The 55,224-nt window shown below is 58.1% G+C and carries 59 protein-coding genes, 1 tRNA gene and 2 pseudogenes (2 of these 62 cut by a window edge); 38 read left to right on the top strand and 24 right to left on the bottom strand.

The features are described from left to right. On the top strand, positions 1-199 hold the 3' portion of the coding sequence (locus C8029_RS03930) for a sulfotransferase family 2 domain-containing protein (RefSeq protein ID WP_009573082.1). Its footprint begins 467 nt before the window's first position; the window shows 199 of its 666 coding nt (coding positions 468-666); its start codon lies off the left edge, out of view; the stop codon is at positions 197-199. Positions 200-558: 359 nt separating this feature from the next. On the opposite strand, the gene C8029_RS03925 is transcribed toward C8029_RS03930, so the two are convergent. The 9 genes and pseudogenes from C8029_RS03925 to C8029_RS03885 all read right to left on the bottom strand — a co-directional run bounded on the left by C8029_RS03925 (position 559) and on the right by C8029_RS03885 (position 9,848). Further along, positions 559-2,766: a 3-hydroxyacyl-CoA dehydrogenase NAD-binding domain-containing protein gene (locus C8029_RS03925; protein WP_152002277.1), complete on the bottom strand. Its 2,208-nt coding sequence runs from the start codon at positions 2,764-2,766 to the stop codon at positions 559-561. An 11-nt stretch (positions 2,767-2,777) separates the two neighbouring features. Then, positions 2,778-3,188, bottom strand: coding sequence for a hypothetical protein (locus C8029_RS03920; RefSeq protein ID WP_009573084.1), 411 nt, complete (start codon positions 3,186-3,188; stop codon positions 2,778-2,780). Between the two features lie 2 nt (positions 3,189-3,190). Continuing rightward, positions 3,191-4,402 (bottom strand): acetyl-CoA C-acetyltransferase, encoded by a 1,212-nt coding sequence (locus tag C8029_RS03915; protein WP_009573085.1) that lies wholly within the window; start codon positions 4,400-4,402, stop codon positions 3,191-3,193. A 20-nt stretch (positions 4,403-4,422) separates the two neighbouring features. After that, positions 4,423-5,064 carry a glutathione S-transferase family protein gene (locus tag C8029_RS03910; protein ID WP_152002276.1) on the bottom strand — a complete coding sequence of 214 codons (642 nt, stop codon included), beginning with the start codon at positions 5,062-5,064 and terminating at the stop codon, positions 4,423-4,425. 154 nt (positions 5,065-5,218) lie between these two features. After that, complete coding sequence (locus C8029_RS03905; RefSeq protein WP_040402686.1) at positions 5,219-5,431, bottom strand: hypothetical protein; 213 nt, start codon at positions 5,429-5,431, stop codon at positions 5,219-5,221. 97 nt (positions 5,432-5,528) lie between these two features. Beyond that, positions 5,529-7,300 (bottom strand): annotated as a pseudogene (locus tag C8029_RS03900) (acyl-CoA dehydrogenase C-terminal domain-containing protein). A gap of 30 nt (positions 7,301-7,330) precedes the next feature. Next, a complete protein-coding gene (locus tag C8029_RS03895; protein ID WP_040402689.1) occupies positions 7,331-7,729 on the bottom strand; it encodes a MerR family transcriptional regulator in 399 nt (132 codons plus the stop codon). A gap of 511 nt (positions 7,730-8,240) precedes the next feature. Continuing rightward, positions 8,241-8,615, bottom strand: coding sequence for a MerR family transcriptional regulator (locus C8029_RS03890; RefSeq protein ID WP_009573090.1), 375 nt, complete (start codon positions 8,613-8,615; stop codon positions 8,241-8,243). Between the two features lie 51 nt (positions 8,616-8,666). After that, positions 8,667-9,848, bottom strand: coding sequence for a putative manganese transporter (locus C8029_RS03885; protein ID WP_009573091.1), 1,182 nt, complete (start codon positions 9,846-9,848; stop codon positions 8,667-8,669). Positions 9,849-10,023: 175 nt separating this feature from the next. Here C8029_RS03885 and C8029_RS03880 point away from each other — a divergent pair, with 175 nt between their 5' ends. Genes C8029_RS03880 through C8029_RS03870 form a run of 3 tightly spaced genes read left to right on the top strand, consistent with a single transcriptional unit; the run spans position 10,024 to position 12,270 of the window. Next, a complete protein-coding gene (locus C8029_RS03880) occupies positions 10,024-10,446 on the top strand; it encodes a PaaI family thioesterase (protein ID WP_040402732.1) in 423 nt (140 codons plus the stop codon). Next, positions 10,446-10,943: a PaaI family thioesterase gene (locus C8029_RS03875; protein WP_009573093.1), complete on the top strand. Its 498-nt coding sequence runs from the start codon at positions 10,446-10,448 to the stop codon at positions 10,941-10,943. The genes C8029_RS03880 and C8029_RS03875 overlap by 1 nt, the downstream gene beginning before the upstream one ends. 1 nt (position 10,944) lies before the next feature. Continuing rightward, positions 10,945-12,270: an MATE family efflux transporter gene (locus tag C8029_RS03870; protein ID WP_009573094.1), complete on the top strand. Its 1,326-nt coding sequence runs from the start codon at positions 10,945-10,947 to the stop codon at positions 12,268-12,270. Positions 12,271-12,277: 7 nt separating this feature from the next. Here C8029_RS03870 and C8029_RS03865 read toward each other — a convergent pair whose 3' ends face one another. From C8029_RS03865 to C8029_RS03855, 3 genes are all read right to left on the bottom strand, one after another. Then, positions 12,278-13,351 carry a quinone-dependent dihydroorotate dehydrogenase gene (locus C8029_RS03865; protein ID WP_152002275.1) on the bottom strand — a complete coding sequence of 358 codons (1,074 nt, stop codon included), beginning with the start codon at positions 13,349-13,351 and terminating at the stop codon, positions 12,278-12,280. Further along, the gene (locus C8029_RS03860; protein WP_152002274.1) at positions 13,348-13,701 is read right to left on the bottom strand and encodes a DUF952 domain-containing protein; all 354 of its coding nucleotides are present in this window, start codon (positions 13,699-13,701) and stop codon (positions 13,348-13,350) included. Before C8029_RS03860 ends, C8029_RS03865 begins: the two co-directional genes overlap by 4 nt. A gap of 64 nt (positions 13,702-13,765) precedes the next feature. Next, a complete protein-coding gene (locus C8029_RS03855) occupies positions 13,766-14,020 on the bottom strand; it encodes a putative antibiotic biosynthesis monooxygenase (RefSeq protein WP_152002273.1) in 255 nt (84 codons plus the stop codon). A 73-nt stretch (positions 14,021-14,093) separates the two neighbouring features. Here C8029_RS03855 and C8029_RS03850 point away from each other — a divergent pair, with 73 nt between their 5' ends. The 8 genes from C8029_RS03850 (at position 14,094) to C8029_RS03815 (ending at position 19,632) form a co-directional block, all read left to right on the top strand. Then, complete coding sequence (locus C8029_RS03850) at positions 14,094-14,696, top strand: TetR/AcrR family transcriptional regulator (RefSeq protein ID WP_152002272.1); 603 nt, start codon at positions 14,094-14,096, stop codon at positions 14,694-14,696. A gap of 126 nt (positions 14,697-14,822) precedes the next feature. Further along, a complete protein-coding gene (locus tag C8029_RS03845) occupies positions 14,823-16,379 on the top strand; it encodes a bifunctional metallophosphatase/5'-nucleotidase (protein ID WP_009573099.1) in 1,557 nt (518 codons plus the stop codon). 89 nt (positions 16,380-16,468) lie between these two features. Continuing rightward, positions 16,469-16,951 carry a GFA family protein gene (locus C8029_RS03840; protein WP_152002271.1) on the top strand — a complete coding sequence of 161 codons (483 nt, stop codon included), beginning with the start codon at positions 16,469-16,471 and terminating at the stop codon, positions 16,949-16,951. Next, complete coding sequence (locus C8029_RS03835; RefSeq protein ID WP_009573101.1) at positions 16,951-17,256, top strand: DnaJ family domain-containing protein; 306 nt, start codon at positions 16,951-16,953, stop codon at positions 17,254-17,256. The genes C8029_RS03840 and C8029_RS03835 overlap by 1 nt, the downstream gene beginning before the upstream one ends. 98 nt (positions 17,257-17,354) lie before the next feature. After that, positions 17,355-18,227 (top strand): hypothetical protein, encoded by an 873-nt coding sequence (locus tag C8029_RS03830; protein WP_152002270.1) that lies wholly within the window; start codon positions 17,355-17,357, stop codon positions 18,225-18,227. A gap of 47 nt (positions 18,228-18,274) precedes the next feature. Beyond that, a complete protein-coding gene (locus tag C8029_RS03825) occupies positions 18,275-18,940 on the top strand; it encodes an SOS response-associated peptidase (protein ID WP_009573103.1) in 666 nt (221 codons plus the stop codon). Further along, positions 18,937-19,338 (top strand): PaaI family thioesterase, encoded by a 402-nt coding sequence (locus C8029_RS03820; RefSeq protein WP_152002269.1) that lies wholly within the window; start codon positions 18,937-18,939, stop codon positions 19,336-19,338. Before C8029_RS03825 ends, C8029_RS03820 begins: the two co-directional genes overlap by 4 nt. An 87-nt stretch (positions 19,339-19,425) precedes the next feature. After that, positions 19,426-19,632, top strand: coding sequence for a YgaP family membrane protein (locus C8029_RS03815; protein ID WP_009573105.1), 207 nt, complete (start codon positions 19,426-19,428; stop codon positions 19,630-19,632). Positions 19,633-19,734: 102 nt separating this feature from the next. Here C8029_RS03815 and C8029_RS03810 read toward each other — a convergent pair. Then, a tRNA-Gly gene (locus C8029_RS03810) sits at positions 19,735-19,808 on the bottom strand. A gap of 221 nt (positions 19,809-20,029) precedes the next feature. Between C8029_RS03810 and C8029_RS03805 the strand changes: the two genes are divergently transcribed. Both C8029_RS03805 and C8029_RS03800 read left to right on the top strand, forming a co-directional pair. Then, positions 20,030-21,481 (top strand): UbiA family prenyltransferase, encoded by a 1,452-nt coding sequence (locus C8029_RS03805; RefSeq protein ID WP_152002268.1) that lies wholly within the window; start codon positions 20,030-20,032, stop codon positions 21,479-21,481. Between the two features lie 122 nt (positions 21,482-21,603). Beyond that, the gene (locus C8029_RS03800) at positions 21,604-22,740 is read left to right on the top strand and encodes a cytochrome-c peroxidase (protein ID WP_152002267.1); all 1,137 of its coding nucleotides are present in this window, start codon (positions 21,604-21,606) and stop codon (positions 22,738-22,740) included. A 62-nt stretch (positions 22,741-22,802) separates the two neighbouring features. On the opposite strand, the gene fsa is transcribed toward C8029_RS03800, so the two are convergent. After that, on the bottom strand, positions 22,803-23,456 hold the full coding sequence (fsa, locus tag C8029_RS03795) for a fructose-6-phosphate aldolase (protein ID WP_009573108.1): 654 nt from the start codon (positions 23,454-23,456) through the stop codon (positions 22,803-22,805). 109 nt (positions 23,457-23,565) lie between these two features. Here fsa and C8029_RS03790 point away from each other — a divergent pair. Continuing rightward, positions 23,566-25,760, top strand: a pseudogene (locus tag C8029_RS03790) (primosomal protein N'). Between the two features lies 1 nt (position 25,761). Here C8029_RS03790 and C8029_RS03785 read toward each other — a convergent pair. Beyond that, a complete protein-coding gene (locus C8029_RS03785) occupies positions 25,762-26,841 on the bottom strand; it encodes a YeeE/YedE family protein (protein ID WP_009573110.1) in 1,080 nt (359 codons plus the stop codon). 205 nt (positions 26,842-27,046) lie between these two features. On the opposite strand from C8029_RS03785, the gene C8029_RS03780 reads away from it, so the two are divergent. From C8029_RS03780 to ruvB, 8 genes are all read left to right on the top strand, one after another. Continuing rightward, positions 27,047-28,288 (top strand): MFS transporter, encoded by a 1,242-nt coding sequence (locus tag C8029_RS03780; RefSeq protein ID WP_009573111.1) that lies wholly within the window; start codon positions 27,047-27,049, stop codon positions 28,286-28,288. A gap of 67 nt (positions 28,289-28,355) precedes the next feature. Further along, positions 28,356-29,021: a peptide-methionine (S)-S-oxide reductase MsrA gene (gene msrA / locus C8029_RS03775; protein ID WP_040402735.1), complete on the top strand. Its 666-nt coding sequence runs from the start codon at positions 28,356-28,358 to the stop codon at positions 29,019-29,021. A gap of 17 nt (positions 29,022-29,038) precedes the next feature. Continuing rightward, a complete protein-coding gene (locus tag C8029_RS03770) occupies positions 29,039-29,464 on the top strand; it encodes a hypothetical protein (protein ID WP_152002266.1) in 426 nt (141 codons plus the stop codon). Between the two features lie 396 nt (positions 29,465-29,860). Beyond that, positions 29,861-30,733, top strand: a complete 873-nt coding sequence (locus C8029_RS03765; RefSeq protein ID WP_152002265.1) for a 50S ribosomal protein L11 methyltransferase — start codon at positions 29,861-29,863, stop codon at positions 30,731-30,733. Between the two features lie 248 nt (positions 30,734-30,981). Continuing rightward, positions 30,982-31,194, top strand: coding sequence for a hypothetical protein (locus tag C8029_RS03760; RefSeq protein ID WP_152002264.1), 213 nt, complete (start codon positions 30,982-30,984; stop codon positions 31,192-31,194). A 257-nt stretch (positions 31,195-31,451) separates the two neighbouring features. After that, positions 31,452-31,961 carry a crossover junction endodeoxyribonuclease RuvC gene (gene ruvC / locus C8029_RS03755; RefSeq protein ID WP_009573116.1) on the top strand — a complete coding sequence of 170 codons (510 nt, stop codon included), beginning with the start codon at positions 31,452-31,454 and terminating at the stop codon, positions 31,959-31,961. Continuing rightward, a complete protein-coding gene (gene ruvA / locus C8029_RS03750) occupies positions 31,958-32,644 on the top strand; it encodes a Holliday junction branch migration protein RuvA (RefSeq protein ID WP_009573117.1) in 687 nt (228 codons plus the stop codon). The genes ruvC and ruvA overlap by 4 nt, the downstream gene beginning before the upstream one ends. Before the next feature lie 3 nt (positions 32,645-32,647). After that, on the top strand, positions 32,648-33,676 hold the full coding sequence (gene ruvB / locus C8029_RS03745; RefSeq protein ID WP_152002263.1) for a Holliday junction branch migration DNA helicase RuvB: 1,029 nt from the start codon (positions 32,648-32,650) through the stop codon (positions 33,674-33,676). A 5-nt stretch (positions 33,677-33,681) separates the two neighbouring features. On the opposite strand, the gene aroQ is transcribed toward ruvB, so the two are convergent. Beyond that, a complete protein-coding gene (aroQ, locus tag C8029_RS03740; RefSeq protein WP_152002262.1) occupies positions 33,682-34,119 on the bottom strand; it encodes a type II 3-dehydroquinate dehydratase in 438 nt (145 codons plus the stop codon). Between the two features lie 166 nt (positions 34,120-34,285). Here aroQ and C8029_RS03735 point away from each other — a divergent pair, with 166 nt between their 5' ends. The 14 genes from C8029_RS03735 to folD all read left to right on the top strand — a co-directional run bounded on the left by C8029_RS03735 (position 34,286) and on the right by folD (position 46,133). After that, positions 34,286-34,495: a hypothetical protein gene (locus C8029_RS03735; protein WP_009573120.1), complete on the top strand. Its 210-nt coding sequence runs from the start codon at positions 34,286-34,288 to the stop codon at positions 34,493-34,495. 2 nt (positions 34,496-34,497) lie between these two features. Continuing rightward, complete coding sequence (locus C8029_RS03730) at positions 34,498-35,142, top strand: hypothetical protein (RefSeq protein ID WP_152002261.1); 645 nt, start codon at positions 34,498-34,500, stop codon at positions 35,140-35,142. Then, complete coding sequence (gene thpR / locus C8029_RS03725) at positions 35,142-35,684, top strand: RNA 2',3'-cyclic phosphodiesterase (RefSeq protein WP_152002260.1); 543 nt, start codon at positions 35,142-35,144, stop codon at positions 35,682-35,684. Before C8029_RS03730 ends, thpR begins: the two co-directional genes overlap by 1 nt. Positions 35,685-35,724: 40 nt before the next feature. Then, positions 35,725-36,114: a tol-pal system-associated acyl-CoA thioesterase gene (gene ybgC / locus C8029_RS03720; protein WP_152002259.1), complete on the top strand. Its 390-nt coding sequence runs from the start codon at positions 35,725-35,727 to the stop codon at positions 36,112-36,114. Between the two features lie 180 nt (positions 36,115-36,294). Continuing rightward, a complete protein-coding gene (gene tolQ / locus C8029_RS03715) occupies positions 36,295-36,990 on the top strand; it encodes a protein TolQ (RefSeq protein WP_152002258.1) in 696 nt (231 codons plus the stop codon). A 1-nt stretch (position 36,991) separates the two neighbouring features. Beyond that, entirely contained in the window at positions 36,992-37,459 is a 468-nt protein-coding gene (tolR, locus tag C8029_RS03710; protein WP_074645506.1) for a protein TolR, read from the top strand. 12 nt (positions 37,460-37,471) lie between these two features. Further along, positions 37,472-38,656 (top strand): cell envelope integrity protein TolA, encoded by a 1,185-nt coding sequence (gene tolA, locus C8029_RS03705; protein ID WP_152002257.1) that lies wholly within the window; start codon positions 37,472-37,474, stop codon positions 38,654-38,656. Beyond that, positions 38,653-40,011 (top strand): Tol-Pal system beta propeller repeat protein TolB, encoded by a 1,359-nt coding sequence (gene tolB / locus C8029_RS03700; protein WP_009573127.1) that lies wholly within the window; start codon positions 38,653-38,655, stop codon positions 40,009-40,011. Before tolA ends, tolB begins: the two co-directional genes overlap by 4 nt. Before the next feature lie 118 nt (positions 40,012-40,129). Then, a complete protein-coding gene (locus C8029_RS03695; protein ID WP_040402739.1) occupies positions 40,130-40,654 on the top strand; it encodes a peptidoglycan-associated lipoprotein in 525 nt (174 codons plus the stop codon). Positions 40,655-40,720: 66 nt separating this feature from the next. Next, complete coding sequence (gene ybgF, locus C8029_RS03690) at positions 40,721-41,515, top strand: tol-pal system protein YbgF (RefSeq protein WP_152002256.1); 795 nt, start codon at positions 40,721-40,723, stop codon at positions 41,513-41,515. Positions 41,516-41,542: 27 nt separating this feature from the next. Next, positions 41,543-42,802 (top strand): tRNA lysidine(34) synthetase TilS, encoded by a 1,260-nt coding sequence (tilS, locus tag C8029_RS03685; RefSeq protein ID WP_152002255.1) that lies wholly within the window; start codon positions 41,543-41,545, stop codon positions 42,800-42,802. Positions 42,803-42,880: 78 nt separating this feature from the next. Continuing rightward, positions 42,881-44,797: an ATP-dependent zinc metalloprotease FtsH gene (ftsH, locus tag C8029_RS03680; RefSeq protein WP_009573131.1), complete on the top strand. Its 1,917-nt coding sequence runs from the start codon at positions 42,881-42,883 to the stop codon at positions 44,795-44,797. Between the two features lie 124 nt (positions 44,798-44,921). After that, the gene (locus tag C8029_RS03675; RefSeq protein ID WP_009573132.1) at positions 44,922-45,230 is read left to right on the top strand and encodes a chorismate mutase; all 309 of its coding nucleotides are present in this window, start codon (positions 44,922-44,924) and stop codon (positions 45,228-45,230) included. Further along, a complete protein-coding gene (gene folD, locus C8029_RS03670) occupies positions 45,231-46,133 on the top strand; it encodes a bifunctional methylenetetrahydrofolate dehydrogenase/methenyltetrahydrofolate cyclohydrolase FolD (protein ID WP_009573133.1) in 903 nt (300 codons plus the stop codon). Between the two features lie 38 nt (positions 46,134-46,171). Here folD and C8029_RS03665 read toward each other — a convergent pair whose 3' ends face one another. Next, entirely contained in the window at positions 46,172-46,975 is an 804-nt protein-coding gene (locus tag C8029_RS03665; protein ID WP_152002254.1) for an NAD(P)-dependent oxidoreductase, read from the bottom strand. 123 nt (positions 46,976-47,098) lie between these two features. Next, positions 47,099-48,412: a DUF8689 domain-containing protein gene (locus C8029_RS03660; protein ID WP_040402741.1), complete on the bottom strand. Its 1,314-nt coding sequence runs from the start codon at positions 48,410-48,412 to the stop codon at positions 47,099-47,101. Positions 48,413-48,594: 182 nt separating this feature from the next. Between C8029_RS03660 and C8029_RS03655 the strand changes: the two genes are divergently transcribed. Next, a complete protein-coding gene (locus tag C8029_RS03655) occupies positions 48,595-50,226 on the top strand; it encodes a hypothetical protein (RefSeq protein WP_009573136.1) in 1,632 nt (543 codons plus the stop codon). A 7-nt stretch (positions 50,227-50,233) separates the two neighbouring features. Here the strand turns inward: C8029_RS03655 and C8029_RS03650 are convergent, their stop codons facing one another. From C8029_RS03650 to C8029_RS03625, 6 genes are all read right to left on the bottom strand, one after another. After that, positions 50,234-50,725, bottom strand: a complete 492-nt coding sequence (locus C8029_RS03650) for an A24 family peptidase (RefSeq protein ID WP_009573137.1) — start codon at positions 50,723-50,725, stop codon at positions 50,234-50,236. 10 nt (positions 50,726-50,735) lie between these two features. Next, positions 50,736-51,611, bottom strand: coding sequence for a tetratricopeptide repeat protein (locus C8029_RS03645; protein ID WP_009573138.1), 876 nt, complete (start codon positions 51,609-51,611; stop codon positions 50,736-50,738). Positions 51,612-51,698: 87 nt separating this feature from the next. Beyond that, a complete protein-coding gene (locus tag C8029_RS03640) occupies positions 51,699-52,295 on the bottom strand; it encodes a tetratricopeptide repeat protein (RefSeq protein ID WP_152002253.1) in 597 nt (198 codons plus the stop codon). A 37-nt stretch (positions 52,296-52,332) separates the two neighbouring features. Next, on the bottom strand, positions 52,333-53,316 hold the full coding sequence (locus tag C8029_RS03635) for a type II secretion system F family protein (RefSeq protein ID WP_152002252.1): 984 nt from the start codon (positions 53,314-53,316) through the stop codon (positions 52,333-52,335). A gap of 19 nt (positions 53,317-53,335) precedes the next feature. Continuing rightward, complete coding sequence (locus tag C8029_RS03630; protein ID WP_009573142.1) at positions 53,336-54,307, bottom strand: type II secretion system F family protein; 972 nt, start codon at positions 54,305-54,307, stop codon at positions 53,336-53,338. 17 nt (positions 54,308-54,324) lie between these two features. Continuing rightward, positions 54,325-55,224: the 3' portion of a TadA family conjugal transfer-associated ATPase gene (locus C8029_RS03625; protein WP_009573144.1), read on the bottom strand. Its footprint extends 570 nt past the window's final position; the window shows 900 of its 1,470 coding nt (coding positions 571-1,470); its start codon lies beyond the right edge, outside the window — the gene reads right to left on this strand; it ends in the stop codon at positions 54,325-54,327.

Here is a 55,224-nt window from a genome sequence, read left to right as displayed (position 1 = left end):
TCTCGACGCCGATCTTGCACCGTTCTGGGCGCACGTCGGTTTCGATCTCTCCCCAATCGCCCGCGTCAACGCATCGCTACGAGCGCGGGCCTATCAGAGCTACTATTCGGACGCAGACGCGGAGACCGTCTCGCGGCGCGCGCGCGAGGATATTGAACGCTTCGGCTATCGGTTTGATGCCGTCTTGCCGGGGGCATGATCACGTCACGCGAAACGCTTTTCGTACAGCTCCGTCGGACGTTTCGTAAATTCGAAACCCCATGGCCGCGGAATAGGCAAGACCGTGGTGGTTCTGCGCGCCGATTGTCGCGTCAATCTTCGGCAGGCCAGCCTCTTTTGCCGCAGGGCGTGTTGCATCGAAGAGCGCGCCTCCAATGCCCTGACGGGCCGCATCGGTCGGTTTCGTGCGTTCCCCCGCCGCGACGAGTGCCGACAGACATCACTCATTGCCGAAGTGTCTGAGGAATGTGTTTGTCTGATCTGTATTTAAAGGGCTCCAAATGAAAACCGCGCGCCTTGGGGCGCGCGGTTGAAAGATTGGGCGAGATCAATGGGTGATCACGCGGCCTTGCTGTCTACGCCCGCACCAAAACGGCCATAGAATGACTGACCTGTGTCGGCCATCTCACGCAACAGAGCCGGGGTTTCAAAGCGCGGGCCGTGGGTGGCGGTGAGGTTGTCACAAATCTCAACCGCCTTTGCCGCGCCGATGATGTCGAGCCAGGCAAACGGACCACCCGACCACGGTGCAAAGCCCCAGCCTAGGATCGCACCCACATCGCCTTCGCGGATGTCGGTCAACACGCCATCTTCAAGCGCACGCACGGCTTCCAACACCTGCGCCATCATCAGGCGGTGTTGCACTTCGTCAAGCTCGGGTTGGACGTCCGCTGTCGGGTACTCGGCGGTGAACCCGTCCCAAAGCATCCCGCGTTTGCCTTTCTCGTCGTAGGTATAAAAGCCCGCGTTGGCTTTTTTACCCAAACGGCCCTGATCGAACATCCAAAACACCACTTCGTCCACCGCTTCGTCCGGGTAATCGTCACCCATGGCGGCTTTGGTCGCTTTGGCGATTTTCACGCCGAGGTCGATGGAGGTTTCGTCAATCAACTGAAGCGGCCCAAGCGGGAAGCCAAGAAGTTTTGCGGCATTTTCAATCAGCGGCAATTCAACGCCTTCGGCGGCCATCCGCACCCCTTCGTTGATATAGGGGATGATGCAGCGGTTGGCGTAGAAGAACCGCGCGTCATTGACCACGATCGGCGTCTTGCGGATCTGGCGGACGAAATCGAGCGCCTTGGCCACGGCCACATCGCCGGTCTCTTTGCCTTTGATGATCTCGACCAAAAGCATCTTGTCGACCGGGCTAAAGAAGTGGATGCCGATGAACTGATCCGGGCGCACGGAGGCCTTGGCCAACTCAGTAATTGGCAGGGTCGAAGTGTTGGAGGCAAACACACAGTCCGGGCCAACGATGGCCTCGACCTTTTGGGTCATTTCCGCCTTGACGCCGATGTCCTCAAACACCGCTTCGACGATCAGATCACAGCCCTTGAGCGCGTCGAGATCGGTGGTGGCGGTGATGTTGGCGAGCACGGATTCTTTCTTTTCCGGCGTCACTTTTTTACGGGCGATGCCTTTATCGAGGATGCTTTCCGACAGCGCTTTGCCCTTGTCTGCGGCCTCCTGTTTTTGATCGATCAACACGACCTCAATGCCCGCATTGGCGGAGACATAGGCAATGCCCGCGCCCATCATACCCGCGCCCAAAACGCCGAGTTTCCTGACCTTTTGATCGGCCACATCCGGGCGGTTCGCGCCTTTTTCAAGTGCCTCTTTGTTGATGAACAGCGAGCGGATCATGTTGGAGGACGACGGGTTCAACAACACATTGGTGAACCAACGCGCCTCGATTTTGATCGCGGTGTCAAAGGGCACCATGGCGCCTTCATAGACCGCCGAGAGCAACGCCTTGGCCGCCGGATAAACGCCCATCGTGTTGCCATTGACCATGGCAGATGCGCCAACAAAGGTCATGAAACCCGCCGGGTGATAGGGCGCGCCGCCGGGCATTTTCCACCCCTTCGCGTCCCATGGTTTCAGGATGTCCGCGTCTGTTGCGTTCAAAACCCACTCTTTGGCTTTGGCCAGCAGTTCGGCAGGTTCAACCACCTCATGCACAAGGCCCAAAGATTTGGCTTTGATCGGGTCCAACATCCGACCTTCCAACAGGATCGGAGCCGCCGCCATCGCCCCCAAGAGGCGCGATACACGCGTGGTGCCGCCCATGCCGGGGAAGATGCCGACCTTGATTTCCGGCAGGCCGATTTTGGCCTTAGGGTTGTTGGCCACAAAGATGCGGTGCGTCGCCAAAGGCAATTCCAAGCCAATGCCAAGCGCCGTGCCGGGCAGGGCGGAGGCAATCGGTTTGCCGCCTTTGTTGGTTTTCGGGTCCATGCCCGCGCGTTCGATTTTGCGCAGGATGGCGTGCATCGACATGATGCCCTCAAACAGGCCCTTCGCGGGCTCGGCCCCTGCGTCATCGCGCATTTTGGCGATGATGTTCAAATCCATGCCGCCGGCAAAATCCACCTTGCCGGAGGTGATCACGATGCCTTTGACGGCTTCGTCCGCCAGCGCCTGATCGACACAGTCGTTCAATTCGCTGATGCCCGCGATGGACAGCACATTCATGCTTTTGTTGGCGATGTCCCAAGTGATGACGGCCACGCCGTCGCTGTCTACGCTATAGTGAAAATCAGTCATTCTCTTCCCTCTCATGCGGGGCTGGTTCCGGTCCAGGCTTGGTGTCCAAGCGCGTTGAGGATCGACGACATTTTGTAGCCGTCCTCTGTGGCATGGATCAGTGCGGAGGCGGTATAAGGTGCCGTCGCACGCTGGCCGTGGCTCAACAGTTGTGTCTCATAGGTTGCGATAAAAGTCCCGTCGTGACAGTCCTCAAGCGAGATCGGGCGGCGGTAGATTTCGTCCAGCTTCATGATTTCACAAGCCTGAAGGTAAAGGTCGAAATCCGCTTTCAACTCGTGGCGGGTCTGAAACATCACGGGGCCTCGTTTTTGCACCATGGAAAAAGGCAGGAGGATACGGTTGGCCCAAGTGTCGAAATCACCCGTGGTAAAACAGGTTGAAATGTCGTCAAGGAACGCCCGGAACTCCGCCTCATTCACATTTAGATCCTTTCGATAATCGTCGCCGCCCCCATGCCCGAGGCGATACACAGCGTGGCAAGGCCTGTGCCTTTGCCAGTGCGTTCCAATTCATCAAGAAGTGTACCAATGATGATCGCGCCTGTCGCGCCCAACGGGTGGCCCATGGCGATGGAGCCGCCGTTGACGTTGACTTTGCTGTCATCGACATCAAATGCCTGCATAAAGCGCATCACCACGGCGGCGAAGGCCTCGTTGACCTCAAACAGGTCGATGTCCGAAATCGACATGCCGCTGTCGCGCAGGATTTTTTCGGTCACGGGCACGGGGCCAGTCAACATGATCGTCGGGTCGGTGCCGATTTTTGCCGTCGCACGGATGCGCGCGCGGGGCTTGAGGCCCCATTTCTCACCAAACTCTTTGTTGCCGATCAAAACGGCGGCGGAGCCATCGACGATACCGGACGAGTTGCCCGCATGGTGGATGTGGTTGATCGCCTCAAGATGCGGGTATTTCATCATCGCGATCTTATCAAAGCCGGGCATCACTTCGCCCATGTCTTTGAACGAGGCTTTCAGATTGCCAAGCGCCTCGACCGTGGTGCCGGGGCGCATGTATTCGTCGTGATCAAGGATGGTCAGGCCATTGATGTCTTTGATCGGAACAATGGATTTGGCAAAGCGACTGTCTTTCCAAGCCGCCTCGGCGCGGTCTTGCGACAGCACGGCCAGAGTGTCGGCCTGTTCGCGGGTAAAGCCATATTCGGTGGCGATGATGTCCGCCGAAATACCTTGTGGCACGAAATAGGTTTTCATCGCCAAGGCCGGATCGACGGCGATTGCTGCACCATCCGAGCCCATCGCAACCCGGCCCATCATTTCGACACCACCGGCTATGTATCCCATGCCCGCGCCGCCTTTGATCTGGTTGGCGGCGATGTTCACTGCCTCCATGCCCGAAGCGCAAAAGCGGTTGATGGCGAGGCCCGGAATGGATTGATCCAGATCGGAGGCCAAAACGGCGGTCCGTGCCAAACAGCCGCCCTGTTCGCCAACCTGGGTCACGTTCCCCCAGATCACATCCTCGACGGCATGACCGTCCAAACCGTTGCGCTCTTTCACCGCGTTCAGGATTTGCGCGGACAGGCGCGCGGATGTCACCTCGTGTAGGGAACCGTCCTTGCGCCCCTTGCCGCGCGGGCTTCGCACGGCGTCATAAATATATGCGTCAGTCATTCAGATCCTCCAACTCGTCGTCACTGGGCCCGGTCCATGGGGGAGCCGGGCATCATATCATAAGGGTGTTTCCAGCCGGGCAGGGTTTCGATCCGCCCCAGCCAAGCGTCAATATTGGGCCAATCGGCCCGCACAAACCCAAAGGGTTCGGGGTAGAACAGGTAAGAACAACAGGAAAAATCCGCGATGGTCGGGCCTGTCGTACCCGCAACCCAATCGCGATCCGCCAAAGCGCTATTCAGGGTGGCATAGGCAGATTTCAACCGACCTTGCATAAAGGCGATGACCTCTTGTGGGCGTTTGTCCTCCGGTACAAAGTTCATCAAAAACCGGGTCATGCCGACCTGTGCGGACATTTTGTGGTTGTCCCAGAGCACCCAGCGCAACACTTCGCGTTGCTCGGCCTCAGTCGCGCCGCCAAATTTCCCGGTCCTTTTGACCAACTCAGTCAGGATCACGCCCGATTGCGTCAGGGTCAGATCCCCGTCGATATAGACCGGGCATTCGCCCATCGGATTGAGCGCGCGAAACGCATCGCTGCGCGATTCACCGTTGAAAAAATCGACATAGACCTGCTCCCACGGCAGCTCTGCCAAGGTCAGGGTCAAGGCCACTTTGTAGGAATGCCCGCTTTCACCAAAGCAATAGAGCTGTGCCGTCATCTGTCCGATCCTTGTGCTGCAACGTTGACCCAAACATGGGGGCAGAACAGGCGCATTGCAAAGGTTCGATGTGCCTCAGCTTCATCGTTGGAAAAATACTCACCGCGCAGCAGGGGCGTCAAAACGCAAGCTCTGACAAGGGGCGCGGTGTGGGTCATTTTTTCCTCTTCTCCAAATCTGCATTGAACAACCGCATCCGGTGTTCAAGGTTGTCTTCGTTTATGACGGAGGTGAAATTTTCGAACAGGAAAGACAAAGCCTCTCCCTCATCCAGTCCCGCCTCCCTTGCGAACCGTTTGAGACGACGATAGCCATCTTCGGTCATAGAAACAGGAAAACGCCGCGTCATTCTAAAGCGCTTGGGCATGGTTACGCTCCGTCATTTGGCCCATTTGGGCCGACACACAAAAAGACCCCCCGCCCGACATCCGGGCGAGGGGCCAAAAGATCAAGGTGACCCGAGTTTAGAACGCTTCGGCGGCCAGCGCCATCACCGGATCGGCACCAGATTCGATCCGTTTCAACAGCGTGCCGGTCATCGGCAGCGAACGGGCCATGTAATAGCGCGCGGTGATCAGTTTGTTTTTGTGGAACTCGGGATCGTCGGTGCCATTGGCCAGCGCAGTGAGCGAGGTTTTCGCCATCCGACCCCACATCAGACCAAGGCAGACATAGCCAAACAGATGCATGAAGTCATAGGAGCCAGACAGTGCCGCGTTCGGGTTTTTCATGCCGTTTTGCATGAAATACATGCCCGCGCCCTGAAGGTCTTTCGAGGCGGCTTTGAGCGGATCAACAAATTCCGCCATGTCGCCGTCGCCGTTCTCCTTGCAGAAGGTTTTGACCATGTCAAAGAAGGCCATGACGTGTTTGCCACCGTCCTGCGCCAATTTGCGACCCACGAGGTCCAGCGCCTGAACGCCGTTCGCGCCCTCATAGATCATCGCAATTCGGGCATCGCGGGTGAATTGGGACATGCCCCATTCTTCGATATAGCCATGGCCGCCATAGACCTGTTGCGCGTTCACGGTCGCCTCATAGCCTTTGTCGGTGAGGAACCCTTTGAGCACCGGCGTCATCAAGGACACGAGGCCCTCTGCGGCGGTGTCGCCGCCTTTGTGACCCGCATCAATCAGTTGCGCGCCCCAAAGCATAAAGGCCCGCGCGCCCTCGATAAAACTCTTTTGATCCATCAGGTTGCGGCGGATGTCCGGGTGCACGATCAGCGGATCGGCCGGGCCTCGGGGTTTTCGGCACCGGTGACAGCGCGGCCCTGAAGCCGGTCTTTGGCGTAAATCACGGCGTTTTGGTAGGCGGCTTCGGCTTGGGCGAGGCCCTGCATGCCGACGCCCAAACGCGCCTCGTTCATCATGGTGAACATCGCGCGCATGCCTTTATGCATATCGCCCAAAAGATACCCCGTCGCTTCGTCATAGTTCATCACGCAGGTCGAGTTGCCGTGGATGCCCATTTTCTCTTCGATGGAGCCAACGGACACGCCATTGCGCGCGCCTAGGGAGCCATCTTCGTTGACCAAAGACTTCGGCACGATGAACAGCGACACGCCCTTGATCCCCTCAGGCCCGCCAACGATCTTGCCCAGCACAAGGTGGATGACGTTCTCGGACATGTCGTGATCGCCCGCCGAGATGAAAATCTTTTGGCCGCTGATCTTGTAGGAGCCGTCGTCCTGCGGCTCGGCCTTGGTGCGCATCAGGCCCAGATCGGTGCCGCAATGCGGCTCCGTCAGGTTCATCGTCCCGGTCCAGTCGCAGGAGGTCATTTTCGGCAGGTAGGTGGCTTTTTGATCTTCGGTGCCATGCACCAAAATCGCCGACGCCGCGCCATGGGTCAGGCCCTGATACATGGTGAAGGCTTGGTTCGCGCCGGAAAACAATTCGCCCACGGCGGTGCTGATCAGATAGGGCAGACCTTGGCCGCCGTATTCTTCTGGCAGATCGAGCCCCGGCCAGCCGCCTTCCTTGACTTGTTCAAAGGCCGCTTTGAACCCGGTCGGCGTGGTGATCACCCCGTTCTCAAACGTACAGCCTTCTGTGTCGCCCACCGTGTTCAACGGCGCAATCACTTCGGAGGCCAATTGGCCCGCAGCGTCCAAAATGGCTTCGGTAAATTCGCGATCGAGGTCGGCGTAGCCCGGCACCTCGGAGTTCGAAATGTTCAACACATCGTGCAGAACATATTGAATGTCTTTTGTTGGCGCCGTGTAGCTCGGCATGGCTGATCTCCCTTTGCGTGTCTCGCGAGGTCAGCTTTTTGTGCCCTCGCGTGTCTGTTTCTCAAGTTCGGTTTCGGCGAACTCAATCTCATGCTCCAAATCGGCCATGACACTGAGGAGCAGTTGTTTTTGCTCCTCCATCCCCGCAAGCTTAACGCGATACGCCTTTAACGTCTCGCGTAGCTGCACCACCCCTCCGTCGTTCTCTGAGAACAGATCAAGCAATTGCCGGATCTCTTCCAAAGAAAAGCCAAATTTTTTGCCCCGCATGATCAGTTTCAAACGAGCCCGATCGCGTTTGGTGAACAGGCGTTTCTGTCCCTCGCGGATCGGAAAGATCAGTTCTTTGGCCTCATAGAAGCGCAAGGTGCGCGGCGTTACGTCGAACGCCTCACACATTTCGCGGATGGTCATTACCTCTTTCGTCATCGGGCGGTTTACTCCGTTTCCCGTCAGCGGTGGATATGGTCCACATACCGACTGTGGGGCGCGCGAAGTTCTGCCTTCGCCCCATCCTATTCGCTTCTTGCCCATCTCTTTAATCGAAACGTGGCGTCACTTCCGATCAGGCAAGTTTTGCGCGTCGGATCGTCTCAGTCAAAAAGATATTCATTCGACAGATTGATTGCAAACGGTTTGGGGAATTGTTCAAAAGTAAAGAAAATATCAGCTAAAATTGATATTAAAGCGCTTTGGGTTTTGGTCCAATTCTGGGGTGTTAGGCATTGCGGCTGAGTGCCGTCAAAATGCAATCTCTGGGCTTTTCCCGCCAAAGACGTTGCGTCGTAAGGGCGCGCATTTGCCCGCAAGGCGCATGAGTATCGTCATAGGCATTCATCACAATGCATGGAAGGTCACAAGACTGGAAGGCCACACCACGGCGGCGGCGTAACATTTGCAGCGCCTTAGGGTCATTTTGGGTATGAGGGTGCGGCGGCCCTCAGGCGGGTTTGCCACCCGCCAGAGTGTCTGCGCGCAGTTTCTTGAGCTCATCAATCGCCTTGTCGAGGTCCTGACGTTGTTCTGTCAGCGCTTGAAGTTGACGATCTGCCAAGTCGATAAAGGCCGCCGATTGCGCATCGGTGCCTTCTTCTTCGTAGATCGACAGCCATTGGCGAATCTCTTCGAGTGAAAACCCATAGCGACGGCCCCGAAGAATCAGTTTCATCCGCGCCAGTTCGCGCGGGGTGTAAAACCGTGACCGGCCTTCCTTTTCGGGGGCCAGCAATTCGATATACTCGTAATATCGCAGGGTGCGCGGCGTCACATCGAACTGCGCGCACATTTCCTTAAACGTGAGACGTTGGTCAGACATGGCTTCACTCTCCTCACGTCGCATCTAAACTGATGGGTTTAGTTTCGCAACTTAATTCAGAACGTTTGGGAAACCATAGTAAACGACATAGCTGAGGATCAAGGCCGGGATTGCAGTATAAGCGGTGGCCAGCACGGCCGCACGCGGTTCCAACGCGATGGCGGGGAACAAAGCGTCGCCATCGTTGGAAATCGCATTGCCCAAAAGCGCTGCAAAGGGGATCAGCCCGTTGATATAGAGTGTTGTGACCAAAACCTGCGGGCCGCAACCGGGGATGAATCCGATCAGAATGGCGATCAGGGGCAACAGTGGCGCGATCGAGGAAAACAACGCAGCAAGGTCCAGACCCAAAAACTGCGCCGCATATTCATAGGTCAGATAGGCCCCGATCACCCAGACCGAGATAAATGAGGTTTCCTCAGCCATACGCGTCACCGGTGCATCGTCCGGGTGAGTCATTGCCTGAACTGGCGAGAGGACCCAAATCACCAGACCCATGCCCGTGCCGATCAGCGCGAAGACGGTGATCGGGATGCCGAACAGGGTGGTAAGTTCGATCTGTGCCAATTGTGCGACACCAACGGCAAGTGCGGGGAAGAGCGGGACGAGATAGGCGATGTCGCGCGGACGGATGCGGCCAATCCGAGGTGCCAACTCACAGGCGGAGCCTGCGCTGCGCGTCACGCCGTTGGGATGAAGCACATCCACCAACCAGCCAAACAGAATGCCCGTGGCGAAAGACAATGGCAGGACCACAAGCGCCGCATCGGGTCGGGTGGCGATCAACAAAAACGCCGCGTCGCCCATGGTCGCCGTGAGTGTCGCCACCACTGCACCAAAGCCGACATTGCCGCTGGAATAGGCTGCGATCACAATCACCGCGCCGCCACATCCGGGGGTCGCGCCCAGCAGGGAGGCGAGTGGCACCTGCATCCATCTCGCCCCTTTGAGCGCTTCGCCCATACTAAACCGAAACACACGCTCCGCGCCGTAAAACAACAACAATGTGGCGGCGACAAAAGCGGAGACCTGGGTGAAGGCGTCGGTCATTTGTGCTCGGGTAAGCGCGCCAAGCGGGGCTGGGGCCAATGCCAGCGCGACAAAAGCGAGGGCGATGATGATACGTTTGAAACGCAGTGGCCGCTGGATCGCCAGTTTTGCCAGTGGCACTGTATTGGGCACCGCGACGCGGGCTTCGACGCGGGCTTCATTGGGGCGGGCAATGTTGGTCATGCGGGAAACTTCCGTGGGGTTAGTTGCAAGTCATTCTTAATTGCAGAAGATAAACCTTGCAGCCCGTGTTGCAAGCCACATTATGCAAACCCATGCCCAAAGGGTCGAGTTTTGCCCGCCGCCGCCCAAAAGCACCGCTGTGCACAGTCAATCAGCCGTCTCCAATGAGCCTTTTATGACCGAAGAACGTACAAAAATTGCCCGCCAATTCATCGAAGCCTTGCCGCACTGCCGGGCGCTTGGCATGAAACTTGATTCGATCGGTCAGGGGGAGGCAGAGATTTTTATGCCCTACTCCGAAGCGCTGATCGGCGACCCGGACACGGGCGTGATCCATGGTGGCGCGGTGTCGGCCTTGATGGACACATGCGCCGGGGCCTCCGTTATGAGCCATCCGAAATCAGGGCCGGCGACCGCTACGATTGATCTGAGAATAGATTACATGCGCGCCGCCAAACCCGGCGCGACCATCACCGCCCATGCGATTTGTTACCACATGACCCGCTCCGTCGCTTTCGTGCGGGTGTCGGCCAATGATGGAACCTCCGATGTCCCCGTTGCCGCCGCCACAGGGGCCTTTACCGTGGAGCGTACGTGATGATGCGAGCCAAACCCGAACCCGTCCAGGTCGTCAAAGAACGGCGCGATGCGGCGCTTGCCGCCTTGGTGGCGCGGGTGCCCTATATCACCTTTATGGGTTTTGAATTTGAACGGCGCGGCGATGAATTGACCGCGATCATGCCATATCGTCCTGATTTGATTGGGAATCCCACCCTGCCTGCGCTGCATGGCGGGGCTTTGGCGGCGTTTTTGGAGGTCACGGCGATCATTTCGCTGGGCTGGTCTTTGATTTGGCCACGGATGGAGGCGGGGGAGGGCGTGGAGGTGATGCCCGCCTTGCCAAAAACCATCGATATAACTGTGGATTATCTGCGCTCCGGCCTGCCGCGCGATGCCTATGCTCGCGCCGAGATCACCCGCGCGGGGCGGCGCTATGCCTCTGTTCGGGTGGAGGCGTGGCAGGACAACCGGGCCCGACCGACCGTACAAGCCATGGGGCATTTCTTGATGCCCGAGCTTGAGGTGCAGCCCTGAAATGACTGACGCATCGGTGGCACTGACCCACAAACGGGTCCTTACAATCGCCATTCCCATCGTTTTGTCCAACGCCACCGTGCCGATCCTTGGCGCGGTGGATACGGGCGTGGTGGGACAAATGGGACTGGCCGCACCGATTGGGGCCGTGGGGGTTGGCGCGATTATTCTGGCGTCAATTTACTGGCTCTTCGGTTTTTTGCGCATGGGCACCACCGGGTTGGTGTCACAGGCGCGCGGGGCCGCGGATACGGGCGAAGTGGCCGCCCTTTTGACCCGCGCGTTGATGATCGGTGTGGTCGGCGGTGTCGCGTTGATCGCGCTTCAGGTGCCGATTCTTTGGGCCGCCTTTCGCCTGTCTCCGGCCTCGCCCGAGGTCGAAAGGCTTGCCCGCAGTTATATTTCCATCCGCATTTGGTCCGCGCCTTTTGCCATCGCGCTATACGGTATCACCGGCTGGTTGATCGCCCAGGAGCGTACCCGTGGCGTCTTGGTGCTGCAATTGTGGATGAACGGGCTCAACATCGGTTTGGACCTCTGGTTCGTGCTGGGGCTGGGCTGGGGGGTTCAGGGCGTGGCGACGGCGACGGTTTTGGCCGAGGTCAGCGGTGCGATGATGGGGCTTTGGCTCTGTCGCGATGCGTTCAACGTGCCAAGTTGGCGCGACTGGGCGCGGGTGTTTGACCGGGCGCGGCTGATCTATATGGCCAAGGTCAATACCGATATTTTGATCCGCTCCGTGCTGCTGCTGGCCATCATGGTCAGCTTTACCTTTCTCGGTGCCGGGTTTGGCGACCGCACTTTGGCGGCCAACCAAATCCTGATGCAGTTTATCGAGATCACCGCTTATGCCCTCGATGGCTTTGCCTTTTCTGCCGAGGCCATTGTCGGTCATGCACTTGGCGCACGTTCGCGCGCGGCGTTGCGGCGCGGCGCTTTGCTGGCCTCGTTTTGGGGGCTGATTGCCTCTGGGCTTTTGGCGCTGGGTTTTGCCGTCTTTGGCGGTGCGATCATCGACACCATGACCACCGCGCCCGAAGTGCGCATTGCGGCGCGGGCGTTTTTACCATGGATGGTTTTGGCCCCGCTTTTGGGCTTGGCGGCCTGGATGTTGGACGGGATTTTCATCGGCGCAACCCGCACCCGCGATATGCGCAATATGATGATTCTGTCGCTTTTGGCTTATGTCATTGCCGTGGTCCTGATGATCCCGTTGTTCGGCAATCACGGTCTTTGGGCCGCGCTGATGGTCAGCTATATCGCGCGGGGTGCGACGCTTTTGTGGAAATATCCGGGGCTTGAGGCACAGGCCACGCGCGTGGGTTAAAGATGGGTTAAAGCCAATCGCTGCGCTTGGTGCCGACCGCTTCCGCGACCGTGTCAAACCCGTCTTGTTTGAGCAGATCGTCCAAACCACGCGCGATGCGCGGTGCCAGTGAAAGGCCCTGATAGACCATCGCTGAGTAAAGTTGAACCACCGAGGCCCCGGCGCGGATTTTGGTATAGGCGTCGAGAGCGGAGGCGATGCCACCGACCCCGATCAGTGGCATGTCATCGCCCAAATCACGGGACAATTGCGCCAGAACCCGCGTGGACTTTTCGAACAATGGACGACCAGACAGACCGCCTATCTCGTCTTTGTGTGCAGATTTCAAACCTTCACGCGATAAAGTGGTGTTGGTGGCGATCACTGCGTCAATGCCGGATTTGCGCGCCACCTCGGCCAGTTCGGTCAGTTCGGAGGCCTCCAAATCCGGGGCGATTTTCAAGAACACCGGCACTTTATGATCCAAATCTGTGCGCGCCTCCAACACGCCGCGCAACAGAGCCTCAAGCGCCTCAGGCCCCTGCAAGTCGCGCAGGCGTTCGGTGTTGGGCGAGGAGACATTGACCGTAGCGAAATCAATCGCATTGCCGCAATGGGTCAGCACTTTGGCGAAATCACCGGCGCGATCTTCGCTGTCTTTGTTGGCACCAAGGTTCAGGCCAACGGGGATTTTGGCGCGGTGGGTCGACTGGCGGCAGCGCGCCAAGCGATTGCCGATCACCTCCATCCCGTCATTGTTAAAGCCAAAGCGATTGATCACCGCATGATCTTCGCTCAGGCGAAACAGGCGCGGTTTTGGGTTGCCCGGCTGAGGGCGCGGGGTTACGGCACCCAGTTCAATAAAGCCAAAGCCCGCGCGCGCCAGTTGCGGGATGGCTTCGGCGTTTTTGTCAAACCCGGCGGCCAGACCCACGGGATTGGGCATCTCAAGGCCTGCGATTTTGGTTTTCAGCCGCGTCGATGTGATCGGACCGGGCAGGGGGGCCAAGCCCGCGCGCAGGGCGGACAGGGCGAAGTGATGGGATTTCTCCGGGTCGAGGCTGCGCAAAAGCGCCATGCCGACCTGTTCAAAGAGAGTCATTCATTGATCCTCTGGCATAGATCTTCTGGAAAGAGATGCCCTTCGGGGCCAAGCGGCAGGGTTTTGACCCACAGGATGTCATCCATGCGCAGGGCACGATAGAGATGTGGGAACAAGGCATCGCCACGCGACGGCTCCCATTTGATATGCGGGGCCATAGCGTCGCTGTCGCAGGCGAGAATATGCAGACCTTCCTCGCCCGCAAACCATTTGGTCACGGTCTCTTTGACCTGATCTTTGGTGGAGAAGTGGACATAGCCATCGGCCAGGTCAACAGGTGCACCAAGGGTCTCGCCGCCCGCCTGCATGGCCGCCCATTCGGGGGCCCGGAAGATTTTGTAAATATGCATGTCTCTCAGATGCCAGTGCTGCAGCACTTGGTCAATGGGGCTTTGTGTCCCAGCGGGCGCAGGGTCACAGCCAGCGACCGAAATGTCTGTGAATCCGTGGGATGATGAAAAACACCATGGATAGAACGATGATCGGCACCATGACGAGATTGCGTTGCCAGATCGACCAGTCGCTTGTGACAGGGGCGAGGGCATAGATCAGGGTGGTCACCAAGGGGTAGACGCCCAAAAAAACAAAGGCGCTAAACCGCAGGCGATTGGGTTTGCGTGGGGTGGCGGGGCTGGTGGTGACTGTGGGGCTGGTGGTGACTGTGGGCATGTGATACTCCAAACGGAACGATGCGTTTCGTTTTATATGAACGGCGTGTTCTGATATGTAAAGGAGGTCGTCTGTGCCAGAATTCACAGGTGAGTGCGCAAAGCCGCAAAGACGGTCGATCGGCGCGCGGCGCAACCCGGCAACGGAGGCGGCGATTCTGGATGCCGCTTGTGATTTGTTGCGTGAAAAGGGCGTGCATGGCTTGACGATGGAGGCGGTGGCGCGGCGCGCGCGGGCGGGCAAAGCGACGCTTTACAAGTGGTGGCCCAATCGGGGCGCGCTTTTGGTGGCGGTCTATGAGCGCTCCAAGGGCGCGCATCAACACAAGGATATGGGCAATCTGGTCGACACCATCGCAGAGTTTTACCGCTATGTGTTCGCATTCTGGAAAACATCGGAGGGGCAGGTGTTTCGCTTAATCATTGCCGAGGCGCAGTCGGATCAGGATGTGGCAGAGGCATTGGAGCGCTATCGCTTGGAACGTTTGGCGGCCTTGAGTGAGGCGGTCGGATGGGCGCAGGCATGTGGTGAATTGCGCGAGGGTGTCGAACCGGACGCCTTGGCGGATACGATCATGGCGGCAGCTTGGCTGAGATTGCTCACAGATCGCCTTACGACAGATCCGCATCGGTTGGCCCGTGACGTGGTGTCTGGCTGGATTGTCGAAAAACAATGACCTGCCTGTCATTCGTGCGTTACAAAACTGTTACATGAGAAATGTAGCTGATGAAGAGGTTAGAGCTTTGACTCTTCGGTCAACTCTCGTCAGGGTTTATGGTATCAATTCAACAGGGGTGCAGAAATGCTCAAAAAAATCCTTCTGACTTCGGCGGCTATGATGGTCTCCGCTGGTGCGGCCTATGCCGATTATTCGCTCACTATTCTCCACACCAATGATTTCCACGCGCGTTTCGAACCGATTTCGAAATACGATGCCGGGTGCTCAAGCGAGGACAACACCGAAGGCAAGTGTTTCGGGGGCTCGGCGCGTCTGGTGACGGCTGTGGAAGAGGCGCGCAAGCGGTCGAACAACTCCATCCTCGTCGATGGCGGCGACCAATTCCAAGGCACGTTGTTCTACACCTATTACAAAGGCAAACTTGCCGCCGAGATGATGAACAAGCTCGGCTATGACGCGATGACGGTGGGCAACCACGAATTCGACGATGGTCCCGAAGTGCTGCGCGGCTTTATGGATGCGGTGACCTTTCCAGTCCTGATGTCGAACGCCGATTTCTCTGGCGAGCCTTTGTTGGCCGATAAGCTGCTCAAATCCACCATCATCGAACGCGGTGGCGAAAAGATCGGCCTGATCGGTCTGACGCCGCATGATACGGACGAATTGGCCTCCCCCGGTCCGAACGTGATCTTCACCGATCCCTCCGATGCGGTTCAAGGCGAGGTCGACAAACTCACCGCCGAGGGCGTGAACAAAATCATCGTTCTGTCCCACTCCGGCTATAACGTCGACAAAACCGTTGCCGCCAACACCACCGGCGTGGATGTGATCGTCGGCGGTCACTCCAACACGCTTTTGGGCGACATGGAGGGGGCCGAAGGGCCGTACCCGACCATGGTGGGCAACACCGCCATTCTGTCGGCCTATGCTTACGGCAAGTTCTTGGGCGAATTGAACGTCACATTTGACGACGCCGGTGAGATCACCGAAGCCGTTGGTGCGCCGATCATTATGGATGCTGCCGTGTCCGAGGACGAGGTCACCGTCGCTCGCATCGCCGAAGCGGCTGTTCCGCTTGAGGAAATCCGCAACAAAGTCGTGGCCGAAACCACCGCAGCGATTGATGGCGACAAAAACACCTGTCGCACAATGGAATGCGAAATGGGGACACTTCTGGCAGATGCGATGTTGGCCCGCGTGAAAGGTCAAGGCATTGAAATCGCGCTGCAAAACGGCGGCGGTGTGCGCTCCTCTATTGATGCGGGTCCGGTGACGATGGGCGAGGTTCTGACCGTTCTGCCGTTCCAAAACACCCTCTCCACCTTCTATGTGCCCGGCTCGACCATTGTCGAAGCGCTTGAAAATGGCGTGAGCCAGTTGACAGACGTGGCGGGTCGTTTCCTGCAAGTTGCGGGTCTGACCTATGCCTATGACGGCTCTGCCGAGGTTGGCGCGCGCGTGTCTGACGTGATGGTGGGCGGTGCGCCGATTGATCTGGATAAGGTCTACGGCGTTGTGTCCAACAACTACGTCCGCAACGGTGGCGATGGGTTCAAAATGTTCATCTCGGCAGAGAATGCCTATGATTTCGGTCCCGATGTGGCCGATGTTGTGGCCGAATATCTGATCCAGAATGGCCCATACACGCCCTACACAGACGGCCGCATCACCGTCAAATAAGGGGCGAAAACCCCTCTTTTGACGCTGGAAAATTTGGAAAGCCCTCGCTACCGTTGCGGGGGCTTTTCTGATGACTGGGACCCTAAGACATGAGCGTGGAGAAAGAGATGCGCGGACGCTGCACCTGTGGGGAGATTGAATATGCGCTGGGCGATAGCTTCATGTGCGTCCATTCTTGTCATTGCACATGGTGCCAGCGCGAAACCGGGTCGGCCTTTGCCCTCAATGGCCTGATTGAAAGGGCCAAACTGACAGTGACCAAAGGCACACCGATGGAGGTCGAAACCGCGTCCAATTCTGGCAAAGGCCAGACCATCGCCCGCTGCCCCTCCTGCCATGTGGCGTTGTGGTCGCATTACGCCGGGGCCGGGCGCGCGCTGGCCTTTGTGCGGGTTGGGACGTTGGATCAGGCGCGCGAGATCACCCCGGATGTGTTCATTTTTACCTCCACCGCCGTGCCTTGGATGCGCTTTCCTGACGGCGCCAAAATCTATCCCGACTACTATCCAACCAAAGAGGTCTGGACGCCGGCGGCCATCGCGCGGCGGAATATGGCCTTGGGGCGGGCGTGATGGATCATCCGCTTCTCGATCTGATCAATGCCAAAATTGCGGAGGCCGAAGCGCGGGGCGAGTTCGACAACTTGCCCGGTGCGGGCAAGCCTTTGCCTGACTGCGACGACCCGGAAAACGCGCTTTTGAATCGTGTGGTTCAGGAAAATGGCGGCGTGCCGGAGTTTGTTTTGTTGGGGCGGGAGTTGGAAAAGCTGCGCACTGAGTTGCGCGAGACGTCGGATCGCACGAGGCGCACCGAGATCATGAAAGACATGTCGATGATGGATGCCAAAATCGACATCGCCCGCAAAGCGTATCGCTAGAGAGTTTTTGCGAAAGATCGAAAAACCTAATGCTGTTGGGGGTTTGTTAAGGCGTTTCGGGGTTTATGGGGGCAATGTCTTTAACCGCGGGAATCCCTATGTTTCGGTCTGGCCTTTGCTCTTTGTTGCTGTTCATCGGAACGCTGTTGCCGCTCTGCGCGCACGCTCAGGCAAGCTATGTCGATTTGGGTCTTTCTGCCCTACATTCTGATGGCGGAACCTCGGGCTTTGAATGGACCGAATATGAGACTTCCGCTGCGGTCGAATGGGCACAAGAGTCGGTGGTCTTTGGTGGTTCCCTTCGGTATGTGCGCTCCGAATTTCCAGGGATCGCCACCTTTAACCTACAATCTCAAACGCTCTGGGTCGGGTATGGTTTGACCGAGTCCCTGCGGTTGCTGGCGGAATATGATCACGCGGACAGCGACTATACCGGCCTCTATCTCGATCATGAGGCGGAGGATTTTGGTGCCGTTTTGGGCGTCCGTCATGAGCTTAAACAGGAAGGCGACGATCTACTGTCTCTTGATGTAAGCTACCGTTTGACGGACGAACTGACAGTGTATAGCAGCCTCTCCCACAGGCTGGATGCCGATGTGTCGACGGGACATGTCTGGGGCGAATATGAGGCGGGCGATCTCTACCTTCTCGGCGGGGTCAAAGAGGCCAGTGATGCAGACCTGAAGATAGGATTTGGCGGCGGTGCGCTTTTGGGAGGCAAATGGGCCGCTTACGCTGGGGCAGAACTGAGCGAGCCGTTTGATTTTTATAGCCTCTCCATGCTTTACAGTTTGAATGATCACTCGACTCTCCATGTGCGAGCGATCCAATCAGACAGCCATGCCAGCTCCAGCTCACAGATGACGTATTCCATCGCCTATCGGCTTGAGACTGGGACGCGCACGGGAACGCGGGGCGCATTGCAAGCCCGACGCCTTTGGATGGACGACCGATTGGGCTTTAGTTTCTAGGCGCAAAGAGGCTTTCCGTTCGTAAGAGTGGCGCGTATATCCATCTCATGTGTGGACGCTTCGCCAATACTCTTGCCTCGGACGTGATGGTGCAGCTGTTTGAAGCGGCCCCTGCGAACGCCCTGCCTTGCGTGCCCAATCACAATGTTTGTCCGACGACCGACATCCATGTGATCTATCGCGCCGGTGATCACCGTCGCCTTGTGCCAATGCGTTGGGGGTTTATCCCCAAATGGTACAAAACGCCCAATGATGGCCCGTTGTTGATCAATGCCCGCGCCGAAACCCTTGCGGACAAACCGGCCTTTCGCGATGCGTGCCGTCTGCGCCGTTGCCTCATCCCAGCAGATGGGTTTTATGAATGGCATCGTCCCGAGGGGGGCGACAAACTCCCGTGGTTTATTCAACCCGCAGATGAGGGTCCGATGGTCTTTGCCGGGATTTGGCAGGACTGGGATCAGGATGGTCAACGCCTATCGACCTGCGCCATGGTCACCACGGAGGCCGAGGGCCGCATGGCGGAGATTCATCACCGCATTCCGGTGATGTTGCGTCCCGAAGATTGGGCGAAATGGCTTGGCGAAGAGGGCCACGGGGCCGCAACGTTGATGCGGGCCGCGCCCGACGCTGCGCTGCGCTTTCATCGCGTCAGCCGCGCCATAAATTCTAATCGGGCCACAGGTCCTGAACTGATTGAGGAGATCAATGAATGACTGAGCAAAAGCCCTTTCTGGAAGCCCCGTCTGCGGCTTTGGCGCATTTGGGCATCGCGATGACGGATTGGAATACAGATTTTGCTCGGTTTGAGGCCGAGATAGCGCCGTTTATGACCAATCGCTCAGGCATTCCCCATGGTGGGATTTACGCCATGATACTCGATACGGCCATGGGGTATTCTGGTGCTTTTACCGGCGATATGCAGGATGTGAGGATGACATTGACGCTCTCGCTGACGGTCAATTACCTGTCTCGCCCCAAAGGCGCGCGCCTCATTGCCGAAGGACGGCGGGTTGGTGGCGGGGCTAAAACGTTTTTCACCGAAGGGCGTCTTTTGGATGAGACGGGCGAATTGATCGCAACGGCAGTCGGCACCTTTAAGGTGCAATCCTAGGACGCAGTTTCATTCAAAATATTGAATTTGTTTGCGGGAGGTGTTACCTGAGTGTCAAAGACCTCATACATCATTGGAGCTATCCCTATGTCCATCGACCGTGCTATGTTTCGTTTCGCCGGAATTATGGTCCTGATCAGCGTGTTGCTGACCCAGTTCGTGCATCCCGGCTTTGTCTGGTTCACCGTCTTTATCGGCGCGAATCTGTTGCAATCTTCTTTCACCGGCTGGTGCCCGGCGGCAAAAATCTTTGCCAAAATGGGCCTCCCGGTTGGCTGTGCCTTCGAAAAATAAGACAACCCAAACGTGATGCAAACGGGGGCCTTCGGGGCCCCGTTTTCGATTTTGGACCAAAGTCCCAAAACCTCGGGGCGACATAGACAATTTGGGGGGGATTGGAGCGGGCGGCGGGAATCGAACCCGCGTCATTAGCTTGGAAGGCTAAGGTCTTACCACTACACAACGCCCGCGCAGTGCGCCCTTAGGTATGACATGACTGCGGGAGGGTCAAGACGGAATGCGCGTGGCGGATTTGCCCCGTTTCAATCTCAATTCGGTCTCTGTACGCCGCGAAGGCTTTCCCTCGCTCATATGACTGTGCATCTTTGTGGCAAAGATAACAGCGCCACGCATGATCGACCGGCTTAGGCCTATCTTTGTGCGATAGAGCGGTTGGATGAGGTGAAATGGTATGAGCGATGCTCCAGTGATGGGCGCGGCGAAAGCCGATTTGGTTTTGGCCGTGGATTTGGACGGGACGCTGATAAAATCCGACATGCTCTATGAGAGCTTTTGGAGTGCTGCCTCCAAAGATTGGCGTTCGGCGCTGGCGGCGGTAAAGGCATTGTCAGGCGGCAAAGCGGCGCTCAAACGTGCGCTGGCCGGTGCATCAGAGGTTGTGGTCGAGACCTTGCCCTATAATGATGAGGTGATCGAGTACATCCGCGCCTGGCGCGCCGCAGGCGGCAAAACCGCGCTTGTGACCGCCTCAGATCAAGGGCTGGCCAACCGGGTCGCTGCGCATCTGAATCTGTTTGACGAGGTGCATGGATCGGACGGCACCAACAACCTCAAGGGCAACAATAAAGCCGCGTTTCTGGCCAGTCAGTATGGTGCAAAAGCCTATGCCTATATGGGCGATCACGAGGCGGATCTGTTGGTTTGGGCCGGGGCAGGGCGCGCGATCACGGTCAATGCGTCAGCGGATTTGCGGGCGAAAGCGGTGGGGCTCGGTGTCGAGGCCGAGCATTTGGGCACGGATGAGACCGATTATAGACCCTATCTCAAAGCGCTGCGCCCGCATCAGTGGCTTAAAAACATCTTAGTGTTTTTGCCGATGCTCTTGGGGCACCAGTTGAATTTCGCTGCGTTTTTCACCAGCTTTCTAGCCTTTTGCGCCTTCTCTCTGGTTGCCTCCTCGGTCTATGTGCTCAACGATCTTTTGGATTTGGCTGCCGACCGGGCGCATCCACGCAAATGCAAACGGCCCTTTGCATCGGGCACATTGCCCATTGCTCATGGCACCGGATTGGCGGGTGGACTGTTTGCAGCGGGTTTTGTTTTGTCGCTGGTGATCAGCCCTTTGTTTCTTTTTGTCATGTTCTGTTATTACACCATGACGACGGGCTATTCGCTTTATTTCAAACGCCGCATGGTGATTGATATCTGCGTGTTGGCCGGGCTCTACACGATGCGGATCATCGCCGGCGGTGTGGCCTCATCGGTGCCTTTGTCGGTCTGGCTTCTGGCCTTTTCGGTGTTTTTGTTCTTTTCCCTCGCGGCCGTCAAACGCCAGGCCGAGCTGGTGGACACAGCCAAAGCGGGCAAGCTCTCGACCTCTGGGCGGGGCTATCATGTCGATGATCTGAGCATCATTTCGCAAATGGCGCTGGCGTCTGGCTATGTCTCCGTGCTGGTTTTGGCGCTTTATATGACCTCACCGCAAGTCAGCCTGTTGTACTCAAACCCTTCGGTGCTTTGGGGGATTTGTCTTGTGTTGTTGTTCTGGGTGAGTTGGATCGTGATGACGACTCATCGTGGCGAAATGCATGACGATCCGATTGTCTTTGCCGTCAAAGACCGGATTTCACGCATCTGCGGCTTGTTGGCGGTGGGCTTTGCTATTGGCGGGGCGCTGAGTTGATCTTCTTGGCGCCGATCACATTTTTCTCCGGCTCTTGACCTCGATCAATTTTCCGAGTGAAAAGGTCAACTAATAGGGGCGGTATATCCGCCTCCTCGTTGAGCCATTGGAAAGCTGCCCGCATGACACATGTCCCCCCTCTCTGCGCCGCCCTTGTTTCGCTGTCGCTGTTGACGGCGGCTCCCGCCGTGTCCGAAACACTGGAGAGTTTGGGTGAATCTCTGTTTTTCGATGCGAACCTGTCGCAAAACCGCAGCGAGTCCTGCGCTTCCTGTCATGATCCCGAACATGGCTTTGCCGATCCGCGCGGCATGGCCTCGCCGGGTGATGACGGTGTGTCCCTCGGTGACCGCAACGTGCCCACTGCGGCTTATGCCCATTTTGCTCCGGTGTTTTTCGAGAAGGCCGAAGGCGTTTGGGCAGGCGGGCAATTTCTGGACGGTCGAGCCGCGACTTTGGAGGACCAAGCGGGCGGTCCGCCGTTGAACCCGATTGAGATGGGCATGGCCGATGCGGGCGCCGTTGTGGCGCGGCTTGCTGAGAACCCGGCCTATGTCGCGGCGTTCAAAACTCTGTTCGGGGATGAGATTTTCTCTGACCCAGATGAGGCCTATGCCGCAATGACCAAAGCCATTGCCGCCTTTGAGCGCACCGATCTGTTTTCGCCGTTTGACAGCAAATATGACCGCTACATCAGGGGCGAAGCGGAGCTGACGCGCGAGGAGCTTTTGGGGGAAACCCTATTTTTCTCGCAACAATTCACCAATTGCAACGTCTGCCATCAACTCAAACCGCAGCCGGGCACCGAGGGCGAGACCTTCACCAATTACGAATATCACAACATCGGCGTGCCCGAAAATCTTGAGCTGCGCGCGCTCAACGGTGTGGCCCCGGGCACATTGGATCGGGGCTTGGCCTCCAACCCGCGAGTGGGCGACGCGCCGCAGACCGTGGGCCGCTACAAAGTCCCGACCCTGCGCAATGTTGCGGTGACTGGACCCTATATGCACAACGGGGTGTTTGCCGATCTGCGCACGGTTGTTTTGTTTTACAACACCTACAACACCAAATCCGAGGCGCGTAAAATCAACCCGGAAACTGGCGCGCCGTTTCGCGCGCCTGAGGTGGCGGACACGTTGTCGATGGAAGAACTGACCACAGGCTCCGCCTTGGAAGATCGCGAGATCGACGCATTGGTTGCGTTCATGAAAACCCTTACTGACAAACGCTATGAACCGTTGTTAGAGGCCGCCAACTAAGCACCCAAACAAAAACGCCCCCGCAAATCGCGAGGGCGTTTTTTTACTTAAACCGGGATGGATCAGACGATTTTGATCCCGGCGTCTTTGGCGTCTTTGACGAATTGCTCAAGGCCCTTGTCGGTCAAAACGTGGTTGGCCATGGCTTTGATCACATTCGCAGGGGCGGTGATCACGTCGGCACCGATTTTGGCGCAATCGGAAATATGGTTCACCGTGCGGATCGACGCGGCAAGGATTTCGGTCTCGAAACCATAGTTGTCGTAGATCGTGCGGATGTCTTCGATCAGCTCAAGCCCGTCGATGTTGATGTCGTCGAGACGCCCGATGAAGGGCGAAATATAAGTCGCGCCCGCTTTGGCGGCGAGCAAGGCCTGGTTGGCGGAGAAACACAGGGTCACGTTGATTTTGTGGCCCTCACCGGAAAGCAATTTACAGGCTTTCAACCCGTCCAGCGTCAGCGGCAGTTTGATCACGACATTGTCGGCAATCGTTGCCAGTTTGCGGCCTTCGGCGACCATGCTGTCGAAATCAAGGGCTACAACTTCGGCGGACACCGGACCATCGACCATGTCACAAATCTCTTTGGTCACTTCCAAAATGTCACGACCGGATTTCTTGATCAGCGACGGGTTGGTGGTGACTCCGTCCACAAAGCCAAGGTCGTTGAGTTCGCGGATTGCATCCACATCAGCGGTATCGACAAAGAATTTCATGGGGCGGCTCCTCTTCATGCGCCTGAATTTACGGGGGAGTCATAGTGCATGTTAGCGCTCTAAGAAAGGGGGTCTGGCGAGGATCGGTCAAAACCCGTATCACTCTCACATGGATGAGGCAGAGCATTATTCTGACGGCGCGTTGGTCGCGGTGTTGACGACCGAACCGATTGACCGGCTCCTTGATTACAGGGCGCCCGAGGGCGGCGTGGCGCGCGGCGCCTTTGTCGAAGTGCCGCTTGGACCGCGCAAAGTGTTGGGCTGTGTCTGGGGGCCGGGGGCTGGCGGGTTTGACCTGAAAAAGGCCCGTTCCGTGTCGCATGTTTTAGATGTTGCGCCGATGCGCGATGAGATGCGGCAGTTTTTGGAAAAGACCGCCGCCTATACGCTCACGCCAATGACCGCGATGCTGCGGCTTGCGACCCGCGCGCCGGGGCTGATGAACCCGCCCTCGATGCGCAAGATTTACCTGCGCGGGACAGGCCGCCCGCCGCGCGAAACCGAAGCCCGCACGCGGGTGATTGAGACTTTAGAAGAATACGGCGGGCTGTCTTTCACCTTGAAAGAGCTGGCCGAAACTGCGGGGGTCACGCCCTCTGTGATCAAGGGCATGGTGCCCTCGGGCGCTGTGCGTGAGGAAGATTGCCCGCGCGATCTGGCCTATCCGCGACTGGATGCGAGCGCCCCCGGAAAAGAGTTGACCGACGCCCAAACCGAGGCCGCCATGGCGCTGCGCAAAGCTGTCTCCGCCGAGGCCTATTCCACCACGCTTTTGAAGGGCGTCACCGGATCGGGCAAGACCGAGGTCTATTTGGAAGCCGTCGCCGCCTGTCTCGCCAAGGGGCGTCAGGCTTTGGTGCTCTTGCCCGAGATCGCTCTGACGGCGGAATTTCTCACCCGCTTCGAGGACCGTTTTGGCGCGCGCCTGCGGAATGGCATTCCGGTGTGACCATGACCGAACGCCGCCGGGTGTGGAAAATGGTCGGCATCAGCGGGGCGCAAGTGGTGATCGGCGCGCGCTCGGCGCTGTTTTTGCCGTTCCAAAATCTTGGTCTGATCGTGGTCGATGAGGAACATGACGGATCGTATAAACAAGAGGACGGCGTGCTTTATAATGCCCGCGATATGGCGGTGCTGCGCGCGTCCTTGTGTTCAGCCGCCGTGGTTTTGGCTTCGGCCACGCCCTCGCTTGAAACCTGGGCCAATGTCGAGGCGGGGAAATACCAACGCCTTGATCTCGAAAGTCGATTTGGCCCCGCCGTGATGCCCGATATGCACGCTTTGGATATGCGGGGAGAGAAACTGCCATCGACACAATTTATTTCAGAAGCTCTGGCGCGCTCCGTGCGCAAACGGATGGAATTGGGCGAGCAAAGCCTGTTGTTCCTCAACCGGCGTGGCTTTGCCCCGGTGACGATTTGCCGGGCCTGTGGTCATCAAATCGCCTGTGATCACTGCGATGCGCGGATGGTTGAGCACCGCTTTTTGGGTCGCCTCATGTGCCACCAATGTGGCGAAACCAAACCGATGCCCACGGCCTGTCCGTCCTGTCAGGTCGAGGGGCGACTGGCCCCGGTTGGCCCCGGCGTCGAACGGCTGGCCGAGGAGGTGGCGGAACGGTTTCCGGAGGCCAAATGCGCGGTGCTATCTTCGGATTTGTTCGCCTCGGCCCGTGCGCTCAAGGATCAAATCCGCCAAATCGCACAGGGCGACACGGACATTATCATCGGCACGCAGTTGGTGGCCAAAGGTCACAATTTCCCGAACCTCACCTTGGTCGGCGTGATTGATGCCGATCTGGGGCTGCAAGGCTCGGACCTGCGCGCCGCCGAACATACGTTTCAATTGATGCGTCAGGTGGCGGGCCGGGCCGGGCGGGCGGCGAAAAAAGGCGTGGCTTTGTTGCAGACCTATCAGCCAGAACATCCGGTGATCCGAGCGATCATCGCCGGTGACGAAGAGGGGTTTTGGCGGGCCGAAGCGGCCGAGCGCAAAATGGCCGGGGTGCCGCCCTATGGGCGGATGGCGGGGATTATTCTGTCGGGGCCGGATGTGGCGCAGGTGATGGACGTGGCCAATCACCTTGCGCGGATGGCCGGGCCGCTGAGTCGCGTGGGTGCGCAACTCTACGGTCCCGCGCCCGCACCGATTGCGCGGGTGCGCGGCAAACATCGAGTGCGGTTGTTGATCAAGGCGGAGAAAACCGCGCCGTTGCAAGCGGCGATCAACGCCTGGGTCGGGCAGGTGAAATGGCCCAATTCCGTCCGACTTCAGATCGACATTGATCCGCAGTCGTTTTGGTGACCTAACAAGCCAGCGCCGGATTGACTTGGCGATCAAACACCAAGGTGGTCGCAATCGCGCCGATCCACATGCTTAACAGCGCCAACCACGCCGTTGCGGCAAAGACCGATCCGCCGGTGACGCCATTGCCAATGGCGCAGCCGCCCGCAAGCATGGCGCCAAAGCCCATCAGCACGGCGCCAATCATCGACTTGCGCATGACGGGGACGGACTCAAAGCTCTGCCACCGGAATTCACCCGAGATCATCGCGGCCAAAAACGCCCCGAGCACCACGCCGGGAACGAGGCCGACGTCAAACTCCAACACCGCGCCTCGGTCCAGGAAAAACATCAATGTGTTGGCGGAGGGGCCGGAGAAGGTGGCCGAAGTGACGGGCACCGGATCAAAGGCGATTTGCGCCAGAGACCATGTGAGCACCCAGCCGACCGCGACAGAAAAGCCGACACCGGAGGCGAAAATCCACGTTTTTGGTCCGATCTGATGGCGGGCGGCGAGGTATAATGCGAGAGCGGCGAAGGCCAGGCCAAGCACCAGTCCTGTGCCTGAGGGGAGGTGCAATGCGTTCAAAAGGTTGATGTTTTCTCCGCCGGGCGTGATCGACAGGCTGGCCAATCTGTCACGGTATGGCGCGAGGATGCCGTGCAGGCTCATTTGGGCGGTGACGGCAAAGATCAGGCCGGAGACGACAGAACGCAGATTGCCGGTGGAGGCCAAGACCAAAAGACGGCCCGAACAGCCACGCGACAACACCATGCCCGCGCCAAACATCAGCCCGCCAATGATGGCCCCGGACCATGATCCGGGCACGGCCATGATGCGCGCGTCCGAGGCGCGAAACAGGCCCAGCATTTGCGCGCCCTGCACCCAAACGATGGCGGTCGAGAGGGTCAAAAGCCAGACGGCCACCTTTGGCCCAAGCTTGCCGACGATGCCTTTGCCATGGGCGAATTCGACCGTTGCGGCGCGCAGGCAGAATTGCGATCTCTGCGCCGAGACGCCAAAAATGAGGCCGGTGATCAGACCAAACAGTGCCGCGGTTGGGCTTTCACCGATCCGTTCGACAAGGGCTAAAATGTCCATGTTGTAGATGTCCTCCCGCGCGCGAAATTTGGCTGAGTTTAGGGACAGGGCCGGAGCGTGCCTTGATCTAAGTCACATGGTTGCGCATGTTTGAATGCATCCTGAGGCCCTTTGGACGTCTGTGCCAAGCGTTTTGCGTGGCGCGTAAGGGGGTGTGCAAGAATTCCGGCTATCCAAAACCCAAACCGCGCCGTAAGGGAATGGGATGAAAAAAATGCCGATCCCCCTCTCTGAAACCGGGTCTCTGCCGCTTTGGCGCAGGCCCGAATCGCTGTTGTTCCTCATGGCATTTGCCATGCCCGTGGCCTTTGCGACGTGGAACGCCCTGCTGAATAACTTTGTCATCGAGGCCGCCGGGTTCACCGGGGTGGAGATCGGTTGGCTGCATTCGGTGCGCGAAATCCCCGGATTCTTGGCCATCGGTGTGATCGCCTTGATCATGTTCATCCGCGAACAGGTGTTGGGGATTGTCTCGCTTTTGCTTTTGGGCGCGGCCACGGCTGTGACGGCATTTTTCCCTTCCTTGGGCGGGATTTTGACCATCACCATGCTGTCATCTATCGGCTTTCACTATTTTGAAACCGTAAACCAATCGTTGCAACTGCAATGGCTCTCGAAAGAGCGCGCACCGATCGTGATCGGGCGGCTCGTGGCGGCGGGGTCTGCGGCCTCATTGGTGGCCTACGGGCTTTTGGTGGTGACGTGGAAGACCTTCGATCTGTCCTATGGCTTTGTCTACATGGTGTCGGGCGGGTTCACGGCGGTGGTCGCGGTGTTCGCCTTTCTTGCCTATCCGCAGTTCCAAGCGCCGCATCCGCAAACCAAAAGTTTCGTGCTCAAACGCCGTTACGGCCTCTATTATGCGCTGCAATTCATGGCGGGCGCGCGGCGGCAGATTTTTGTCGTCTTCGCCGCGTTCATGATGGTCGAGAAATTTGGCTTTGAAGTGCATCAGGTCACGGCGCTGTTTTTGATCAACTTTGTTGCCAATATGCTGGTCGCGCCGTTCATGGGTAAAATCGTCGCCCGTAAAGGCGAACGTTTTGTGTTGATGTTTGAATATATCGGCCTGACTTTGGTGTTTCTGGCCTATGGCGGCATCTATTGGCTGGGCTGGGGCGTGGTGATCGCGGCGACGCTGTATGTCATTGATCATATGCTGTTTGGCTTGGCCTTCGCGCTCAAAACCTATTTCCAAAAGATCGCAGACCCGCAAGACATTGCGCCCACCGCCGCCGTGGCTTTTACGATCAACCACATCGCGGCGGTGTTTTTACCTGCGCTTTTGGGCTATCTTTGGGTGGTGTCGCCTGACGCGGTGTTCATTTTGGCGGCGGCGATGGCGATGGTGTCTTTGGGCTTGGCGTCCCTCATCCCGCGCCATCCCGAAAAGGGCAATGAATGGCGGTTTTTACCTGTGGTGCGTGCAACAACTCCGGCAGAGTGATCTGGCTCTGGTTTGATCCGAGGTTTGGCCTATATTCTGAGATGAAACGGTGAAAATGGAGATTGCGATGTTCGGTGCCCTGACCAAGAAACTGTCCATGCCCACGCCAGATGAGGCGTTGTCTGGGCGTGCGACGCCGATCCCGACAGCGGCCGAGCATTTCGTTTTTCTCCGACCTTTGATCGAACCCCTCGCTGAGGAGCAGGAAGAGGCGGTGTTTGGCATGGGCTGTTTCTGGGGCGTTGAGCGCATCTTTTGGCAGGTGCCGGGGGTGATCAACACCGCCGTGGGCTACAGTGCGGGCTATACGCCCAACCCGACATATGAAGAGGTCTGTTCCGGCAAAACCGGCCACAATGAGGTGGTGCGTGTGGTCTATGATCCCACCAAGATCAGCTATGGGGCTTTGTTGTCGGTGTTTTGGGAAAATCACGATCCGACCCAGGGGATGCGCCAAGGCAATGACCGGGGTACGCAATATCGGTCTGGCATTTACTACACCACACCGGCGCAGCATCACGCCGCCGAGGCAAGTCTTGCGGGCTATAACGTGTTGTTGCAGGACAAGGGTTTTGGCGCGATCACGACGGAAGTGCTGCCCGCAGGCGCGTTTTATTATGCCGAAGCCTATCATCAACAATATCTCGCCAAAAACCCCCAGGGTTATTGCGGGATCGGCGGAACAGGCGTGAGCTGTCCGATCGGAGTCGGGGTGGATGCGGGTCTGTCGTAACCCACGGATCCCTGTGTTTGCTGTACGCTGCCTTACAGATCCAGACGGTGCAGCGGGATATACAGGGCGTCCAAAGGTGGGGTGTCTGTCAGGTTCATGACAATCCCGAAAACGGAAAGGCAAATCCCGCCGATGAAAAAAACCAAGCTGATTTTCATCTGTTGTTTTTTGCGGTGCAGGCTAAAATCAAGCCGTGTGGAGAGTGTCCAAACCGCAGTGCTCAACAGCGCCGTTGCCGCGAGCGCATAGACCAGACATCCCCAGATCAACGTTTGGGCGAAAAGTCTAAAAAGCACCGTCGGGTTGTCTCTAAGCGAGATGCCAAGCTTGACGCAAATTTGCCAAGCAAGAAAGCCGATCAAAAAGGCGAACGTGAAATAGGGTACGGCAACGTAGCGCCGGGAATATGGAACATGGGAGAGCATGGCTTTAGCCTGGTTTAAATGTGGACTGCCGAAACACGTGTCTTGAATACAGGTACGCGAGGATCACTATGAAACAGGTAGGGAGCTTCGATGACGATCTGCTTCCCTTTGGTCTTGGTCAAGGCAGAGCTGTAATTTTGGCGACGAAAACTAAAAATTGGGGGTGTTTTGTTGTGGAAATGCCAAAGAATAAGGTGAGTGCGTAAAGCTATAGCAAAGACATATCTTTTGTTGCGCGCAGTTATCGCTCTCCCAGCTCTTGAGTCGTCAGAAACTTCGACCTAAAGCGGTCAGAACGCCGGGCACGGCGCTCACGTTTGCCGTCCCTACCATGGGAACGGATGTTCAGAAAAACAATCAACACGGGCTGTCCCAAACGCGTTACACCGGGATCAAGCCAACCGGAGAGCCTTGATGACCACTTACACCGCCTTTACCAAAACCGACGCCAAAGCCAAAGCCGATGCCTTGGGCGAGGCGCTTGAGACCATTGTGCCGGAGCCGACCGGCGTGGGCGTGTTTGAAATGGAAGACGGCTCAGGGCTTTGGGAGGTCGCGGCCTATTTCACCAACGCCCCCGATGACATCGAACTGGCGCTTTTGGCCAAAATGCACGGTGCGGGTGATTTTATCATCTCTGAGGTGCCGGACACAGATTGGGTCGCGAAAGTGCGCCGGGACCTGTCGCCGGTCGAGGCGGGGCGGTTTTTCGTTTATGGTGGCCATGACGCCGATAAATTGCCCGAGGGCAAGATCGGCCTTTTGATCGAGGCGGCGATGGCCTTTGGCACCGGACATCACGGCACCACTCTGGGCTGTTTGCGTGCGCTCGATGCCTTGCTGGACGCGGGTAAGCGTTTTGACAACGTCGCCGACATTGGCTGTGGCACCGCCGTGTTGGGCATGGCTGCGGCCAAAGTGTCGGACAAGGTGGTCTTGGCCTCTGACATTGATGAAGTGGCCGTCGATGTGGCGCAAAGTAATGTCGATGCCAATGATCTGACGGGGCGTGTTCTGTGTCTTGAGGCGGCGGGTTTTAACCATAAAGACCTGGCCGAGGCCGCGCCCTTTGATTTGGTCTTTGCCAATATCCTCAAAGGCCCGCTTGTGGCCCTCGCGCCCGATATGGCGGCCCATGTTCAGCCGGGTGGCTATGTGATTCTCTCGGGGATTCTCAATCCACAGGCCGATGACGTGATTTCGGTTTATACGCGCTCCGGATTTAATCTTGTGGATCGCACAGAGATTGTTGACTGGACGACACTGACTATGGCGCGCGTTTCCTAAGAATATCGGGAAAAGCCTTGGTTTTGCCTGTTTTAGGACATCCTGCCCCATTTTCGCCACATTTCGCCGCAATCTTGTCACTGTCGGTGGGGGCCGATGTATGAGGAGGCTGCCATGCTTACGCCGGTTCGCAGCAATTAGAGAAAAGAGTCACCAAAATCGAGGCGCGCCGTCGTGCCCTCAGCCATGGTGTCGTGTATTCCGTTAACCAAGATGGGCTGATCATCGCGCGTCCGCGACGCCGCGGCATGCGCCGTCCTTTGCATCTTGCGTTTTTTGCCCTTGGCGGTGTGATCGCTTTCAAGGCGGTGCTTTATGCGACGCTTGGCGGGGCCACCTACACCAACCGCGTCGACGATCTTGCCTCTGGCACGGTGATCGAACAGGCGGGCGCATGGATCATGGCCGCAGATCCGGTCACGGTCTGGCTCGCGATTCAGGGCAAGATGTTGCTGCGCTAAACCAACGATATTCCGGGGTCCTAAGCGCGGCTGTTTCCCCAATGCGCCGCCTTATGTCCCATCCACGTCAAAACCCGCACCTCCCTCCGGTGCGGGTTTTCACATTTTTGATCTCACGCTTTGATCCCACACAGAGCGGTTGTGCCATCTCCCCTTATAACGGACCAATCAGTCCACAAAGACAGCTTTGCCTTGGCAAATGTTCTTGTTTCGTGCTAACCCTCTTTTAACCAAAAACAAAAGAGCAGGATGAAGCAATGCGAGTGATGGGCATCGACCCGGGGCTGCGCAATATGGGTTGGGGCATCATTGATGTTCAAGGCTCGCGCATCAGCCATGTGGCCAATGGCATTTGCCATTCCTTGGCCTCCGACGACCTCGCAATCCGGCTTTTGTCGCTGTTTGATCAACTCACCGACGTGGTCGCCACCTACGCGCCCGATTGTGCCGCGGTGGAGCAGACGTTCGTGAACAAAGACGCTGTTGCCACACTTAAGCTCGGCCAAGCCCGTGCCGTTGCGCTTTTGGCTCCGGCGCGCGCGGGGTTGCCGATTGGCGAATATGCCCCGAATGCGGTGAAAAAAGCCGTGGTCGGCGTCGGCCATGCCGCCAAGCAACAGGTCGAGCATATGATCAAGCTGCAATTGCCCGGCGCAAAATTGGCCGGTGCGGATGCGGTGGATGCGCTGGCGATTGCGATCTGTCATTCTTTCCATGCACATTCAAATTCCCGCCTTGCGGATGCGGTCAAAAGGGCCTCAGCATGATTGGTAAACTCACAGGCATCATCGACTATATCGGTACGGATCATGTGATGATCGACGTGCGCGGTGTCGGCTATATCGTCCATATCAACGAACGCACCCGGATGAGCCTGCCAGGGCAGGGGGCGCCGGTGTCGCTCTATACCGACATGTTGGTGCGCGAAGATTTGATGCAGTTGTTCGGCTTTTCCTCACTGTTGGAAAAGGAATGGTATCGGCTGTTGATCTCGGTTCAGGGCATCGGATCGAAAGCGGCGATGGCGGTGCTCGGGACATTGGGACCGGAGGCCACAGGCCGCGCGATTGCCTTGGGCGATTGGAACGCGGTCAAGGCCGCGCCGGGCGTCGGGCCGAAGATCGCGCAGCGTGTGGTCAATGAATTGAAAGACAAAGCCCCCGCCGTGATGGCGATGGGCGGCACATTGGCTAAAACCTTGGCCGAGGCGCCCCAGATGGACGAGGTGATCGAAACGGACGCGCCCGCGCCGAAACCCCGCGTGGCCAAAGCCCCTGTGCCCAAACCCAATGCCTCCGCCGAAGCAGAGGCGATGTCCGCCCTGCAAAATCTTGGCTATTCGCCTTCGGACGCGGTTCAGGCCGTGGCGCAATCCGCCCAAGATGCGCCGGAGGCGGACACCTCGGCCTTGATCCGTGCGGCGCTCAAATTGCTTGCGCCGAAGGGGTAATTGATGGACCAGCCCGACCCAACTCTGCGCGCTGAGCGCCGACCCGAGGATGCCGACCGCGCCCTGCGCCCTCAGGTGTTGAGCGAATTCATCGGCCAACAGGAGGCCCGTGCCAACTTGGCTGTGTTCATCGAAAGCGCCAGGATGCGCGAAGAGGCGATGGACCATGTGTTGTTCCACGGCCCGCCGGGATTGGGCAAAACCACGCTGGCGCAAATCATGGCGCGCGAATTGGGCGTGAATTTCAAAATGACCTCCGGGCCAGTTTTGGCACGCGCGGGCGATTTGGCGGCGATCCTGACCAATCTGGACGCGCGCGACGTGTTGTTCATCGACGAAATTCACCGGATGAACCCGGTGGTCGAAGAAATTCTCTATCCTGCAATGGAGGATTTCGAGCTTGATCTGGTGATCGGAGAAGGCCCCGCCGCGCGTACGGTGCGCATCGAATTGCAACCCTTCACGCTGGTCGGCGCGACCACGCGCTTGGGGCTTTTGACCACACCCCTGCGCGATCGTTTTGGCATTCCGACGCGGCTGCAATTTTACACCACGCAGGAGTTGCATGAAATCGTCACCCGTGGTGCGCGGCTTTTGGATATTCCGACCGAGGACGCAGGCGCGCTTGAGATCGCCAAACGCGCCCGTGGCACCCCGCGCATCGCCGGGCGGTTGCTCCGCCGGGTGGTGGATTTTGCCGTGGTCGAAGGCGGTGGGCGGATTTCCAAAGAGCTGGCCGACAGGTCTCTGACCCGGCTGGGGGTGGATCTTTTGGGTCTTGATGGCGCGGATCGGCGGTATTTACGCCTGATCGCGGAGAATTACCAAGGTGGACCTGTGGGCGTCGAAACCCTCGCCGCCGCTTTGTCTGAGAGCCGCGATGCGATCGAGGATGTGATCGAACCCTATCTGTTGCAACAGGGCCTGATCCAACGCACACCGCGCGGTCGGATGTTGACGCAAAAATCATGGCATCATTTGGGGATGCCGGCCCCAAAAGGCCCAGATCAGCCGGAACTGTTTGGCGGGTGAGGGGCTTATCCCAATAGCTTGCCCATATGGGCCACCGCCAAGGCATAGCCATGAACCCCAAACCCGGCCATCACCGCATCCGCGCGCATAGAGACATAGGACTGGTGGCGGAAGGCTTCGCGTTTGTGGACCTGCGAGATGTGGACCTCAATCACCGGGCCGTCGAACGTGTTCAACGCGTCCAGAATGGCGACCGAGGTGTGGGTATAGGCGGCGGGGTTGATCACAATGCCTTGGGCTGCATCGCGTGCTTCATGGATCAGATCAATGATCTCGCCCTCATGGTTCGACTGGGCAAAAACAATGTCGAGCCCCTGTGTGACGGCCTCGCGGGCACAGAGCGCCTCGACATCGGCCAAAGTATCCGCGCCGTAAATTTCGGGCTGGCGTTTGCCCAAAAGATTGAGGTTCGGCCCATTCAGGATATAGATTTTCTTGTTCATGAGGCCCTCGCTGATGCCGAAATGCGGTGTTGGGGGTGAGTTATGCAGAGCCCCGCGCCCAGTGCAAGGGCTGAGGCGGTTTTGGTCTGTGGGGCTTGTCAAAATATGAGGATTGGACAAAGCCGCAAGGCATGTTACCGCATGCATAATCAGGGGAGCGAGATCAATGAGCAAACTGAACAAAGAGTGGCATGCAGCCCACCCGATGGACAAAAATCCAACCACCGAAGAGCGCCTGACGTGGCATTTGGAACATACCGCCCACTGCGGTTGTCGGCCCATTCCGGCGTCGCTTTTGAGCATCATGGCGCAACGTGGTATTGCTGTGCCGGAGCGTGGCAGGGCAGAGCAAGCTGTGGACCAGACGGCGGAGTAACTATGAGTACGGACAGCACGGAACCGACCACACCGGAACAGGTTGAAGCGTTTTTCACGCGCGCAAGTGGGGACTATGTTTTTGCCCGTTGGGGGCGGCCAATTGCGCCGGTGGTGTTTGGTGTCGAAGACGAGACGCTGAGCGTGATCAAAAGCGCGATCGAGGCCTGTATCGCCATCGCCGGGCACCGGATCGAGGACGTGGACCCGGAGTTGGGCACAAACCTGATGATGTTTTTCCTGTCCGATTGGGCCGAGCTTTTGGATGTGCCGCATATGGGCGATCTGATCCCTGATTTGGCGGCGCGGGTGGAGACGCTTCAGGCCAAGAACGCCCATCAATATCGGGCGTTTCGGTTTGATGGCGCGGGGGCGATCAAGGCGTGCTTTACCTTTGTGCGCATGAGCGATGCGATGGCGGAGGTCCCCGCCGAAGTGATCGCATTGTCGCAGGCGGTGCAGGCGATGCTGCTCTGGTCCGACACGGCCTTTACCCAGGACAGCCCGCTGGGCCTATCGCCCGCAGGTACGGTGATCCGCCCGGATGTGGCGAACCTGTTGCGCGCGGCCTATGATCCGATTTTGCCACCTGCCGCACGCGAGGCGTCTCATGCGCTCAGGCTTTATGCGCGGGTAATGGCGGGCTGATGCGGGCCTTTGTGGCGCTGCCTTTGCCGACTGATCTGACGGATCGGTTGGAAGATATTACCTTGGGTCTGCGGTTTGGCCGAGCGGTTCGGGCCGAGAACATGCATGTCACCTTGGCGTTCTTAGAGGATCAACCAGAGGCGGTTTTGGCTGAGCTGCATGAGGCGCTTGCGGCGATTTACGCGCCATCCCCTCAGTTGACTGTGACCGGGCTGAACCTGTTTGGCGGCGACAAGCCGCGACTTTTGTTTGCGGCGATTGCGCCCGATGCGGCGTTGAGCGATCTGCGGCAAAAGATACGCAAAGCGGCGCGGGCGGTGGGCATCGCACTGTCACATGAACGGTTTCGCCCGCATATCTCATTGCGCCGGTTTCACCGGATTGCCCCGTCGGAGCGGGCGGATCTAGACCTGCTTTTGGCCGCCAAAGCTGCGTTCACATGGCCCACATTCCGGCCCACGCAGTTTGAGATGATCCAATCGACGCTGACCTCTGAGGGTCCCGTTTATGACGGGCTTGCGAGCTATCCTTTGAGTCTTTAAACCAAGGGCACTCCCAAAAGCCCCGAGATAAGGCGACGCGATGACCCATATTTTTCCTGTCCATGTCTATTATGAGGACACCGATCTGGCGGGCATCGTTTATTACGCCAATTACCTCAAATATATCGAACGCGCCCGGACCGAATGGGTGCGCGATCTGGGCGTCGATCAGGTGGCGTTGAAGGCGGATGAAGGCTTGGTGTTCGCGGTGCGCCGGGTCGAGGCGGATTACCTGTCGCCTGCCAAATTCGATGACGATTTGACCGTCGAAACCCGGCTGAAGGCCCTGACCGGCGCGCGGATTGTGGTCGAACAGGGGGTCAAACGGGGCCAAGAGGTGCTGTTTGAGGCGGTTGTGACCCTCGTCACATTATCCGCCACAGGGCATCCGGCGCGTCTTCCGGCGGTTCTTCGCCGAAATCTGCATTAAATCTGCGAAAATTCTCTGATTTTACCCCTGTCCTCACAGGTTAGTGTTGGCGTGTGCCCTGACGATCAGGTAAATCTGGGGTTAAGATGAGAGCCGTGAATAGACGGCCCACCCAAATGATCTGGCGACCAATCGTCAGGCACTCAGGCAACGTTTTAAGCGGAACAAAAGAGCAGGTTCATGGACCAAAACACCCTTGCTATGGCGCAGGAGATCGACTTCTCCCTGCTGGCGCTTTTCATGCGCGCAACCTTCATTGTGAAAATCGTGATGATCCTATTGATCGTGGCCTCGTTTTGGTCATGGTCGATCATTGTGCAAAAATTCATCGCCTTTCGCAAAGCGCGGGCCGAGGCCGAGGCGTTCGATCATTCGTTCTGGTCGGGCGAGCCTTTGGATGAACTCTATGACCAGCTTCAGGGCAATCCGATCACGTCGCCCGAACGGGTGTTTGCCGCCGGGATGACCGAATGGCGGCGCTCGCACAAGGCGGATGGTGGGCTGATCGCAGGGGCGCAATCGCGCATTGATCGCTCGATGGATGTGGCCATCTCGAAAGAAGCCGAGATTATGAACTCCGGCCTATCCTTCTTGGCGACTGTCGGTTCGACCGGGCCATTTATCGGTCTGTTCGGTACTGTTTGGGGTATCAAAACCGCCTTTGAAGACATCGCCATGGCGCAATCGACCAACCTGGCCGTTGTGGCACCGGGGATTGCCGAGGCCTTGCTTGCCACCGCATTGGGGCTTTTGGCCGCGATTCCGGCGGTGATTTTCTACAACAAACTCAACGCCGACAGCGACCGCATTTTGGGGGGATACGAGGCCTTTGCCGACGAATTCGCCACCATTCTCTCGCGCGAATTGGACAGCTGAGATGGGCGCAGGAGTGGTTCAAAAACAGGGCAAGGGGGGGCGTCGTGGCCGCCGTCGTCCGGCGGCGATGAGCGAGATCAACGTCACGCCCTTCGTTGACGTCATGCTGGTGCTGTTGATCATCTTCATGGTCGCGGCACCGATGATGACCGTGGGTGTGCCGATCGAGTTGCCAGAAACCGCCGCCACCGCCTTGCCACAAGAGGAAGAGGAACCGTTGAGCATCACGCTGACCGCCGATGGTCGGGTGTTGTTGATGTCCAATGAGGAAGATGAGGCCGATCTGGTGACGAAGTTGCGCGCGATTGCCGCAGAGCGTCAGGACGACAAGATTTTCCTGCGCGCCGACGGGTCGGTGACCTATGAACGCGTGGCACAGATCATGGGCGCGCTCAATGCCGCGGGCTTTCGCAAGATCGGTTTGGTGACGGAGCAAGGCGGTCCGCGCCTTGATGGGGCCGGAAACTAAAGGGCATATGGCGTGAACACAGGCCAATATATCTCCGGCGCGGGCCATCTGGGCCTCATTGCCTATATGATTTTCGGTGGGATGTTCCTCTCGCCGAAGCAAACGGAGTCCGTGGCCGTTCAGGAAGTTGCGCTGATTTCGGAGGCGGAGTTTGCCGCACTGAGCGCCACGAACACTGCGCCCGACACCTTTGCCGAGGCCGAGGCATTGAAGGCCCCTGTGGCCGAAGCGGCGCCGGTGCCGACCCCCGTTGAGGACAGCACGCCCGAGGTTCAGCCCTCGGATGCACCGCCGCCAGACCTGCCTGAGCCGCGCCCGGAGGTCAGCGAGAGCTTGCCCGCGCCGGTTCAGGTCGATCCAACCCCGCCCAGCCCACAGGCCGAGCCGGAACTCTCGTTGGAAGACCCCGGTGCGGGGCTGCCGGATAGTCCTGACCGCAAACCGACGCCACGTCCGGTGCCGCGTATTTCCGATCAGGTCGTGTCCACGCCCGAGCCGCAGCCGGAGATTTCGGATGCGCCGGTTGAGGCGACGTCTGACACGGCGGAGTCTGAGAAGGTCGTGGAGCAGACCCAAGAAAAAGCCGCGCCGCAAGAGACGACGACAGAGATTGTAACCGAGGCAGAAAAGCCATCGGGCATGTCAACCTCGCCGCGGCCAAAATCCCGCCCGGCCAATTTGGCGGCGCAAGCTGCGGCGGCGCAAAAACCGGCGGAGACTCCAAAACCCGAGACGCCAAAACCGGCAACTCCCAAGCCTGAGACGCCGAAGACAGACTCCGCTGACGCAGTCGCCAATGCAGCCGCCGAGGCGGCGGCAGCACTGGCCGCCGAAGCCTCAGAGACGCCCGCAGCCCCGAAACGTCCGGTGGGTCCGCCTCTGACCGGGGGCGAGCGTGAAGGCATGCGCGTGGCGGTGTCGCAATGTTGGAACGTCGGCGCGATGTCGACCGAAGCCATGCGCACCAAGATCACCGTCGGTGTCGCGATGAACGAAGATGGCACGCCGCAAGCCGGTTCCATCACCCTGTTGGGCCATGAGGGCGGCACCGATGCTGGCGCTCAAAGTGCCTTTGAAGTGGCGCGCCGCGCGATTATCCGCTGTGGCGCGCGTGGTTTTCCATTGCCGGTCGACAAGTATGACCATTGGCGCAATATCGAAATGACGTTCGATCCCGAACAGATGAGGTTTAAATGATACGCCCGCTTCCCTTTCGCCTGACGACACTGGCCGGTTCTTTGGTTTGCGCTCTGGCGCTGTCTTTCGGCACGGCCTCGCCCATGTTGGCGCAGGACCCCGGGCCGCTGCAACTCGACATCACGCGCGGGGTGATCGAGCCCTTGCCATTGGCGATCCCGGATTTCATTGCCGAGACACCACAGGCGGCGGAATACGCGCAGCAGATTTCCGATGTGATTGCCGCGGATTTGGTGGGCACCGGGTTGTTCCGTGAAATCCCGCCGTCGGCGCATATTTCCAAGGTCACCAATTTCGCCTCCCCGGTGCAATATGCCGATTGGAAAGCGATCAATGCGCAGGGACTTGTGACCGGGGCCGTGGGCACGGATGCAGGTGGCAATCTTGTGGTGAAATTCCGGGTGTTCGATATTTACGCCGAAGCGCCTCTGGGCGGCGGTTTGCAGCTTGGCGGGTCCACCGCAAGTTGGCGTCGGATCGCCCATAAGGTCTCCGATGTGGTCTATTCCCGGATCACCGGCGAGGGCGGGTATTTCGACAGCCGCGTGGTGTTTGTCTCAGAGACTGGGCCAAAGAATGACCGCAAAAAACGCCTTGCGGTGATGGATTACGATGGGGCCGGGCTGCAATATCTGACCGATGACAGCTATATCGTCTTTGCACCGCGCTTTTCTCCCACGGGCGACCGGGTGCTTTACACCTCTTATGAAACAGGCCGGCCGCAGATCACCATGCTCGATGTCGGCACCGTGACGCGCACGCGCTTGCCCGTGCCCGCCGAGGCCGTGACCTTTGCGCCGCGTTTTGCCCCCGATGGCCGTTCGATCGTCTATTCGATGTCCACGGGCACCAACACCGATCTCTACCGCATGGACATTGCCAGCGGCCAATCGACCCGGCTGACCAACACGCCGGCGATTGAAACGGCGCCGTCGTTTTCGCCCGATGGTTCGCAGATCGTCTTCGAATCCGACCGGTCTGGGACTCAGCAGCTTTACATCATGCCCGCGGGCGGCGGTGAGGCGCGGCGGATATCCAATGGCAAGGGCCGGTATGGCACGCCCATCTGGTCGCCGCGCGGCGATTTGATTGCCTTCACCAAGCAAAACGAAGGCCGATTCCACATTGGTGTGATGCGCACGGATGGCTCGGAAGAGCGGCTTTTGACCGCGTCCTTCTTGGATGAGGGGCCGAGCTGGGCCCCCAATGGTCGGGTGATCATGTTCACCCGCGAAAGTCAGGGCGCGGGTGGGGCGAGTGCACTCTATTCGGTCGATATTTCGGGCCGCAACCTGAAACGCGTGCCGACCAATGCCGGGGCATCTGATCCCGCTTGGTCGCCGCTTTTGAAATAAAACCCGGACCTCTCCCCAAGGCCGGGGGAGAGTGCTATAGTCAGAAAAACAACAGTTTGAGCTTCCTCAAAGGATGATCCCAATGTCCACCATGTCCACCACACAGACCTCTAAATTCATGACCCGCTCCCTGCCCCGCGCCCTGTTTTTGGTCGCGGCTCTGGGCCTGACCGCCTGTACCAATCCGGGCCGTTTTGGGGATGGCGGCGCCGGTGCGGGCGCCAATGGTTATGGCGCGGATGGCGCGATGGCTGGCTCTGCCTCTGATCCGAAATCGGTTGCCTATTTCAACCAAACCGTGGGTGACCGCGTTTTGTTTGCCATCGACCAATCGACCCTCTCGCCTGAGGCGCGCACGATTTTGGCAGGCCAAGCGACATGGCTTTTGGACAACCAAGGCTATAGTGCGATCATCGAAGGCCACGCCGACGAGCAGGGCACACGCGATTATAACTTTGCACTCTCTGCTCGCCGCGCCGCTTCGGTTCAGGAATTCCTGATCAGCCAAGGCATCAACCCCTCGCGCCTCAAAACCATCCCCTATGGCAAAGAGCGCCCGCTTGCGGTCTGTTCGGATGAGAGCTGCTATTCGCAAAACCGTCGTGCTGTGACCGTCCTGGCGGCGGGCGCTGGCGTCAGCTGAACAAGACAATAGAGAGAGGGTGAGAGCGATGAAACGCGTGATCTTTGGGGCGGCACTTGCCTTTCCATGCTGGGCGGGGCGGGTTTTGCCCAAAACGCTCAAACCTTGGCCGATATTCGCCAAGAAGCGGCGGTGCTGTCGGTGGAAATTGCCAAACTCAAACGCGAATTGTCGACCACAGGCGCGCCCAACACGCAGTTTGCGGGCGCGTCCACGTTGGAACGTGTCGACCTGATGGAGGCGGCTTTGGCCAATCTCACGGCCAAGGTCGAAGGGTTGGAGTTTCGCGTCGATCAGGTGGTGAAAGATGGCACCAATCAGTTGGACGATCTGAACTTTCGGCTCTGTGAATTGGAAAGCGGCTGTGACGTCGGATCGCTGCCGCCGCTCACGCCTCTCGGTGGAGCCACGGGCGCAAGCGATGTGGTTGTCACCGGACCGGGGTCTGAACCCGCGATGGAGGGGGGCGGCGATTTGGCGATGGCCGAACAATCCGATTATGACACCGCCATGGCGCTTTACACCGATGGTGAATACGCGCAGGCCGCCACGGCATTCGCCAATTTTGCCCAAAGCTATACCGGTGGATACCTGACCGGAGAGGCGCATTTTATGCGTGGTGAATCCTATGCGGCTTTGGGCCAAACGGCGGATGCGGCCCGTGCTTATCTCGATAGTTTTTCCGGCAGCCCCGAAGGCGACCGGGCCCCTGATGCGCTTTTGCGTTTGGCCGGATCTTTGGGCAAGCTCGGTCAGGTCGATAAGGGCTGTGTGATGTACCGCGAGGTGCAATCGCGTTTTCCTGGGTCTGATGCCGCCAGTGCAGCGGTGAGAGAGGCTCAGACGCTTGGCTGCCAGTAGGCTCCAGTCCAATGGGACGCCCCATCCATGAGTGAGGTCACTGCAAAGCAGGCGATGCTCAAGCATTGTGTGGCCACCGCCTTTGCCTATGACAAGCCCGACCAGCTCGCAGTGGCGGTGTCGGGTGGTGGCGACAGCATGGCTTTGCTGCATCTGATGGCGGAATGGGCCGAGGACGAAAAAATCCGCCTTTGGGCCGTGACGGTCAATCATGGGTTGCGGCCTGAGGCTGCGGAAGAGGCGCGGTTTGTCTCTGAGGTGGCGCAAAAACTTCAGGTCAAACACACCACGCTCACTTGGACCGGCTGGAGCGGGCAGGGCAATCTGCAAGACGCCGCCCGTCGTGCCCGGTACCGTTTGATGACAGATTGGGCCAAGGCCCAAGGCATCAATACCATTGCTCTGGCCCACACCGCCGACGATCAGGCGGAGACGTTTTTTATGCGCCTCGCGCGCGCTTCGGGCATTGACGGCTTGACCGGGATGCAGCGCCGAAGGGTCTCGGACGGGATCACATGGGTGCGGCCTTTGTTGATGCAGGAGCGGTTTGAGCTGCGGCAATATCTGCGCGATTTGCGTCAGCCGTGGATTGATGATCCGAGCAATGACAACGAAGCCTTTGACCGGATCAAGGCGCGCCGCGCCATGGAAGAACTCAGTAAACTCGGCATCGACGTCCACGTTGTTGGCCGGGTGATGGACCATTTGGGACAGGTGCGATCGGCGCTTGATTTCGCCACGCATGACCATGCGCTCGACTGTGTGAGCGAAGATCAGGGCGATTTGATCCTCAATCGACGCCGTTTTGCCGAGGGGGCACCGGAAATAAACCGGCGTCTTGTCGCCCATGCCCTGCGGTGGATTGCCTCGGCTGACTACGGTCCAAGGGGGATGAAACTACAAGAATTCCTGTCTGCGATGATGCGCGGGCGCGATGCGACCCTGCATGGCGTACGGCTTTTGGGCGGCAAAGAAAGCTTTCGATTGACCCGCGAACATGCCGCGGTGGCCCATACTGTGGCGGTTCCGGGGACGGTCTGGGATGGGCGATGGATCGTTGAAGGTATTGAGGATAAAGGACTAATCGTGCGTGCTCTGGGTCAGGACGGATTGTTGCAACTGGGGGAGTTGCCAGACGGTGCGCCGCCGCGCGAAACGCTTTCGGCTTCGCCTGCGGTGTTTGACGGCAATACGTTGATTTCAGCCCCGCTTGTGCGTTACGGCCCCGCCACCTTGCGGTTGGCCCAACCAAAAGGCGACTTTTTTACAACGCTTTTATCGCATTGAACTTAGCCGCCCGATGCCTATTTTAGAGGAAAGGCTTTCGCGCAAGCGGGGGCGTCCAAAATTTCGAGGAGATCCCCCTTGGGTAACGCACGCAATCTTGCCTTCTGGCTCGTGCTTCTGATGCTCGTTCTGGCCCTGTTTCAGGTGCTGGGCGGCAATCAATCGTCGATGTCATCTGACGTCGTGTCCTATTCCGAGTTCATGTCGAAGGTTGATGATGGCTCGGTCTCCGCAGTCGATATTGACGGCGAGCGGGTCTATTTCACCGGTGACGACAACCGCCGCAAATATGCGATCAACCCGGGTGACAACACCTTGGTCAAAGAATTGGTCGACAAAGGCGTGACGGTGAAAGGCGAGCCACAGGAAGAAAGCGGCTTGATGCCGATCCTGATTTCCTTCCTGCCGTTCATCTTGATCATCGGCGTTTGGATTTTCTTCATGAACCGGATGCAGGGCGGCGGTAAAGGTGGCGCGATGGGGTTTGGCAAATCGAAAGCCAAACTTTTGACCGAAAAGCATGGCCGCGTGACCTTTGATGATGTCGCGGGCATTGATGAGGCGAAAGAGGAACTCGAAGAGATCGTCGAATTCCTGCGCAACCCGCAAAAATTCTCGGCCCTTGGTGGTAAGATCCCGAAAGGCGCTTTGCTTGTTGGTCCTCCGGGCACGGGTAAAACCCTTTTGGCGCGGGCCATTGCCGGTGAGGCGGGCGTGCCGTTCTTTACGATCTCTGGTTCCGACTTTGTTGAGATGTTTGTCGGTGTCGGTGCAAGCCGGGTGCGCGACATGTTTGAACAGGGTAAAAAGAATGCGCCCTGTATTGTGTTCATCGACGAAATCGACGCCGTCGGTCGCTCGCGTGGCGCAGGCTACGGTGGCGGCAATGATGAGCGCGAACAGACGTTGAACCAGTTGCTTGTGGAAATGGACGGGTTTGAGGCCAACGAAGGCATCATCATCGTTGCCGCAACCAACCGTCCTGACGTGTTGGACCCGGCTCTGTTGCGTCCCGGTCGTTTTGACCGTCAGGTGCAAGTGCCGAACCCGGACATCAAAGGCCGCGAAAAAATCCTCGCCGTTCATGCGCGCAAAGTGCCGCTCGGCGCCAATGTCGACCTGCGCATCATCGCGCGCGGCACGCCGGGCTTTTCCGGTGCCGATCTGGCCAACCTCGTGAACGAGGCGGCTTTGACCGCCGCCCGCATCGGTCGCCGTCAGGTGATGATGGAAGATTTCGAGAACGCCAAGGATAAGGTCATGATGGGGGCGGAACGTCGCTCCATGGTGATGACCGAGGACGAGAAAAAACTGACAGCCTATCACGAAGCGGGCCACGCCATTGTCGGCCTCAACGTGCCGCAGCATGATCCGATCCACAAGGCGACGATCATCCCGCGCGGTCGGGCTTTGGGTCTGGTTCTGTCTTTGCCGGAACGCGATCAGCTTTCGGTCAGCTACACCAAATACACCTCCAAAATCGCCATGGCGATGGGCGGTCGTGTGGCCGAAGAGCTGATCTTTGGCAAAGAAAACGTCACTTCTGGTGCGTCGTCTGACATCCAACAGGCCTCGCGGATTGCCCGCGCCATGGTCACGCAATTCGGCTTTTCCGAAGAGTTGGGCTATGTCGATTACGCCAACGAGCAAGACAGTTATCTTGGCAATTACGGCGGCGGCACCAACCATTCGGGCGCGACGCAAAAGCTGATCGACGATAAGGTCAAAGAGATCGTCGACACCGGCTATGCCACGGCAAAACGCATTCTGACCGAGAAAGCGCAGGAGCTTGAAAACCTCGCGCAGGGGCTTTTGGAATACGAAACCCTCACGGGCGTTGAAATCCAGAAAGTGATCGCAGGCGAGCCGCTCAATCGCGGTGACGATGACGACAGCTCAACCGGGCTTGGCAATACGCCCTCTGTGATGGCGATTCCGAAGACGACGAAAAAGCCAAAGGGCGACAGCGGGATGGAACCTGAACCCTCCGCGTAAGACCGGCTTCAAACTCAAAGAAACCGCGCCTGTGAGAGGCGCGGTTTTTCTTTGGGCGACAAGAGGGCGCGCGGGGCTTTCGCCTTTTGGCCTCGCATGTTAAAGCGCGTTTGAAAGGACCCTCATGACCCTCAAACCTCCCCAAGACATCGCGACCATGGCCGAGTTGCGCCAGCAGATCGACCAGATCGACCGCGAATTGATTGCGCTTTTGGCGACCCGTCAGGCCCATGTCGACCGCGCCGCGGAATTGAAGCCCGGCGAGGGGATGGTCGCGCGGATTGAAGCGCGGGTGTCGGAGGTCTTGGATCGGGTCGCTCAGAGCGCGCAGGAGGCGGGGTTTGATCCCGATCTGGCGCGCGGCATGTGGTCCCAGATGATCGAAGCCATGATCGCACGCGAAGAGCGCGTGATCGGAACCGGAGAAGAGTAGATGAGTGCAACCTTGATCGACGGAAAAGTCTTTGCCGCCTCCGTGCGTGACAAAGTCGCGATCCATGTGGCCCGCCTCAAAGAGGCGATGGGGGTGACGCCGGGACTGGCGGTTGTGCTGGTGGGCGATGATCCCGCCTCCGAGGTCTATGTACGCTCCAAGGGCAAAATGACCGTCGAAGTGGGCATGAACTCCTATGAGCACAAACTCTCCGCCGAGACCTCAGAAGCCGACCTGTTGGCGCTGATCGAGGCGCTCAATGCCGATAAAGATGTGCATGGCATCCTTGTGCAATTGCCGTTGCCGGGCCATCTCAACGAGGCTTTGGTGATCAACGCGATTGACCCGGCCAAGGATGTCGATGGGTTTCATATTTCCAACGTCGGCCTGTTGGGGACGGGGCAAAAGGCCATGGTGCCCTGTACGCCGCTTGGGTGTTTGATGATGCTGCGTGATCATCATGGTTCGCTGTCGGGGCTCAATGCCGTGGTCATCGGGCGTTCGAATATCGTCGGCAAACCGATGGCACAGCTTTTGCTTGGCGATAGCTGCACGGTCACCATCGCCCATTCGCGGACCAAGGATTTGCCAGAGGTGGTGCGCAGGGCCGACATCGTGGTGGCCGCCGTGGGGCGGGCAAATTTCGTTCAAGGCGATTGGATCAAACCGGGTGCCACGGTGATTGATGTGGGCATCAACCGCATTCCTGCGCCGGAAAAAGGCGAGGGTAAATCGCGCCTTGTCGGGGATGTCGATTTCGCCTCGGCCTCCGACGTTGCGGGCGCGATCACCCCAGTGCCCGGCGGCGTCGGCCCGATGACCATCGCCTGCCTTCTGGCCAACACATTGACCGCCTGTTGCCGCAGTCACGGCTTTGCCGAACCCGAAGGCCTTACCGCCTGAGACGGCGTTTTAGAGGCCCCTCGGGGCCTCTGTTCGTCTCACGCGATCGGTTTGAGCCCGCGCATCATTTCACGCACCACTTCGGGCAGCGACGTATCCGCGCCCGTCGGCGCGGCATCCAACGCGCAGGTGACATCCTTGACCAAAATGCCCAGCGTGTTGTCCGGCTCAAACCCGTGTTTGGCAAATTCGATTTGATCAAAGCGCGAGGTAAACCAATTCTGCCCCGTCGCGGTTTCGATCAGGCCCAATAGCTTGCCGCGATCGACGCCGGTCTGATCGGCCCAGTCCAACACCAGCCGCGACATGGCGGTGTGCGAGGCGCAGAGCAGGTTGTTCAATACCTTGGTTTGCATCCCGTCGCCAAAGCCGCCCATGTAGTGAATGTTCTGCCCCATTGCCTCAAACAGAGGCATGAGCGCGGTGACATCCGCTTCTTCTCCACCGATCATAAAGGCCAACGTGCCCTCGCGGGCCCCCACCTCGGCTCCCGACATCGGCGCATCGACAAGTGCGATATGGGCGGGGATGCGGGCGCGTAGGCCGCGCACATAGTTGGGGGAGAGCGTGGAGCAAATCACCACGGTTTTCAAATGCGGCGCGCGGCTGACAAACCCTTGCGTGCCAAACAGAACCTCGTCGGTCTGATCCGCATCGCGCACTACCGTAAGCAAAGTCTCAAGCTCGGTGGCAAAGGCGGTCGCATCCGAGGTAACGGGCAGGGAGGGAAAGTCGCTCTCGGGGCGAATGTCAAACCCATCCGCTTCAATCCCTGCTGCGCGCATGTTGGCTAACATGCCACGGCCCATCCGGCCCACGCCAGCAATGCCGATTTTCGTCATACAATATCCTCCCTAAGTTGTGGAAAGGATGACCGTGCCGCGTCGCTTTGAAAAGCGAAACCTGTGCGTCTTTTGTCCGAAAATATCCCGAGGGTCTGCGGGGGCTGGCCCCCGCATCCTGCCTCAATGCGCGAAGTCGCTTTCTTCCACGAACATGTTCGCCCAGGCACGGTCGATCAACTCAGGAGTCATCTGGTAGGGGATGCCCTCGAATTCGCAGATCGAAATGATCTGATCAATCAAAAACGTCGGTTGGTAGTTGGCGTAGACATTGTCGATGGTCGGATATTTGCTTTTCAACAGATAGAGCAAAGAGGCCTCATCCAGCGGCATCTTTTTCCTGCGGGCAACCATGGCGAAGATTTTGAGAAAGCCCGCCTGATCCGGCCCGTCGATTTTAATCTTATAAAAAATCCGGCGCAACGCGGCGGTATCGAAAATTTTGTTCGGATGGAAATTGGTGGAGAAAATCACCAAAGTGTCGAACGGCACTTCGAATTTTTCCCCCGATTGCAGCGCCAGAATATCTTTGTTTTCCTCAAGCGGCACGATCCAACGGTTGACCAGTTTTTGCGGTGGTTCCTCTTGGCGACCAAGGTCGTCGACGATGAAAATCCCGCCGGTGGATTTGAGCTGAAGCGGCGCTTGATAAGTGCGCGCAGTGGGGTTGTAAACCAGATCCAACATGTCGAGCGACAGCTCGCCGCCTGTGATCACCGAAGGCCGCTCACAGCGCACATAGCGGCGGTCAAAGCGGTTGGCGGTGCGACGCAGAGCGGTGGCCTCATCCTCGGCCTCCTCGCGTTTCACATGCATCAACGGGTCATAGACCGTGATGACCGAGCCGTTATATTCAATCGCGCGCGGCACATAGATCAGATCGCCAAGGGCGTCACGAATGCCGTTCGAGATCGAGGATTTCCCGTTGCCCGGAGGCCCATACATCAGGATAGAGCGCCCCGCACCCACGGCAGGCCCGAGTTGATCCAACAGCATTGGCGGCAAGATCAAATGCCCCATCGCCCCCAAAAGCGCGTCCCGCGTGACCTTCATGTTTCGAACCGATTGGCGTTTGACCTGTTCGGCATAGACCTCAAGCGGGATCGGCATCGCGCCGTAATATTCGGATTGTGACAGCGCGTCCAAAGCGCGCGCCTTGCCGGTGTCCGAAAGGCGAAATCCCATCTCAGACCCCGCGCCCGCGTGTAATGTGCCGGTGGCTTCGATCAACCCCTGTTCGCGCGCAGTGTCGACCAAAATCTGGGTCACAGAGACCGGCAGGGCCAGAGCAGAGGCCAGACGAGAGACCTGTTCGAGATGGGTGCGGAACATGGTTTTCAACACGATGTCGCGCATCATCACCGGAGACAGCCCAGTGTCACTGACCTGACGCGGGGCGGGTGGGGCGATCACATTGGGCGTGGTTTCCATGTTCATCTGATGCTCTGATCCCTCGGTCGCACTGGCAGACCCCTTTGGTGGGGTTCGGATGTTTTCTTGGCGCAACTGTACGAATCCCCGCGCCCAAATGCCAACATTTTCACGCGCGCGACCCGAGTGGCCTTTGCATTTCGAGTGTTTGGCCATAACCTTTCGCAAAAATGAATAAGGCAGGCCCGATGACGAAGATTTCCCCGCTAAAATACGCGGCATTTCTCGCGATTTTGATCCTTATCTTTGGCGGTGCAGGACTTGCCAAGGGCGGGCTCTACATCGGTAGGCATGAGGGCGACACGGCGCATATGATCGAGATTGTGATGCGGATGCTCCAAGGCCAGATCCCGCATCTTGATTTCTCAACGCCGATCGGAATTTTCGCTTTTTTGCCGGCTGTCAGCTTTGCCAAGGCGGGTCTCGGGCTAGGCCAGGCGTTTATTGCAGGGCAGGTTTTGGTTGCTGTGCTTTTGGCTCCGATGGTGGCCCGGGCGGCTGTCTCGCGGCTTTCTGGCCTGACCGCTTGGGGCTTTGGCTTTGTGACGGTGAGCATGATCCTGTCCCTGGTGCATGGCGAAAATATCACCGCGCTTTCGGTGTCGATGTATTATAATCGTTGGGCTTGGGCTGCGGCGTTCATCGCCATTCTTTTGGCTGCTTTGCCGCCGCGTGACGATGCGCAGGCTCCGGTGTTGGACGGGATGATTGTGGGCGCGATGTTGGCCGCTTTGGCCCTTTTAAAACCCACGTATTTCGTCGCTTTTGTCGGCCCGATTGCGATTGCCTTTGCGCTGTGCGGCGCATGGCGCAGCCTGTGGATTGGGGTGCTCACCGGGGCGGCAATCGCGGCCCTGATGGTGGTGCTCTACGGCGTTGATTTCTTTCCGGCCTATGTGAATGATTTGTTATCTGTGACCCGCTCAGACACGCGTGCGGCCCCAGGCGTGCCACTGATGGAGGTGATCAATGGGCCACGCTTTATGATTGCTACTTTAACGCTGATCCTGTCGGTGATCGTGCTCAGACAGGCCGGGCAGGACCGGGCAGGTTTGGTGTTGTTTTTACTTGCGCCGGGCTTTGTCTACGTCACCTATCAGAACTTTGGAAATGATCCCAAATGGTTGATGTTGCTGGCCATTTATCTCTTGGCATTGCGCCCGGAGACAGGTCGGCGGGTGGTGTTCAATGCCGATGCGCGCAATGCCGTGGCGGGGCTGGCTTTGGTCTCTTTCGCGCTGATCACACCGTCGTTTCAAAACATCGTCACCAGCCCGTTTCGCCATCTCGCCACCAGGGCCCTGGACTATGCGCCACAGTTTAAAACCCGCCCTGAGCTGCGCGATGTTTTTGTCAAAACGCAACGCACGGCGACGGTTTTGGGCCGGGTGGTCATGGTCGATGATCTGCCGCAACTCGCGCCTTATGTGGTCGAAGATGACCTGTTCAAACCGGTGACGTTTTTGGGCGAGACCTTGCCGCGCTGCACCCTGCAATCGGGGGATGTGGCGATGCACAGCTATATGGCGGATCGGTTGAAACAGCCGCCGTTTAATTTCCCCCAAGACAGTCAGTTTTTTGTCGCGGATATCGCCTCGGGCATTTGGATTTTGGGCGGGTTTGAGCCGCTCAAAGGTGGGGCGCCTTGGTACTATTCGGGCACGCCGGGGATTGAAAATGCCGATGCCATCATCATACCGACCTGTCCGTTGGATACCGAAATTGAACGCAATGCTTTGGCAGCCCTTGAGACCGCGGGGCTGGTGCTGCGCCCGCCTTTGCGTGACGATACGATGCTGGTCTATCCGATTGTGAAGTGAGGGTGGCTTAGCGAAAACCCGCAAGCGCCAGATAGCAGATCATCGTGCCCGCAAGCGCCAATCCCATTGGGAATTTCTTGTGCTCCCACGACACCCAATCCGGGGTGGCGCGGCGCACAACCGGCATCGCACGCAAGGCCCGGTGGGCCACAAACGCACCCAGTAAAAATGCCGCAAACAGCGACAGGACCAGCGTGGCATCCGCGAGCGGGATGAACATCGACATGGCAGCGGCAAATTTACCGTCGCCTGCGCCAACGCCAAGATAGGCAAAGGCCAACATGCCGACAAAATACATCACAACCCCATGGGCAAAGCCCCAAAGATATTGCTCAAACGGCAAAACGAAAGGACCGAGGACCACATAAATCAGCCCCAAAGCCAGAACCACGGGGTTCGGCAATTTCATCCGTTTCAAATCATTGAAAGCGGCGATGAAAGACACAAGGGCGACCGGCAGCAAAAACCAAAGCGCAGCCGAGGCGGGCAGGGTGATCATCACGCGCTCTTTAGAGGTTTGAGACGTTGGATTCGAGCGCGCGCAGGCTGCGCACCGCCGCTTCGAAATGCTGCGGATGGGTGTCGATGGCCTCTTTGATCAACCCTTTGCCGATGGTCACATCGCCCGCTTTCACCGCCGCAAGGCCGAGGGTGTAAAGCAACTGCGCCCGCTCCACTTGCGTGGCTTCCATCACCGGCAAATCGTATTTGCCCTGCGCGCCACGGGCGAGGATCAGGTTGTTTTTGGCGGTGAACAGCGAGGGATCATAGGTGATCGCCTGAGCAAAGAGTTTTTCGGCCTCTTTGTAATCGCCACGGGTCAGTTTTGAGTAGCCCCAGTTGTTCAAAACACCGGAGGGTTTCGTGGTCAGGCCAACGGCGGTCTGATAGAAACTGTCGGCGTTTTTCCATTCCTGATTGCTGTCGGCCACCATCGCTTCGAGGCGGTAGCGTTTATAGGTCTCATGGGTTGGCGGCACGCTATCAAGCTGTGCTTCGGCGCCTTTCCAGTCCCCTGTACGGATCAGCGCGTCGGCATAATCCACGCGGTCATCCAAGGTGGCGTCTTCATGGGCTATCACGACTTTCCAAGTTTTCACCGCCGCCTCATTTTGACCGGCCCGGACAAAGGACATGGCCAAGCCGCGCTGAAGATCAATCCGGTCCGGATTTTCGCTTGAGGCGCGCATGAAATAGGACACGGCTTCGTTCGGGTCGGCCGCATTCAGCATGATGTCGGACAGGCCTGTGCCATCAATCGCGTTGACCGACGTGTCGGCGCGCCGCACATCCCCGCCAAAGGGTTTTTGACAGGCTGAAAGGGCCAGCGTACTCGCAACAGCGAATGTGATCACGCAAATTTTGCGACTGGAAAGACTGGTCATGGTGCCTGCCACCTCTTTTTAACTGCTCTGTTCGCATCTTGTCGGTTTTTATCAGGCCGGTCCGTTTTCGGATCTCAGGCCCACCGTTTAGCGCGCAAGGATAAGATACTCTCCTGTCCCGCGTCGCACCAAGACGAAATCGCTCTCATCCTCGGGAATATACGCAGGATTTTCCAATTTTGCGAGCGCCAAGCGTAAATTATCGCGAATTTCGGCAGATTGGCCACTGTCGAGCGCATAGGCGGTGCGGAACACCCGCTCGGCTTCGCCATATTGGCCGGTCTCCATCAACACGACACCGAGGTTGTTCCAGGCGGGCACAAAGTCGTCTTCGATCTTGATGGCTTTGCGCAGATCGCTTTCGGCTTGCCCCAAACGCCCCAGCCGTAGTTTAGCGGAGCCAATGGCGGAGAGCGTATCGACGGTCATGCCTTGGTGGGCGGCGGCGCGATAATAGGCCTTGAGCGCCAGCTCATATTCGCCCGCCGCCATCAAACGATGCCCGACCAAAAGCCCATCAACCGACGCCTCAGAGGTTTTGACACCGACCGGGGCATAGGGTCCGGCATCTTTCAAAGGTTTCAGGCCGCCAGTGTCACACGCGGACAGCGTGGCGGCCAGAAGGGCGAGGGTCAGCGCGGTGCTCGTTGGACGAAGAGGGCGGCGCGAAAAGCGGTGAGACATGGTGTCCCTTGTCGGTTGCGGCGGCTTTATGGCGAGATCAGAATTCGGTCTCGTTGAGCAGCGTGTAGATGTCATAGACCGACGGGCCGATCAAAATGATCAACAGCGGTGGCACGGTCAACATCATTGTGGCAAGGGTCATCTTGGTAGGCAACTTGTTTGCAGTCTCTTCGGCGCGCATCACGCGTTTATCGCGCATTTCACCCGCATAAACACGAAGCGCATCGGCAATTGAGGTGCCGAATTGTTGCGACTGTATCAGGACAGTGACGAAAGAGGCCACATCGGCCACACCACAGCGTTCGGCCATGTCTTTGAGCACGACGGATTTGTCTTTACCGGCCTTGATCTCATAGGACACGATTTCAAATTCATCGGCAAGCGCAGGGAAGCCGGAGCGGATTTCACGGGCCACCCGGATGATGGATTGGTCCAGTGATTGCCCGGCTTCGACGCAAACCAGCATCAAATCGAGCGCGTCGGGAAAGCCGTTGATGATTTCCTCTTTGCGCGCTTCGATCCGGCGGGTGACCCAATATTTCGGTGCCATATAGCCGATACAGGCGGGCAAAAGTACGGTCAGGATCAGGGATTTCGGCGTCATCTCCTGTTGGGTGGACTTGAGCATGGCGTAGAGCACGCCAAAGGCCAAAGCGCCGAGACCAAGGGCAAATTGCGAGAAGTGAAAAATCCGTACAGCGTTTTTGGAGCGATAGCCGGCCTGGATCATCTTCAGTTGGGCGGCGGAATATTCTTCCTCGTCTTGCGGCTCAAGAAAGGCAGAGTATTTGGCCAGAGAGGCGCCCTTGCTATTGTCTGTGCGCAGTTTGGCGGCCTTTTTGCCACCATTGGGTTTGGCCGCGTCCGATTGTGCGCGCAGGCGATCCATCGGGTCGTTCTTTTTCTTCAAAAGCGTTGGCAGGGCGATCAAAATCAGGACGGCGCCCAAAGTTCCGATCAGGATCAGCGTACCAAAGGGGCCAAGTTGATCGCCGAGGATGGATGTGAAAATCTGTTGCATGATCTGTGTCCTGTCGGTGTCAAACCTTGATGTTCACAAGGGAACGCATGACGAAAAGATTGGCGATGAGAAAGCCTGCGACGATCAGACAGGCGGGGATAAAGACCGCAGTGTCTTTGACGGTGTCAAAGTAGGTGGGTTTGGTCACTGAGATGAGGATGAGCGCACCGACCGGGAAGGCTGACAAGAAATTGCCCGACCATTTCGCCTCGGCGGTGATCGCTTTCACCCGGCGGAACAGTTTGAAGCGCGAGCGGATCACTTTCGAGAGGCCTTCAAGCACCTCGGCCAAGTTGCCGCCCGATTGCTGTTGGATCGCCACGGCCACGGCCAAAAAGCGCAAATCCTGCATGTCGAGCCGCTCGGCCATGTCTTTGAGCGCTTCCCCGACGTCGCGACCATAGGCGCTCTCGTCCGCGATGACGCCCATTTCGGTGCCCAAAGGATCGGGGACCTCTTTGGCAACAATCGTCAAAGCATTGGAAAACGGGTGACCCACACGCAAGGAGCGCACCATCAATTCCACCGCATCGGGCAGTTGCTCTTCGATCATGGCAAGGCGCTTTTTGGCCTTGCCCTGAATCCACACGAACACGCCGCCGATGCCCATGGCAACCGACACGGCCACGCGGATTGGAACGGAGGTGGCGGTGCCGATCGAGAGACCGACAAAGGCAACCATGCCCAAAAAGCCCATGAGCATGATCAGTTGCGGCGGCGAAAAGGCGATATTGGCCTTTTGGGCCTTTTCGGCCAGGATCGAATAGAGCGGGATTTGCCGCGATTGCAGGTGTTGACCCATCTCTTTGCGCAGCTGATTGAGCACTGCTTCGCGGTCGCCCGTGCCTTTTTCCAAAAGCTCAAAGCGGCGGTTCACTTTGGAATTCAGCGAAATGGATTTGCCGAACACCGTCAGATAAATCCCCTCGACCAAAAGGAGCACGGCGATGAAAATGACGCCGTAGATGAGCGGTTCTATGGACAGGACCATGGTGTCAAACTCCTATATCAGCGGGGGGTTGTGGGTTCAAAAATGGAATGCGGCAGGTCATAGCCCCACATGCGGAAGCGTTCGGAAAAGTGGCTGCGCACACCCGTCGCGGTGAAATGGCCGATGATTTTATTGTCTGGCGTGAGGCCCGTGCGTTGAAAGCGGAAGACCTCCTGCATGGAAATCACATCGCCTTCCATCCCGGTGATCTCGGTGATCGAGACCATGCGGCGCGAGCCGTCTTGTAGGCGTGAGGCCTGCACGATCAGGTTCACAGCCGAAGAGATTTGCGATCGCACCGCTTTGAGCGGCATTTCGATCCCGGCCATGGCGATCATGTTTTCCAGGCGCGACACACCATCGCGCGCCGAGTTGGCGTGGATCGTGGTCATCGAGCCATCGTGGCCGGTGTTCATCGCCTGCAACATGTCGATCACCTCTTCACCGCGGGTTTCCCCGACGATGATCCGGTCCGGACGCATCCGCAAAGCGTTGCGCAAACAGTCGCGCTGGGTCACAGCACCCTTGCCCTCGACGTTCGCCGGGCGGCTTTCCATCCGACCTACATGGGTCTGTTGCAATTGAAGTTCGGCGGTGTCTTCGATCGTCAGAATGCGTTCGTCATTGTCAATGAATGAGGACAGCGCATTGAGCGTGGTGGTTTTCCCCGACCCCGTACCGCCCGACACGATGACGTTGAGGCGGGTCGAGACGGCAGCCTGAAGATAGGCGGCCATTTCTTCGGTAAAAGCGCCAAAACGCACCAGATCGTCAATCGCCAGTTTTTCTTTTTTGAACTTACGAATGGAGACGAGCGAGCCATCGACGGCCACGGGCGGCACCATGGCGTTGAAACGTGAGCCATCTGCGAGACGGGCGTCAACATAGGGGTTGGATTCATCGACCCGGCGCCCCAC

Source organism: Roseobacter sp. TSBP12 (assembly GCF_009129705.1).
GTDB lineage: Bacteria > Pseudomonadota > Alphaproteobacteria > Rhodobacterales > Rhodobacteraceae > Celeribacter > Celeribacter baekdonensis_A.
Note: the sequence above shows the minus strand (reverse complement) of the source record. Positions and strands in the feature narration are given on the sequence as shown.

What these genes read in the sequence shown, in the direction of transcription:
- C8029_RS03640 (WP_152002253.1), bottom strand. Translation starts at nt 52,295, where the DNA reads ATGTCTCACCGCTTTTCGCGCCGCCCTCTTCGTCCAACGAGCACCGCG.
- C8029_RS03895 (WP_040402689.1), bottom strand. Translation starts at nt 7,729, where the DNA reads ATGACGAAAGAGGTAATGACCATCCGCGAAATGTGTGAGGCGTTCGAC.
- C8029_RS03815 (WP_009573105.1), top strand. Translation starts at nt 19,426, where the DNA reads ATGTCCATCGACCGTGCTATGTTTCGTTTCGCCGGAATTATGGTCCTG.
- C8029_RS03825 (WP_009573103.1), top strand. Translation starts at nt 18,275, where the DNA reads ATGTGTGGACGCTTCGCCAATACTCTTGCCTCGGACGTGATGGTGCAG.
- C8029_RS03785 (WP_009573110.1), bottom strand. Translation starts at nt 26,841, where the DNA reads ATGGACATTTTAGCCCTTGTCGAACGGATCGGTGAAAGCCCAACCGCG.
- tilS (WP_152002255.1), top strand. Translation starts at nt 41,543, where the DNA reads ATGAGTGAGGTCACTGCAAAGCAGGCGATGCTCAAGCATTGTGTGGCC.
- C8029_RS03870 (WP_009573094.1), top strand. Translation starts at nt 10,945, where the DNA reads ATGACTGACGCATCGGTGGCACTGACCCACAAACGGGTCCTTACAATC.
- C8029_RS03780 (WP_009573111.1), top strand. Translation starts at nt 27,047, where the DNA reads ATGAAAAAAATGCCGATCCCCCTCTCTGAAACCGGGTCTCTGCCGCTT.
- C8029_RS03675 (WP_009573132.1), top strand. Translation starts at nt 44,922, where the DNA reads ATGACCCTCAAACCTCCCCAAGACATCGCGACCATGGCCGAGTTGCGC.
- tolR (WP_074645506.1), top strand. Translation starts at nt 36,992, where the DNA reads ATGGGCGCAGGAGTGGTTCAAAAACAGGGCAAGGGGGGGCGTCGTGGC.
- C8029_RS03695 (WP_040402739.1), top strand. Translation starts at nt 40,130, where the DNA reads ATGACCCGCTCCCTGCCCCGCGCCCTGTTTTTGGTCGCGGCTCTGGGC.
- C8029_RS03845 (WP_009573099.1), top strand. Translation starts at nt 14,823, where the DNA reads ATGCTCAAAAAAATCCTTCTGACTTCGGCGGCTATGATGGTCTCCGCT.
- C8029_RS03760 (WP_152002264.1), top strand. Translation starts at nt 30,982, where the DNA reads ATGCGCCGTCCTTTGCATCTTGCGTTTTTTGCCCTTGGCGGTGTGATC.
- tolQ (WP_152002258.1), top strand. Translation starts at nt 36,295, where the DNA reads ATGGACCAAAACACCCTTGCTATGGCGCAGGAGATCGACTTCTCCCTG.
- C8029_RS03820 (WP_152002269.1), top strand. Translation starts at nt 18,937, where the DNA reads ATGACTGAGCAAAAGCCCTTTCTGGAAGCCCCGTCTGCGGCTTTGGCG.
- C8029_RS03665 (WP_152002254.1), bottom strand. Translation starts at nt 46,975, where the DNA reads ATGACGAAAATCGGCATTGCTGGCGTGGGCCGGATGGGCCGTGGCATG.
- C8029_RS03830 (WP_152002270.1), top strand. Translation starts at nt 17,355, where the DNA reads ATGTTTCGGTCTGGCCTTTGCTCTTTGTTGCTGTTCATCGGAACGCTG.
- C8029_RS03905 (WP_040402686.1), bottom strand. Translation starts at nt 5,431, where the DNA reads ATGCCCAAGCGCTTTAGAATGACGCGGCGTTTTCCTGTTTCTATGACC.
- C8029_RS03645 (WP_009573138.1), bottom strand. Translation starts at nt 51,611, where the DNA reads ATGACCAGTCTTTCCAGTCGCAAAATTTGCGTGATCACATTCGCTGTT.
- C8029_RS03660 (WP_040402741.1), bottom strand. Translation starts at nt 48,412, where the DNA reads ATGAACATGGAAACCACGCCCAATGTGATCGCCCCACCCGCCCCGCGT.
- aroQ (WP_152002262.1), bottom strand. Translation starts at nt 34,119, where the DNA reads ATGAACAAGAAAATCTATATCCTGAATGGGCCGAACCTCAATCTTTTG.
- msrA (WP_040402735.1), top strand. Translation starts at nt 28,356, where the DNA reads ATGTTCGGTGCCCTGACCAAGAAACTGTCCATGCCCACGCCAGATGAG.
- folD (WP_009573133.1), top strand. Translation starts at nt 45,231, where the DNA reads ATGAGTGCAACCTTGATCGACGGAAAAGTCTTTGCCGCCTCCGTGCGT.
- C8029_RS03735 (WP_009573120.1), top strand. Translation starts at nt 34,286, where the DNA reads ATGAGCAAACTGAACAAAGAGTGGCATGCAGCCCACCCGATGGACAAA.
- tolB (WP_009573127.1), top strand. Translation starts at nt 38,653, where the DNA reads ATGATACGCCCGCTTCCCTTTCGCCTGACGACACTGGCCGGTTCTTTG.
- C8029_RS03915 (WP_009573085.1), bottom strand. Translation starts at nt 4,402, where the DNA reads ATGACTGACGCATATATTTATGACGCCGTGCGAAGCCCGCGCGGCAAG.
- C8029_RS03835 (WP_009573101.1), top strand. Translation starts at nt 16,951, where the DNA reads ATGGATCATCCGCTTCTCGATCTGATCAATGCCAAAATTGCGGAGGCC.
- C8029_RS03650 (WP_009573137.1), bottom strand. Translation starts at nt 50,725, where the DNA reads ATGATCACCCTGCCCGCCTCGGCTGCGCTTTGGTTTTTGCTGCCGGTC.
- C8029_RS03885 (WP_009573091.1), bottom strand. Translation starts at nt 9,848, where the DNA reads ATGACCAACATTGCCCGCCCCAATGAAGCCCGCGTCGAAGCCCGCGTC.
- C8029_RS03875 (WP_009573093.1), top strand. Translation starts at nt 10,446, where the DNA reads ATGATGCGAGCCAAACCCGAACCCGTCCAGGTCGTCAAAGAACGGCGC.
- C8029_RS03805 (WP_152002268.1), top strand. Translation starts at nt 20,030, where the DNA reads ATGAGCGATGCTCCAGTGATGGGCGCGGCGAAAGCCGATTTGGTTTTG.
- ybgC (WP_152002259.1), top strand. Translation starts at nt 35,725, where the DNA reads ATGACCCATATTTTTCCTGTCCATGTCTATTATGAGGACACCGATCTG.
- C8029_RS03910 (WP_152002276.1), bottom strand. Translation starts at nt 5,064, where the DNA reads ATGACGGCACAGCTCTATTGCTTTGGTGAAAGCGGGCATTCCTACAAA.
- C8029_RS03855 (WP_152002273.1), bottom strand. Translation starts at nt 14,020, where the DNA reads ATGCCCACAGTCACCACCAGCCCCACAGTCACCACCAGCCCCGCCACC.
- C8029_RS03765 (WP_152002265.1), top strand. Translation starts at nt 29,861, where the DNA reads ATGACCACTTACACCGCCTTTACCAAAACCGACGCCAAAGCCAAAGCC.
- C8029_RS03630 (WP_009573142.1), bottom strand. Translation starts at nt 54,307, where the DNA reads ATGGTCCTGTCCATAGAACCGCTCATCTACGGCGTCATTTTCATCGCC.
- C8029_RS03730 (WP_152002261.1), top strand. Translation starts at nt 34,498, where the DNA reads ATGAGTACGGACAGCACGGAACCGACCACACCGGAACAGGTTGAAGCG.
- ruvA (WP_009573117.1), top strand. Translation starts at nt 31,958, where the DNA reads ATGATTGGTAAACTCACAGGCATCATCGACTATATCGGTACGGATCAT.
- C8029_RS03865 (WP_152002275.1), bottom strand. Translation starts at nt 13,351, where the DNA reads ATGACTCTCTTTGAACAGGTCGGCATGGCGCTTTTGCGCAGCCTCGAC.
- C8029_RS03880 (WP_040402732.1), top strand. Translation starts at nt 10,024, where the DNA reads ATGACCGAAGAACGTACAAAAATTGCCCGCCAATTCATCGAAGCCTTG.
- C8029_RS03890 (WP_009573090.1), bottom strand. Translation starts at nt 8,615, where the DNA reads ATGTCTGACCAACGTCTCACGTTTAAGGAAATGTGCGCGCAGTTCGAT.
- ruvB (WP_152002263.1), top strand. Translation starts at nt 32,648, where the DNA reads ATGGACCAGCCCGACCCAACTCTGCGCGCTGAGCGCCGACCCGAGGAT.
- fsa (WP_009573108.1), bottom strand. Translation starts at nt 23,456, where the DNA reads ATGAAATTCTTTGTCGATACCGCTGATGTGGATGCAATCCGCGAACTC.
- C8029_RS03800 (WP_152002267.1), top strand. Translation starts at nt 21,604, where the DNA reads ATGACACATGTCCCCCCTCTCTGCGCCGCCCTTGTTTCGCTGTCGCTG.
- C8029_RS03655 (WP_009573136.1), top strand. Translation starts at nt 48,595, where the DNA reads ATGACGAAGATTTCCCCGCTAAAATACGCGGCATTTCTCGCGATTTTG.
- C8029_RS03860 (WP_152002274.1), bottom strand. Translation starts at nt 13,701, where the DNA reads ATGCATATTTACAAAATCTTCCGGGCCCCCGAATGGGCGGCCATGCAG.
- C8029_RS03840 (WP_152002271.1), top strand. Translation starts at nt 16,469, where the DNA reads ATGAGCGTGGAGAAAGAGATGCGCGGACGCTGCACCTGTGGGGAGATT.
- ruvC (WP_009573116.1), top strand. Translation starts at nt 31,452, where the DNA reads ATGCGAGTGATGGGCATCGACCCGGGGCTGCGCAATATGGGTTGGGGC.
- C8029_RS03635 (WP_152002252.1), bottom strand. Translation starts at nt 53,316, where the DNA reads ATGCAACAGATTTTCACATCCATCCTCGGCGATCAACTTGGCCCCTTT.
- ybgF (WP_152002256.1), top strand. Translation starts at nt 40,721, where the DNA reads ATGCTGGGCGGGGCGGGTTTTGCCCAAAACGCTCAAACCTTGGCCGAT.
- C8029_RS03925 (WP_152002277.1), bottom strand. Translation starts at nt 2,766, where the DNA reads ATGACTGATTTTCACTATAGCGTAGACAGCGACGGCGTGGCCGTCATC.
- thpR (WP_152002260.1), top strand. Translation starts at nt 35,142, where the DNA reads ATGCGGGCCTTTGTGGCGCTGCCTTTGCCGACTGATCTGACGGATCGG.